The sequence below is a fragment of the Shinella lacus genome (assembly GCF_010994755.1).
GTDB lineage: Bacteria > Pseudomonadota > Alphaproteobacteria > Rhizobiales > Rhizobiaceae > Shinella > Shinella lacus.
On the sequence record NZ_WHSB02000003.1, the window covers coordinates 286304 to 343851 of the forward strand.

Annotated in this window: 46 protein-coding genes and 1 pseudogene (2 of these 47 running past the window's edge); 22 read left to right on the top strand and 25 right to left on the bottom strand. The window is 65.6% G+C overall.

Annotated elements, in window-relative coordinates; genetic code table 11:
- Together GB927_RS09455 and GB927_RS09460 are read right to left on the bottom strand one after the other, a co-directional pair.
- Window positions 1-1486 carry the 5' portion of a sugar ABC transporter ATP-binding protein gene (locus tag GB927_RS09455; protein WP_256116485.1) on the bottom strand. The gene continues 23 nt to the left of window position 1, outside the view, so the window shows 1486 of its 1509 coding nt (coding positions 1-1486); the start codon lies at window positions 1484-1486; its stop codon lies off the left edge, out of view.
- A 113-nt stretch (window positions 1487-1599) separates the two neighbouring features.
- Window positions 1600-2583 (bottom strand): substrate-binding domain-containing protein, encoded by a 984-nt coding sequence (locus tag GB927_RS09460; protein ID WP_256116487.1) that lies wholly within the window; start codon window positions 2581-2583, stop codon window positions 1600-1602.
- A gap of 244 nt (window positions 2584-2827) precedes the next feature.
- Here GB927_RS09460 and GB927_RS09465 point away from each other — a divergent pair, with 244 nt between their 5' ends.
- The gene (locus GB927_RS09465; protein ID WP_256116488.1) at window positions 2828-3886 is read left to right on the top strand and encodes a LacI family DNA-binding transcriptional regulator; all 1059 of its coding nucleotides are present in this window, start codon (window positions 2828-2830) and stop codon (window positions 3884-3886) included.
- A gap of 40 nt (window positions 3887-3926) precedes the next feature.
- Here GB927_RS09465 and GB927_RS09470 read toward each other — a convergent pair whose 3' ends face one another.
- From GB927_RS09470 to GB927_RS09490, 5 genes are all read right to left on the bottom strand, one after another.
- Window positions 3927-10583 carry a beta strand repeat-containing protein gene (locus GB927_RS09470; RefSeq protein ID WP_256116490.1) on the bottom strand — a complete coding sequence of 2219 codons (6657 nt, stop codon included), beginning with the start codon at window positions 10581-10583 and terminating at the stop codon, window positions 3927-3929.
- 236 nt (window positions 10584-10819) lie between these two features.
- Window positions 10820-12307, bottom strand: a complete 1488-nt coding sequence (locus GB927_RS09475; protein ID WP_256116492.1) for an HAL/PAL/TAL family ammonia-lyase — start codon at window positions 12305-12307, stop codon at window positions 10820-10822.
- Window positions 12300-13130 (bottom strand): quaternary amine ABC transporter ATP-binding protein, encoded by an 831-nt coding sequence (locus GB927_RS09480; protein WP_256116493.1) that lies wholly within the window; start codon window positions 13128-13130, stop codon window positions 12300-12302. The genes GB927_RS09475 and GB927_RS09480 overlap by 8 nt, the downstream gene beginning before the upstream one ends.
- Window positions 13123-13980 carry an ABC transporter permease gene (locus GB927_RS09485; RefSeq protein ID WP_256116494.1) on the bottom strand — a complete coding sequence of 286 codons (858 nt, stop codon included), beginning with the start codon at window positions 13978-13980 and terminating at the stop codon, window positions 13123-13125. The genes GB927_RS09480 and GB927_RS09485 overlap by 8 nt, the downstream gene beginning before the upstream one ends.
- Window positions 13981-14077: 97 nt before the next feature.
- On the bottom strand, window positions 14078-15112 hold the full coding sequence (locus tag GB927_RS09490; RefSeq protein WP_256116495.1) for an ABC transporter substrate-binding protein: 1035 nt from the start codon (window positions 15110-15112) through the stop codon (window positions 14078-14080).
- Window positions 15113-15586: 474 nt separating this feature from the next.
- On the opposite strand from GB927_RS09490, the gene hutC reads away from it, so the two are divergent.
- On the top strand, window positions 15587-16327 hold the full coding sequence (gene hutC / locus GB927_RS09495) for a histidine utilization transcriptional repressor HutC (protein WP_256116496.1): 741 nt from the start codon (window positions 15587-15589) through the stop codon (window positions 16325-16327).
- Window positions 16328-16330: 3 nt separating this feature from the next.
- Here the strand turns inward: hutC and GB927_RS09500 are convergent, their stop codons facing one another.
- Window positions 16331-18313 (bottom strand): beta-N-acetylhexosaminidase, encoded by a 1983-nt coding sequence (locus tag GB927_RS09500; protein ID WP_256116497.1) that lies wholly within the window; start codon window positions 18311-18313, stop codon window positions 16331-16333.
- An 8-nt stretch (window positions 18314-18321) separates the two neighbouring features.
- On the bottom strand, window positions 18322-18792 hold the full coding sequence (locus GB927_RS09505; protein ID WP_256116499.1) for a GNAT family N-acetyltransferase: 471 nt from the start codon (window positions 18790-18792) through the stop codon (window positions 18322-18324).
- 253 nt (window positions 18793-19045) lie between these two features.
- Between GB927_RS09505 and GB927_RS09510 the strand changes: the two genes are divergently transcribed.
- The 9 genes and pseudogenes from GB927_RS09510 (at window position 19046) to GB927_RS09550 (ending at window position 29291) form a co-directional block, all read left to right on the top strand.
- Window positions 19046-19633, top strand: a complete 588-nt coding sequence (locus GB927_RS09510) for a thioredoxin family protein (protein ID WP_256116500.1) — start codon at window positions 19046-19048, stop codon at window positions 19631-19633.
- A 64-nt stretch (window positions 19634-19697) separates the two neighbouring features.
- Window positions 19698-21326 carry an FAD-dependent oxidoreductase gene (locus tag GB927_RS09515; protein ID WP_256116501.1) on the top strand — a complete coding sequence of 543 codons (1629 nt, stop codon included), beginning with the start codon at window positions 19698-19700 and terminating at the stop codon, window positions 21324-21326.
- A 3-nt stretch (window positions 21327-21329) separates the two neighbouring features.
- On the top strand, window positions 21330-21659 hold the full coding sequence (locus GB927_RS09520; protein ID WP_256116502.1) for a 4Fe-4S dicluster domain-containing protein: 330 nt from the start codon (window positions 21330-21332) through the stop codon (window positions 21657-21659).
- 16 nt (window positions 21660-21675) lie between these two features.
- The gene (locus GB927_RS09525; protein WP_256116503.1) at window positions 21676-22512 is read left to right on the top strand and encodes an ABC transporter ATP-binding protein; all 837 of its coding nucleotides are present in this window, start codon (window positions 21676-21678) and stop codon (window positions 22510-22512) included.
- 11 nt (window positions 22513-22523) lie between these two features.
- The gene (locus GB927_RS09530) at window positions 22524-23387 is read left to right on the top strand and encodes an ABC transporter permease (RefSeq protein WP_256116504.1); all 864 of its coding nucleotides are present in this window, start codon (window positions 22524-22526) and stop codon (window positions 23385-23387) included.
- A gap of 52 nt (window positions 23388-23439) precedes the next feature.
- Window positions 23440-24465, top strand: coding sequence for an aliphatic sulfonate ABC transporter substrate-binding protein (locus tag GB927_RS09535; protein WP_256116505.1), 1026 nt, complete (start codon window positions 23440-23442; stop codon window positions 24463-24465).
- A 56-nt stretch (window positions 24466-24521) separates the two neighbouring features.
- A complete protein-coding gene (locus GB927_RS09540; RefSeq protein WP_256116506.1) occupies window positions 24522-25946 on the top strand; it encodes an MFS transporter in 1425 nt (474 codons plus the stop codon).
- An 89-nt stretch (window positions 25947-26035) separates the two neighbouring features.
- Window positions 26036-27598, top strand: a complete 1563-nt coding sequence (locus GB927_RS09545; protein WP_256116507.1) for a D-aminopeptidase — start codon at window positions 26036-26038, stop codon at window positions 27596-27598.
- Between the two features lie 66 nt (window positions 27599-27664).
- Window positions 27665-29291 (top strand): annotated as a pseudogene (locus GB927_RS09550) (amidohydrolase).
- A gap of 75 nt (window positions 29292-29366) precedes the next feature.
- Here GB927_RS09550 and GB927_RS09555 read toward each other — a convergent pair.
- The 3 genes from GB927_RS09555 to GB927_RS09565 form a co-directional block, all read right to left on the bottom strand.
- Entirely contained in the window at window positions 29367-29834 is a 468-nt protein-coding gene (locus GB927_RS09555; RefSeq protein ID WP_256116508.1) for a MarR family winged helix-turn-helix transcriptional regulator, read from the bottom strand.
- Between the two features lie 223 nt (window positions 29835-30057).
- Window positions 30058-31230 carry an aminotransferase gene (locus GB927_RS09560; protein WP_256116510.1) on the bottom strand — a complete coding sequence of 391 codons (1173 nt, stop codon included), beginning with the start codon at window positions 31228-31230 and terminating at the stop codon, window positions 30058-30060.
- A gap of 31 nt (window positions 31231-31261) precedes the next feature.
- Window positions 31262-32281 (bottom strand): LysR substrate-binding domain-containing protein, encoded by a 1020-nt coding sequence (locus GB927_RS09565; protein ID WP_256116511.1) that lies wholly within the window; start codon window positions 32279-32281, stop codon window positions 31262-31264.
- A gap of 179 nt (window positions 32282-32460) precedes the next feature.
- Here GB927_RS09565 and speB point away from each other — a divergent pair, with 179 nt between their 5' ends.
- The 6 genes from speB to GB927_RS09595 all read left to right on the top strand — a co-directional run bounded on the left by speB (window position 32461) and on the right by GB927_RS09595 (window position 38223).
- Entirely contained in the window at window positions 32461-33513 is a 1053-nt protein-coding gene (speB, locus tag GB927_RS09570) for an agmatinase (RefSeq protein WP_256116512.1), read from the top strand.
- A gap of 70 nt (window positions 33514-33583) precedes the next feature.
- Complete coding sequence (locus tag GB927_RS09575; protein ID WP_305111061.1) at window positions 33584-34672, top strand: ABC transporter substrate-binding protein; 1089 nt, start codon at window positions 33584-33586, stop codon at window positions 34670-34672.
- 80 nt (window positions 34673-34752) lie between these two features.
- Entirely contained in the window at window positions 34753-35787 is a 1035-nt protein-coding gene (locus GB927_RS09580) for an ABC transporter ATP-binding protein (protein ID WP_256116513.1), read from the top strand.
- Entirely contained in the window at window positions 35784-36638 is an 855-nt protein-coding gene (locus tag GB927_RS09585; protein ID WP_256116514.1) for an ABC transporter permease, read from the top strand. The genes GB927_RS09580 and GB927_RS09585 overlap by 4 nt, the downstream gene beginning before the upstream one ends.
- Window positions 36635-37432 carry an ABC transporter permease gene (locus tag GB927_RS09590; RefSeq protein ID WP_256116516.1) on the top strand — a complete coding sequence of 266 codons (798 nt, stop codon included), beginning with the start codon at window positions 36635-36637 and terminating at the stop codon, window positions 37430-37432. The genes GB927_RS09585 and GB927_RS09590 overlap by 4 nt, the downstream gene beginning before the upstream one ends.
- 8 nt (window positions 37433-37440) lie before the next feature.
- Window positions 37441-38223, top strand: a complete 783-nt coding sequence (locus tag GB927_RS09595; protein ID WP_256116517.1) for a carbon-nitrogen hydrolase family protein — start codon at window positions 37441-37443, stop codon at window positions 38221-38223.
- Here the strand turns inward: GB927_RS09595 and GB927_RS09600 are convergent.
- From GB927_RS09600 to GB927_RS09635, 8 genes are all read right to left on the bottom strand, one after another.
- A complete protein-coding gene (locus tag GB927_RS09600; protein WP_256116518.1) occupies window positions 38220-39098 on the bottom strand; it encodes a DMT family transporter in 879 nt (292 codons plus the stop codon). The two genes, GB927_RS09595 and GB927_RS09600, sit on opposite strands and share 4 nt — an antisense overlap.
- A gap of 63 nt (window positions 39099-39161) precedes the next feature.
- A complete protein-coding gene (aguB, locus tag GB927_RS09605; RefSeq protein WP_256116519.1) occupies window positions 39162-40034 on the bottom strand; it encodes an N-carbamoylputrescine amidase in 873 nt (290 codons plus the stop codon).
- Between the two features lie 12 nt (window positions 40035-40046).
- Window positions 40047-41717: an amidohydrolase gene (locus tag GB927_RS09610; RefSeq protein WP_256116520.1), complete on the bottom strand. Its 1671-nt coding sequence runs from the start codon at window positions 41715-41717 to the stop codon at window positions 40047-40049.
- Window positions 41718-41738: 21 nt separating this feature from the next.
- Window positions 41739-42920, bottom strand: a complete 1182-nt coding sequence (locus GB927_RS09615) for a serine hydrolase domain-containing protein (RefSeq protein WP_256116521.1) — start codon at window positions 42918-42920, stop codon at window positions 41739-41741.
- A 78-nt stretch (window positions 42921-42998) separates the two neighbouring features.
- Complete coding sequence (locus tag GB927_RS09620) at window positions 42999-44033, bottom strand: extracellular solute-binding protein (protein WP_439615678.1); 1035 nt, start codon at window positions 44031-44033, stop codon at window positions 42999-43001.
- 17 nt (window positions 44034-44050) lie between these two features.
- Window positions 44051-44863: an ABC transporter permease gene (locus GB927_RS09625; RefSeq protein ID WP_256116523.1), complete on the bottom strand. Its 813-nt coding sequence runs from the start codon at window positions 44861-44863 to the stop codon at window positions 44051-44053.
- Window positions 44856-45782, bottom strand: a complete 927-nt coding sequence (locus GB927_RS09630) for an ABC transporter permease (RefSeq protein ID WP_256116525.1) — start codon at window positions 45780-45782, stop codon at window positions 44856-44858. Before GB927_RS09630 ends, GB927_RS09625 begins: the two co-directional genes overlap by 8 nt.
- 2 nt (window positions 45783-45784) lie before the next feature.
- Window positions 45785-46882, bottom strand: a complete 1098-nt coding sequence (locus tag GB927_RS09635) for an ABC transporter ATP-binding protein (protein WP_435265676.1) — start codon at window positions 46880-46882, stop codon at window positions 45785-45787.
- A 255-nt stretch (window positions 46883-47137) separates the two neighbouring features.
- On the opposite strand from GB927_RS09635, the gene GB927_RS09640 reads away from it, so the two are divergent.
- The gene (locus GB927_RS09640) at window positions 47138-47824 is read left to right on the top strand and encodes a GntR family transcriptional regulator (RefSeq protein WP_256116526.1); all 687 of its coding nucleotides are present in this window, start codon (window positions 47138-47140) and stop codon (window positions 47822-47824) included.
- A 99-nt stretch (window positions 47825-47923) separates the two neighbouring features.
- Window positions 47924-48085 carry a hypothetical protein gene (locus GB927_RS09645; protein WP_256116527.1) on the top strand — a complete coding sequence of 54 codons (162 nt, stop codon included), beginning with the start codon at window positions 47924-47926 and terminating at the stop codon, window positions 48083-48085.
- Between the two features lie 4 nt (window positions 48086-48089).
- Here the strand turns inward: GB927_RS09645 and GB927_RS09650 are convergent, their stop codons facing one another.
- The 5 genes from GB927_RS09650 to GB927_RS09670 all read right to left on the bottom strand — a co-directional run bounded on the left by GB927_RS09650 (window position 48090) and on the right by GB927_RS09670 (window position 53074).
- On the bottom strand, window positions 48090-48824 hold the full coding sequence (locus GB927_RS09650; protein WP_256116528.1) for an ABC transporter ATP-binding protein: 735 nt from the start codon (window positions 48822-48824) through the stop codon (window positions 48090-48092).
- Entirely contained in the window at window positions 48821-49639 is an 819-nt protein-coding gene (locus GB927_RS09655) for an ABC transporter ATP-binding protein (protein ID WP_256116529.1), read from the bottom strand. The genes GB927_RS09650 and GB927_RS09655 overlap by 4 nt, the downstream gene beginning before the upstream one ends.
- Complete coding sequence (livM, locus tag GB927_RS09660) at window positions 49636-50943, bottom strand: high-affinity branched-chain amino acid ABC transporter permease LivM (protein WP_256116531.1); 1308 nt, start codon at window positions 50941-50943, stop codon at window positions 49636-49638. The genes GB927_RS09655 and livM overlap by 4 nt, the downstream gene beginning before the upstream one ends.
- Before the next feature lie 14 nt (window positions 50944-50957).
- Window positions 50958-51875 (bottom strand): ABC transporter permease subunit, encoded by a 918-nt coding sequence (locus tag GB927_RS09665; RefSeq protein ID WP_256116532.1) that lies wholly within the window; start codon window positions 51873-51875, stop codon window positions 50958-50960.
- 77 nt (window positions 51876-51952) lie between these two features.
- A complete protein-coding gene (locus GB927_RS09670) occupies window positions 51953-53074 on the bottom strand; it encodes an ABC transporter substrate-binding protein (RefSeq protein ID WP_256116533.1) in 1122 nt (373 codons plus the stop codon).
- A gap of 292 nt (window positions 53075-53366) precedes the next feature.
- Between GB927_RS09670 and GB927_RS09675 the strand changes: the two genes are divergently transcribed.
- The 3 genes in view from GB927_RS09675 to GB927_RS09685 are tightly spaced (at most 11 nt apart) and all read left to right on the top strand, a layout consistent with a single transcriptional unit that may run on beyond the window.
- Window positions 53367-55451, top strand: a complete 2085-nt coding sequence (locus GB927_RS09675) for a hydantoinase/oxoprolinase family protein (RefSeq protein WP_256116534.1) — start codon at window positions 53367-53369, stop codon at window positions 55449-55451.
- Window positions 55452-55462: 11 nt separating this feature from the next.
- The gene (locus tag GB927_RS09680; protein ID WP_256116535.1) at window positions 55463-57136 is read left to right on the top strand and encodes a hydantoinase B/oxoprolinase family protein; all 1674 of its coding nucleotides are present in this window, start codon (window positions 55463-55465) and stop codon (window positions 57134-57136) included.
- Window positions 57133-57548 carry the 5' portion of a pyridoxal phosphate-dependent aminotransferase gene (locus GB927_RS09685; protein ID WP_256116536.1) on the top strand. 796 nt of this gene lie beyond the right edge of the window, so only the first 416 of its 1212 coding nucleotides appear in the window; the start codon lies at window positions 57133-57135; the stop codon falls past the right edge of the window. Before GB927_RS09680 ends, GB927_RS09685 begins: the two co-directional genes overlap by 4 nt.

Here is a 57548-nt window from a genome sequence, read left to right on the forward strand (position 1 = left end):
TGTCCTTGAGCGTCGTCGCGCGCGGATCGTGCCAGCCGGCCATGCGGCCCTTTTCCATGTGGAGGACCCGGTCGGCGTTGAAATAGACCTCCGGCACTTCGTCCGAGATCAGGATGATCGCGAGCCCGGCTTCGGCGAGCCGCGCGACGATCTCGAAAATCCCGGCGCGCGCGCCGACATCGACGCCGACCGTCGGCGAATCGAGGATCAGCACCTTCGGATCGGTCGCAAGCCATTTGGCGATCGCCACGCGCTGCTGGTTGCCGCCCGATAGCGTCGAGATCGCATCTTCCTGCTGGCCGATCTTGACGCCGAGATCGGCGATCCAGCGCGAAACGAGCGCGCGCTTCTTGGTTGGCGAAATCAGCCTGCCGCTGAGAATGCGGTTGAGCGAGGCCATGACGAGGTTGTCGGCGATCGACTGCGGCTGGTTGAGGCCGAGGGCCAGGCGATCCTCCGAGAGATAGGCGACGCCCGCGGCGATCGCCTGCCGGTTGGAGGCAAAACGCACCGCCTTGCCCTCCAGCGTGATCGTGCCGGCGGCCGGCTGGCGCATGCCGAAGAGCGTCAGAGCAAGCTCGGTGCGGCCCGAGCCGAGAAGGCCGGTAATGCCGAGCGTTTCGCCGCGGCGCAGCTCGAAGGAAATGTCGCGGAATTCGCCCGGCCGGGAGAGGCCCTGCACGGACAGCACGACGGGGTTTCGGGAAATGTCATGGGCGCGCACGGACTGGTCGAAGGTGCGGCCCGTCATCAGTTCGGTGATCCGCGATTGCGTCATGCCCTCGACCGGATAGACGCCGACCAGCGCGCCATCCCGCAGCACGGTGAGGCGCGAGGAGATTTCCAGCACTTCCGCAAGGCGGTGGCTGACGAAGACGACGGCGACGCCGGAGGCCGAAAGCGTGTGTACGATGGCGAGCAGGTGATCGGTTTCCGACTGGGTCAGCGACGCCGTCGGCTCGTCCATGAAGACGATGCGCGCCTCGCCGACCAACGCGCGGGCGATCGCCACGATCTGGCGCTGCGCGATGGCAAAATCCTTGAGCGGCCGGTCGACGTCGAGCGTTACGCCGAGCCGGGCGAGCGCATCCTCGGCTATTTTACGGATCGCCGGATAACGGACGAAGCGCGGGCGCGCGCCGGAGAGCGTCTGGAAGGCGATGTTTTCCGCGACGGTCATTTCGGGAAACAGCGCGAGGTCCTGCCAGATCACCTGGATGCCGAGCGATTGCGCGATACCCGGCGTCATCGACGAAACGGCCGCGCCGTCGAACACGATCTCGGCGCCGGCCGCCGGCCGGTAGACGCCGGTAATGACCTTGATCAGCGTGCTCTTGCCAGAGCCGTTCTCGCCGGCGAGGCAATGGACTTCGCCCGGCATGACCTCGAAGGAGACGTTCTTCAGCGCCCGAACCCCGCCGAAGGTCATGTTGATGTTGCGAAGCGAAAGGATCGGTCGGGCGTCTTCGCCTGGGGCCGTTGTCATGTCCATGCCTGCTGCCTGTTCCGTCGAGCACCGTCAGGGGCGGAAGCCGCGCTTTTGCCGAGTGTCGGGCCGGCAGGAATAACCGGCCCGACGCCCCGGGAGGGAGCCTCTTGTCAGAGGCCCATGGCGGCCAGGTCGTCGACCGTGTCCTTATTGATGGGCAGAAGCTGGTCGACGATGATGTCGTTGCCGACCGGCTTGATCACGCCGAGGCCCGGAATGTCGTCGCCTTCCTTGACGCTTTCGCCCTTGATGAGGCGGTCGGCAAGCGTGACGAAGACCTCGCCGGCCTGTTTCGGATTCCACATGAAGCCGCCGGAAATGGCGTCCGACTTGATGAGCTTCTGGCCCTGGCCGGGCGAGAACGGGCCGAGCACGAAGATCTCGCCGGTCTTGCGGCGTTCCTCGACAGCGCGGCCGGCGCCGATCGGGCCCTGGCTACCGAAGGCGAGGAAGCCCTTGAGGTTCGGGTGCGCCGCGATCAGGTCGAGTGCGGTGGAACGGCTCTTGTCGACGTCTTCGGCCACGCCGTAGCGCTCGCCGACCAGCGTCATCTCGGGATAGTTGGCCTTGATATAGGCGATGGCCGCATCCGCCCAGGCATTGTGCAGCGGCACGGTCAGCGAGCCGACGAAGACGGCATATTCGCCCTTGCCGCCCGTCTTTTCGGCGAGCAGCTTGCCATGGGCCTCGCCGAAGCCGGTGGACGAGGCAAGCTCGAAGTTCCAGTCGGCGCCCTTCTGCGAGGGCGATTCATGGGTGATGACCTTGATGCCGGCGGCCTGCGCCTTGGTGAGCACGGGCTCCAGCACCTTGGCGTCGTTCGGCACCACGCCGATGACTTTGACTCCCTGGGCGATCAGGTCCTCGATGGCGCGCACCTGGAGCGCCGGGTCGGCGCTGGTCGGGCCGACCATGAAGGCGTCGACGCCGAGTTTCTGGCCCTGTTCCTTGATGCCGGCCTCCATCGCGTTGAACCACGGAATGCCGCCGATCTTGACGACGACGCCGATTTTCGGCGTGTCCTGCGCGAGCGCGGCCACCGCGCCGGCAAGCGAGAGCGATGCGGCAAAAGCCGCCACGATAAGCTTCCTCATGTCCACTCCTCCTCAATGGTCGCGTCTGCGAACGAATACGACCGGCCGGCTTTGCGGCAGGTTGTTTCTGGTTTCTCCACGGCGAGGGAACTCCCTTGCCTCCCGTCCCGCCTCCTCCGGCGAACCATCTTGCACAATCGATCTTTCTTTTTTGCACAATCGATGGTGCAATGAATATCCGTCAGGCTAGGACTTTCGTCAAGGGGGATTTGTTCCTAAGGGAATGAGGATAGAAGAGGCAGACATGACAGACACCGGAAAGAAGAAGGCGACGATCTACGATCTCTCGGTTCTCTCGGGCAGCTCACCTTCCACCGTCAGCGCGGTTCTCAACGGAAGCTGGCGAAAGCGGCGCATCAAGGAGGCGACCGCGACGCTCATCCAAGGGCTTGCCGTCGACCACGGCTATACCGCGAACCTTCAGGCGCGCGGCCTCCGCTCCTCCCGCTCCGGCCTCGTCGGCCTGCTTCTGCCGGTCTATGACAACCGCTATTTCTCCTCGATGGCGCAGTCCTTCGAGGCGGAGGTGAGGAGCCGCGGCCAGTGCCCGGTCGTGGTCAGCGCCTGCCGCGATCCGGAAGAAGAGCGTCAGGTGGTCGAGACGCTGATCTCCTATTCGATCGACGAACTGTTCATCGCCGGCGCGACCGATCCGGACGGCGTGCACGACGTCTGCGAGAAGGCGGGGCTGCGCCACGTCAACATCGACCTGCCCGGCACCAAGGCGCCGTCCGTCATCAGCGATAACTACGGTGGCGCGCGCATGCTGACGCAGGCGATCATCGAGCGGGCACTGGCGGACGGCCCGGTGCCGCCGGAGGAGATCTACCTGTTCGGCGGCCGCGACGACCATGCCAGCCGCGAGCGTATCCGCGGTTTTCGCGACGTGAAGCGCGCGATGCTGGGCGGCGATCCCGATGCCTGCATCCGGCCGACCGGCTATTCACCTGGCATGACGGCGCGCGCCTTCGAGGCGTTCTATGCCGATCACGGCAAGCTGCCGCGCGGCTTCTTCGTCAATTCCTCGATCAACCTGGAAGGCCTGATGCGTTTTCTCGCGCAGCACCCGCACGAGACCTTCGCCGATATCGTCGTCGGTTGCTACGACTACGATCCGTTCGGGTCTTTCCTGCCGTTCCCGGTCTTCATGATCCGGCAGGACAGCGAGGCGATGATCACCAAGGGGTTTGAAATCCTCGGCACCAGCCGCGCGCCGGCGGTCACCCATCTGGTGCCGCCGATGCTCGTGCCGCCGCGCACCGCGCTGACCGGCCCGCTCGATGCCCTCAAGGACATCGAGTAGGCGAGCCGGCCTCGGATTTCGAGATGATCTCGACTTGCGGCTACACCCCGCCACCCTGCGGCAGCGCGTTGAGCTGCGCCGAGGTCATCGCGGCAAGCTGGCCGGGCGTAAAGGCGCTCGCCTGTTCGGTGCCTAGTCCGGCGAGCGTTGCCGTGCTCAATCCCGAAATGGCGTTCGAGCTCAGCGCGAGGATGTGCTCGGGCGTGAAGGAACCGAGGTCGTCCGCACCCAAGGCCGCCGCCTGCGTTGCCGTCAGCGCGCCGACCTGCGCGGTCGAGAGCGCGCCGATCTGCTGGGCGCTCAAGGCCGACATCTGCCCGTAGGTGAGAGCGGCAACCTGCCCGGTCGAAAGGGCGGTGATCGCATCGCTGGAAAGCGAGCCGATGGCCGCCGTGGACAGGCCCTTGATCGCGGCTGCGCTGATGGCGGACAGCTCGGCGGTCGAGATGGTCTGCATCTGCGCGGTGGTGAGGCCGCCGATACCCGGCACGGCGAGCGCACCGATCTGGGCGAGCGAGAAGGCCTCGACCTGGTCCGTGCTGAGCGCTGCGACCTGGGCGCTGCTGAGACCGCCGACCTGGGCCGTCGTCAGCGCCGCGATCTCGGCTTCGGTGAGCGTCGCGAGATAGCTCGCCGGCACCCCCTTGATGGCATCGGCGCCGATCGCCGCCAGCTTGGCCGGCGTGAAAGTGTCGAGCGCCTGTGTCGACAGGCCCGCAAGCGCAGCCGAGCCGAGCCATCCGATCTGGCCGGCGGACAGCGCCTCGACCTGTTCCAGGCTCATTCCGGCGGCCTGCGGCCCGGTGAGGCCGGCGATCCCGCCGGCGCTCAGCGCAGCAACCTGCCCCGGGGTCAGCGCCACGATGTCTTCCACGTCGAGGGCTGCCACCTGCTTGGAGCCGAGGGCCGCGAGCTGCTGGTTGGTGAGCGCGCTCACCTGGCTGGAGCTGAGAGCCGCGACCTGGGCCGTGGTGAGCCCGCCGATGCCGGTTGCACTCAGCGCCGCGATCTGGCTGGCCGAGAAGCCGGCGAGCACGGCCGGCGACAGGCCGGTGATGGCGGAGGCGCCGATCGCCGCCATGTCGGCGGTCGAAAACAGCGCGATATCGCCCGCATCCAGCGCCGCGATCTGCCGCGAGCTGAGAGCTGCAACCTGCGCGCTGGTCAACGCCTCGACCTGATCGGAGGTCAGCGCCGCCATCTGGTCGCTCGACAGGCCCGATATGCCCGTGGGGCTGAAAGCGGCGATCTGGCCGGTGGTGAGCGAGGCGAGCATGGCCGTCGTCAGGCCGGCAATGGCGCGCGAATTGATCGCGGCGAGGTCGCCCGGCGAGAACAGCTCCAGATCGTCCGCGCCGAAGGCGGCGATCTGCGTCGAGCTCAGCGCGGCGATCTGCGTGCTGGTCAGTGCCTCGGCCTGAAGGGTCGAGAGGGCCGCGATCTGGGTGGTGCTGAGCGCGGCGATGCCGGCGGTGCTGAGCGCGGCGATCTGCGCCGGTGACAGGACGGAAAGGTCGTTCGTTCCGAGCGCGCCCACCTGCGTGAAGCCGAAGGCGGCGAGCTGCGCCGTCGTCAATGCCTCAAGCTGGAAGGTGTTGAGCGCGTCGATCTGCACGCTGGTGAGGCCGGCGGCATTCAGCGCGGCGATCTGGCCGGTGGCGAGGGCGGCGATCGTCGCTGTCGACAGGCCCGCGACCGCGCTGGAGGAGATGGCGGCGATCTCGCCGGCCGTGAAGGTCTCCATCCGGTCCGGCGCGAAGGCGGCGATCTGCGTGGAGCTCAACGCGGCGACCTGGGCGCTGGTCAGCGCCTCGGCCTGGAGGGTCGAGAGCGTGGCGATCTGGGTCGAGGTCAGGCCGGCGATACCGGCGGGGCTGAGTGCCGCGATCTGCGTCGGCGACAGGGCGGCGATGTCTTCCGTGTCGAGTGCCGCGATCTGCTTGGAGCCGAGGGCGGCGAGCTGCGCCGTGGTGAGCGCGCCGATCTGCTCGCTGGTGAGGGCCGTGATCTGGCTGCTCGTCATGCCGGAAAGGCCGGCCGGGCCAAGCGCGGCGATCTGGCCCGTCGTCAGGGACGCGAGCATGGCCGTCGACAGGCCTGCCATGGCGCCCGAGCTGATGGCGGCCATGTCCGCGACGGAGAACGTGTCGAGGTCGTCCATGCCGAGCGCTGCGATCTGGCGCGAGGTGAGGGCTGCGACCTGCGTGCTGGTGAGGGCTTCGGCCTGGGCGGTGCTGAGCGCTGCGATCTGCTCGGTCGACATGCCGGCAATGGCAGCGGTGCTGAGTGCCGCAAGCTGGGCGGTGGACAGGGCTGCGATATATTCCGTGCCGAGCGATGCGATCTGGCGTGCGTCGAGCGCCTTGACCTGCGCGGGTGTCAGCGCATCGAGCTGCTGGCTGGTGAAGGCGGCGATCTGGCGCGGCGCCATGCCGCCGATGGCGGCCGTGCTGAGCGCCGCGACCTGCGCCGTGGAAAGGCCGGCGATCGTTTCGCTCGAAAGCCCCGTGATGGCGCCGGCACCGATGGCGGCGATCTCGCGGGTGGAGAAGGTGGCGATCTCGTCCGTCGCGAAGGCCGCAAGCTGGACGGCGCTCATCGCGCCGATCTGCGTGCTGGTCAGCGCCTCGGCCTGGGCGACGTTAAGAGCTGCGACCTGCCTCGCGGCCATGCCGCTGATGCCGGCCGCACTCAATGCTGCGACCTGGGCGGCCGAAAGCGAGGCGATCGTGTCGGTGGAGAGGCCAGAAATTGCCGACGAGCCGATGGCGGCAATGTCCTGCGTCGAGAAGGTGGCGATGTCGTCCGGACCGAAGGCGGCGAGCTGGGTGGCGCTCAGCGCGGCGATCTGGGCGCTGCCCAGCGCCTGTGCCTGCGCCGTGTTCAGTGCTTCGAGCTGCTGCACGCTCATCGCGCCGATGGCGGCGGTGCTGAGCGCCGCGATCTGCGCCGTCGTCAGCGAGGCGATCATCGCCGCCGACAGGCCCTTGATGGCGTTGGAGCTGATTGCCGCGATCTCCTTCGTGGTGAAGGTCGCGATGTCGTCGGTGCCGAGTTCCTTGATCTGCTCGGAGGTCAGCGTGCCGATCTGCGCGCTGTTGAGCGCTTCGGCCTGGGCGGTGGTGAGCACGGCAAGCTGCTGGGAGTTGAAGCCCGCAATGCTGCCGGCATTGAGCGCGCCGATCTGCGCCGTCGAGAGCACCGCCACCTTGTCCGTTCCCAGCGCCGCGATCTGCGACGAGTTGAGGGCCGCCATCTGCTTGGTGGTGAAGTTGGCGATCTGCGCCGTGTTGAGCGCGGCGATCTGGCTGGACGTCAGGCCGGAAACGCCGAGCGCGCTCAGCGCCCCGAGCTGTGCCGAAGAAAGCGCGGCGAGGTCTGTGCTGCTCAGCGCCGCGACCTGTCCGCTATTGAGGGCAGCGATATGCGCGGTCGTCAGCGCCGCGATCTGGCCGGAAGACAGCGCGGCCACCTGATCGGAGGCCAGACCGCTGATGGCGCCGGCGTTCAGGAATTCGATCTGCGCGGGGGAAAGCGCCGTGATGTCCTCCGCAAGCGCCTTCACCTGGGCTGCCGTCAAAGCCTTCACCTGGCCGCTGGAAAGCTGGCTGACCTGCTGCGAGGTGAGAGCCTCGACCTGGCCGGTCGTCATGCCGGCGACCGCGTTGGTGCTCAAGGCGGCGAGCTGGCTTGCCGAAAGGGCTGCGACGGTCAGCGTGCTGAGGCCGGCGATGGCGCGGTAGCTGAGCGCCGCGATCTGGGCGGTGGACAGCGCTTGGATGTCTTCCGCTTCGAGGGCTGCGACCTGCGCGGAGCCGAGGCCGGCGATCTGCGCGGTCGAGAACGCCGCGATCTGCGAAGACGACAGGGCTTCGATCTGCGACGCCGTCATGCCGGACAGCGCGTTGCGATCGAGCGCCGCGATCTGCGCGGTCGACAGTCCGGCGACCAGGCTCGCCTCCAGGCCGGCAATGGCCTTGGTACTGATCGCCGCGATATCCGCGGTGGAGAAGGTCGCGATGTCGGCGGAATCGAGTGCGGCGAGCTGCGTGGAGCTGAGCGCCTTGACCTGAAGCGCCGTCAACGCCTCGACCTGCGCGGTGCTCAGCGCATCGAGCTGTGCCGTGGTAAGGCCGGTGATGACGGCGGTGCTGAGCGAGGCGATCTGCAGCGTGCTGAGCGCCGCGAAGAAGTCGTCGCCCATGCTGGCGATCTGGCCCGGCGCGAGGCCGGCGATCTGGGTCGGCGACAGCGCGGCGATCTGGGCACTCGTCAGTTCCCCGAAGGCGGCCGAGTTGATGCCCTGCATGGCCTTGGTGTTGATCGCCGCCATGTCGGCGGTGGAGAAGGTCGCGATGCCGTCCGCACCGAGTGCCGTGATCTGCTTGGCGCTCAGCACGCGCACCTGCGTCGGCGTGAAGGCCTCGATCTGGTCGGGCGAAAGCGCTGCGAGCTGCGTGGCCGTGAGGCTGGCGATGACGGCGGTGCCGAGGGCGGCGATCTGTTCCGTCGTCAGCCCGGCGATGGCGTCGCTCTTGAGGCCGGTGATGGCCTTGCTGTTGATCGCGGCGAACTGGGCGGGCGTCAGCGCGGCCAGCGCATCGCTGTCGAGGGCGGAGAGCTGCGAGGCATTGAGCGCGCTGATTTGGCCCGGCGACAGTGCCTGGACCTGCTCGATGGTGAGGGCGCGCGACTGCGCCACCGTGAGGCCGGTGAGCGCGCCGCTGTTCATCGCGGCGATCTGGTCGGTTGTCAGCTCCGCCAGCGCATCCGTGCTGATGCCCGAAATCCCGCGATTGGTGAGCGCCGCCATGTCGGCGGTGGAGAAGGTGGCAAGCGCCTCCGGCGTCAGCGCCGCGAGCTGGAGGGCGTTGAGCGCCCGGACCTGGGTCGGCGACAGTGCTTCGACCTGGTCGGTATCAAAGGCAGCGAGTTGCGCCGGCTTGAGGGCTGCGATCTGCGCGGTGGTGAGGGCCGCGATCTGGGCGGTGGTGAGGTTGGCGAGCGCGTCGCTGCCAAGGCCGCTCAGCGCATTGTTCTGGATCGCGGCGATGTCGGCGGCCGAGAACTCTTCCAGCGCATCGAGCGTGAACGCGCCAAGCTGGAGCGCGCTCAGCGCCTTGACCTGCGAGGGCGTCAGGGCTGCGGCCTGGGAGAAGCTGAGCTCCGCGATCTGCTGGGTGGTGAGGCCGGGAATGGCCTTGGCGCTGATGGCGGCGATATGGGCGGGCGACAGGCCGGCAATGGTGGCGGTGCTGAGGCCCGCGATGGCGCTTGCCGAAAGGGCGGCGATATCCGCCGTCGAGAAGGTCGCGATGTCGATGTCGTCGAGCGCGGAGAGCTGCGCGGCGGTAAGCGCCTTAACCTGGGTTGGCGAGAGGGCTTCGACCTGCTCGGTTGCGAAGGCATCGATCTGGTCGGTGGTGAGGCCGGAAATGGCCTTGCTATTGATGGCGGCGATCTGTGTGGTGGTGAACGAGGTCACGCCCTCCGCGCCGAATGCCGCGATCTGCTTTCCGTCGAGCGTATTGATCTGGGCGCCGGTCAGTGCCGCGATCTGGTCTGCCCTGAGGCCGGCGATCGCGGCGGAGCCGAGACCCTTGATCGCCTTGTCGTTGATGGCGGCGATGGCGCCGCTCGACAGCGCCGCGACGTCGTCGGAGGAGAGGGCGGCGATCTGCGTGGCGTTCATCGCGCGCACCTGCGCCGGCGACAGGACCTCGACCTGTTCGGTGGTGAAGGCTGCGACCTGCGCGGCCGTCAGGGCTTGGATGACGGTCGGGTTCAGCGCTGCGACCTGCTCGGTCGTGAGCCCGGCGATCGCCGCGGTGGTGATGCCCGAGAGCGCCCGGTTGGAGATCGCGGCAATATCCTGCACCGAGAAGGTGGCAAGGCCGTCCGCGCCCATGGCGCCGAGCTGCAAGGCGTTGAAGGCGCGGACCTGTGCGGGCGAGAACGCCTCGATCTGGTCGACGTCCAGAGCGTTGATCTGCGTGGAGGTGAGGCCGGTGACCGCGCTGGTGCTCAGCGCCGGGATCTGCGTGCTGGAGAAGGCGGCGACGGCCGCCGTGCTGAGCGCCGCGATCTGTGCGGGCTTGAGGAGGGCGACCTGCGCGGTGGTGAGTTCGCGGATCTGGTCGGGCGTCAGCGCGCTTGCCTGCGCCGTCGTCAGGCCGGCAAGTGCCAGCGGGCTCAGCGCGCCGATCTGCGCGTCGGAAAGGGCGGCGATGGTGGCGGCGCTCAGGCCCTGCACGGCCTTGTAGCTGATCGCGGCCATGTCCTCGGTCGAGAAGGTCTTGATGTCGTCCGGGCCAAGCGCCTGGAGCTGGGCGGCGCTCAGCATGCGCACCTGCGCGGCCGTCAGCGCCTCCGCCTGGTCCTCCGTGAGCGCGCCCATCTGCCGCGTGGTGAGCGCGCCGATCTGCGACGGCGTCAGGCTTTCCACGTCGGCCTTGCTCAGCATGCCGAGCTGGTCGAGCGTCAGGCCGATGATCGCGCTCTGCGAAATGGCGCTGAGCTGGCGAGAGCTGAGGACATCAATGTCCTCGTTCTCCAGCGCGGCGATCTGTGCGGAGGAAAAGGCGCCGAGCTGGCCCGTCGAGAGCGATGCCACGTCCTCCGTCGACCAGCCCTTGATCGTCGTTGCCGAGAGCTGCTTGATCTGGGCGATGCTGTAGGAGGAAACGGTCGACGGCATGAGCAAATTCCTGGAAAAATGAAGACGAAAGAACTGTAAATCCGCGTTCTGGCAGATTGCCTGATACAGCGAGGAGCTTGCCTGAGCCTGAAGTTCGGAATCGTCGCCGCAGGCGCCTTGGGGCACCGCGTTTAAGCCCCGCAAAGGACGCTCCGCCGTGGGCTGGCGGATCAAGGAAATCAGCAGTGTGAGCGTGGTCGTTCAGCGAGCCGGGACGGCCCCGGCTCGCGGCCGAATCAGGCTTCGGTGCTGTGCAGGAGCGCGCGCAGGACGGCGACCATGCCGTTCAGCGGCCGGTCGTCGCGATAGACCGGGACGGCATCGCGAATCCGCGCGTAGAGCGCGGCGGTGCCGGCAGCCTTGCCGCTGGCGTTCGGCTGCATGTCATAGGCCTGGGCGGCGCTCATGACCTCGATCGCCAGCACGGCTTCGAGATTGGCGATGATCGCCAATGCCTTGTCCGCCGCGGGCGTCGCGTGGGTGAGGATGTCTTCCTGCAAGGCCGAGGTGATGCCGCCATCGAGGCTTGCCGGCGCCGCAAGCCGCCGGTTTTCCGCGACGAGGCTTGCTGCCGTGTACTGGATGATCATGAAGCCGGAGGCGACCCCGCTGCCTTCCGCGAGGAAGGCGGGCAGGCCGCTCACCAGCGGATTGACGAGCCGGTCGATGCGGCGCTCGGAAATGGCCGCCAGTTCCGCCGCGGCAATGGCAAGACCGTCCATTGCGAGCCCGAGGGCGGCGCCGATGGCATGGGCCTGCGAATGCACCTCAGGTGCCTCCGGCGAGCCGGTGACGACCGGGTTGTCGGTAACGCTTCCAAGCTCCCGGTTCACGACTTCGGCGATCTGAGCCACGCTGTCGCGAACCGCGCCATGCACCTGCGGCACACCGCGAAGGCTGAGCGGATCCTGCGTGCGCGAGCCCGCCGATTGCGCGAGCAGCGGGCTGCCGGCAAGCAGGCGGCGCAGGTTTTCCCCGACGGTCTGGAGCCCCGGCGAGGTGCGCAGCGCCAGCGGTGCCGCGGCAAACGGGTCCGCCTGCGCGCCGAGGTTTTCGTAGCTCATCGCAGCCGCCGCATCCGCCCAATCGAGCAGGTGCGTCGTGCGGGCGAGGGCGAGGCTGGCGAGGCCGGTGGCACAGGGCGTGCCGTTGACGAGGCTGAGGCCTTCCTTGGCTCCCAGCACCAGGGCCGAGCGGTTGAGCCTGTCCAGCGCCTGCCGTCCGGAGATCGTCTCGCCCTTGTGGCGGGCCTCGCCTTCGCCGATCAGCACGAGGCCGATGGCGGCGGCGTGGGTGAGGTAGCCGACCGAACCCTTCGAAGGAATGATCGGCAGGATATCGCCATTGAGCAGCGCCAGCAGCGTCTCGACCGTCTCGACGCGCACGCCGGAATAGCCATGTGCAAAATTGGCGATCTGGGCGGCCATCACGGCGCGGGTCTCTTCGCGGCCAAGCGGTTCGCCGACGCCACAGGCGTGGCTGAACAGGATGTTGCGCGACAGTGCCTGCTGCTGGGGTATGTCGACGATCACGTCGCAGAGCGCGCCGACGCCGGTGTTGATGCCGTAGCCGCGCACGCGCTTTTCGACGAGCGCATCGACCACGGCGCGTGCGGCTGCGATGCGCTGCCATGTGTTGTCCGACAGGGAGAGCGCCGCGCCCTTGGCGACTGCGGCGATCTCCTGCCAGGTCAGCGGACGATCGAGGACGATCGTATCAGGCATGCTGAACTTCTCCTGCGCCGGCGCGGCGCTGCACGAAGCGGGCGACATAGTCGTTCGCCGGGCTGTTCAAGATTTCACTCGGCGTGCCGACCTGTACCAGCTTGCCGTCCTTCAGGATCGCGATCTGCGCGCCGATGCGCAAGGCCTCGTCGAGATCGTGCGTGATGAAGACGATGGTCTTGTGCAGGTTCTTTTCGAGCTGGAGAAGCTGGTCCTGCATGTCGGCGCGGATCAGCGGGTCAAGCGCGGAAAACGCCTCGTCCATCAGGATGACGTCGGTATCGGCCGCCAGCGCCCGGGCAAGCCCGACGCGCTGTTTCATGCCGCCGGAAAGCTGGTGCGGGAACTTGTTCTCATAGCCCGCAAGGCCGACCGTCTCGATCCACTTCATGCCGATGGGCGCGGCATCCGCCTTGGTCAACCCGCGCACGCGCTGGCCGTAGACGACGTTCTGCAAGACCGTGCGGTGCGGCATCAGCCCGAAATTCTGGAACACCATGCTGACGCGGCGGTTGCGGAAGTCGCGCAGTTCCTTCGCCTTGAGGTCCAGCACATTGCTGCCGTCGACGAGAATCTCGCCGCTGGTCGGCTCGATCAGGCGGTTGATGTGGCGCACCAGCGTCGACTTGCCGGAGCCCGAAAGCCCCATGATGACGAAGACGCGGCCGCCGGGAATGTCGAGGCTGACATTGTCGAGGCCGACGCTGCACCCGGTCTTGGCGAGGATGGCGCCCTTGTCGGCACCGTCCTTGGTCATCGCCAGCGCGGCCTTCCAGTTGCCGCCGAAGATCTTGGAAACGTTGCGGATTGCGATGTCAGTCATTGCCGCGTTCCTTCCGGCTGGATTGGCCAAAACCCTGCGTGATGCGATCCAGCACGATCGCGAGGATGACGATGCCGAGGCCGGCCTCCAGCCCCTTGCCGACGTCGAGCGTCTGGATGCCGTTCAGCACCTGTTCGCCAAGCCCGCGCGCGCCGATCATCGAGGCGACGACGACCATCGAGAGCGCCATCATGATCGTCTGGTTGAGGCCGGCCATGATGGTGGGGGTGGCGAGCGGAAGCTCGACGCCGAAGAGGATCTGCGGCGGGCTGCCGCCGAAGGCGGTCGCGGCCTCCACCACTTCGCTGTCCACCTGGCGGATGCCGAGATCGGTCAAGCGGATGAGCGGCGGCACGGCATAGATGATGGTGGCGAGCACCGCCGGCACCTTGCCGAGGCCGAAGAGCATGATCGCCGGAATGAGGTAGACGAAGCTCGGCATGGTCTGCATGACATCGAGCACCGGCAGCGTGATGCGCCGCATCAGTTCGCTTTTTGCCAGCCAGATGCCCATGGGAACGCCGATGGCGACGGAGATGAGGCTGGCGATCAGCATCAGCGCCAGCGTCTGCATCGTCAGGTCCCAGAGGCCGAGCGCGCCGACGGCAAACAGCATGACCGCAACGGTGACGACGAGCGAGATCTTCTTCGACGCGAACCAGGCGAGCGCCAGGAAGACGATGAAGACGGCCCACCAGGGCAGACCGCGCAGGATCCATTCGACGAAAAGGATCGCCTGGAGAAGCGTCTGCGAGATCGCCTTGAAGACGAACCCGTAATTCACCACCAGCGACTGCACGAAGTCGTTGATCGGGCCTCGAATGGAAATATGGAAAGCTTCAGGAAACATCGATGAAATCCTCGCGCGCGCCGACCGCCGTCCCGGTGGTCAGCCCCTGTCCTGACGGGAAAAGGCTGCGCGCCGAAAGAGACGCGCAGCCCTGCGATTACTTGACGGCAGCTTCGATGCGCGCCTTGGCGTCGGCCGAAACCCAGCCGCCCCAGACGTCGGCCTTGGTCTGGAGGAAGTTCTTGGCGGCCGCGACCGCATCGACCTTCTGGTCCGTCATGTAGGCGAGGCTGGCATTGACGTCTTCCAGCGGGAAGGTCGCCTTTTCGAGGATTTCCATGATGTCCGGCGCTTCGCCCGCAAAGGTGCTGTTGACGCCGTAGGCGACTTCAACGGAGGGGAAGGCGCAGCCGGCGTCGCGCTTGCCGTCGGCGGTGGTCAGTTCCTTCCAGCAGGCGTCGTTGTAGGCGGGCTCTTCGAGCTGGATGAGCTTGTACTTGCCCATGATCGCCGTCGGGCTCCAGTAGTAGAACAGCATCGGCTCGCCCTGGAGATAGGCGGCGGCAATGGCGGCGTCGAGCGCGGTGCCGGTGCCCGGGCGGAAGTTCACGTAGGTTTCGCCGAGCTTGTAGGCTTCGAGCTTGGCGGTGTTGACGCCCTCGCAGGTCCAGCCCGACGGGCAATTCAGGAAGCGGCCCTTGGTGGGCTCTTCCGGGTCGAGGAACAGTTCGACGATCTTCGGGTCGGAGAGCTGCTCGACGCTCTTCAAGTCCGGCGCCTTGGCCTCGATGCCCTTTTCGGCATCGCCCTTCACCAGATATTCCGGCACGAACCAGCCTTCGGCGGCGCCCACGAAGGTCTTGCCGACCGACTTCACCTGGCCGGCGGCGGCCGCCTTGTTCCAGACGTCGGAACGGCCGATCCACTCTTCGGCGAAGATCTGCACGTCGTTGTTGGCGGTCGCCTGTTCGAGCGTCACGGAATTGCCGGGGATCGAATCGACCTTGCAGTCGTAACCCTTAGACAGGATTTCCTTCATGACTTCGGTGATGAAGGCGCCGCTTTCCCAGTCGATGCCCGCGAAGGTGACGGTCTTGCCGTCGCTGCAATAGGAGGCCTGAGCCGTGCCGGCGGAGCCGGCAATGAGGGCTGCGGCGGCGAGAAGCGAATATTTCAGTTTGGAATTCAGCATTTCAGTTCCCCTTTTTGATGATGGTAACGATGAAAACCAGATTTTTCAGGCGGCCACCGGTGTGGCCTCAGGTCATGCGCAGCCTCCGCGACCTCAGGCCGCCTGTTCATTAAGTTCACTATACAACTTGTCTTGTAATGAATGTCATATCGCCCTGCAAGGCGCATCTTCGTCCGCGACATTGGATGTCGCATTAAGTGCTGGCGGTGGATTGGTGCATTTATGGCCCGGCCGGCGTACAAGTCCTGTTTTTCGGGCGGTCCGGCCTATTTTCCAGGCTTTTCGGGGCATCTTGACGCGGAGAAAACCCGTCGCGCAAAGCCCATTGGAATCCATCAATAAAAGGCTAAAGTTGTATATGTAACTTGATGGAGGATAGTAGACAAGTGGATGGCGCTGGATGAAAACTGTGCTTACTTTATCCGGCATATTTTGTAAGCAGGTACTGAGGTTTGAACGCGGGGAGCCACGGCAATGCTGAATGAAGACGCCGGACTGCTGGCGAAGGATGCGGGCGAGCGCGGCGCGCCGATCTACGAGCGCATGAAGACGCAGATCCGGGCGAAGATCGAAACCGGCGAATGGCCGGTCAATCACCGCATTCCCTCGGAGAACGAGTTGGTGGACATGCTGGGCGTCAGCCGCATGACGGCGAACCGGGCGCTGCGCGAACTCGCCAACGAGGGCGTCATCACCCGCGTGCAGGGCAAGGGCTCGTTCGTGGCGCCGAAGAAGCGCAGCGCACCGGCGCTCGGCGTGCGCAACATCGCCGATGAAATCCTGGAGCGCGGCTCGGTCCATCGCATCGAGCTCATCCTCGCCCAGAGCGAGACCTGCGGCCACGAACTGGCGGCGGCGCTGGAACTCGATGTCGGCGCGCAGTCCTTCCACTCCGTCATCGTGCACAATGAGGACGACGTGCCGATCCAGTTGGAAGACCGCTTCGTCAATCCCGCCATCGCGCCGGATTATCTGGAGCAGGATTTTTCCCACACCACGCCGAACGCCTTTTTGACGAGCATCGCGCCGATCGCCAAGACCGAGCAGTTCATCGAGGCGGTGCTGCCGCAGCCCTGGGAGTGCAAGGTGCTGGCGATTGCCCGCTCTGAGCCTTGCATCCTGATCCGCCGCCGCACCTGGTCGCAGGACCGCGTGGTGACGACGGTGCGCCTGCTCTATCCCGGTTCGCGCTACCGCCTCCAGAGCAATTTCTGACGCTTATGAATAGAGCGCCGGCATGAGGCCGGCAGAGGCCCGGAAGCGTTCCCAGGATTTGTGCTCCGGCTGCGTCCAGCCGGTTTCGGCGATGGCCGAAAGGCGCGGGAAAACGAGGCGGTCGAAGACCGCGCGGTCCAGCATGGGTTCGGACCATATGCACGCCTGCACGCCCCGCAGCTTCTCCTTCTGCGCAGCACTCCAGCCGGCGATGGGATCGAAGGCATAGGTCGCTTCCGGCGTCGAGGCGCCGGCCCAGCTTGCGCCCGGCTCGTCCCAGTCGGGGCTGTGCGCCATGTCGAGGTAATAGGCCTGGCCGGGGCAGACGACCATGCTGTAACCCTCGCCGGCAAGGGCCGCCGAAACCGCCACGTCCCGCCAGCCGCAGAGATAGGTGGCCTCCTTGTCGATGACATTGCCATGCGCGGCCTCCTGCCAGCCGCCGGTGATGCAGCCCTCGGCGGCGAGGAATTTTTGCACACGCTCCAGGAACAGCGCCTGGAGCGCGGCCGCCCCGGACCCCTCGATGGCATCGGCGCCGTGGGTGTTGGTGATCACGTTGAGCCTTTTGGCATGGGCCTCGGCCATGGCGTCGCCGCCGATCGCGCGCAGTTTTGCCAGCGCCTCCGGCGAGCCGGACCAGGCGCCGATCGGCACCTCGTCGGCGCCGATGTGGATCGTGCGGAAAGGGAACAACTCGATGAGTTCCCTGAGAATGGTTTCCATCACCTCGTAGGTTTTTTCGCGCGCCGGGTTGAGGCAATTGTCCGGAAAACCCTGAACGGAGAAATAGCTGCCCTTTTCCTGCGGGTCGCGCAGGTCCGGAATGGCCTGCTGCAGGGCGTGGCAATGGCCGGGGACGTCGATCTCCGGCACGATCTCGATACCGATCTCCCGTCCATAAGCGACGATCTCGCGGATGGCGGCCTTGGTGTAATAACCGCCGCTGCGCTCCGGCCCGGTGCCGAGCAAAGGCGGGATCGCAAGACCGTGGCCGCGCCAGGCGCCGACTTCGGTGAGCGCCGTATAGGCATCGATCTCGACGCGCCAGGCTTCGTCGTCCGAGAGGTGCCAGTGGAAACGGTTGAGCTTGTTCCAGGCGAGGATGGCGAGCAGCCGCTTGATCTCGGCTTCGCCGTAGAACTGGCGGGCAACGTCGAGATGCAGCCCGCGCCAGCCCATGGCGGGTACGTCGGCAATCCGCCCTTCGGCGGGGAAACTATAGGTCTGCGGAAAATGCCGCGCGCCGCGCAAGACCTGGCCGAGCGTCACGAGGCCGTAGAACAGGCCGGTCTCGGTGGAGGCCGCAATCGTGACCGAGCCGGGGGAGAACGTGACCTCGTAGGCTTCCGCGGCAAAGCCGTCCCTGCGGTGGAGATGTACCGGCATACCGCCTTCCTCGGCGGGCCGCACGATGCCCTCGACGGCGAAGAGCGCCTCGACCAGCCGGGTGAAGGCTGTGGCCGCCGCCGTGGCCTTTGCGCCGTCTGTGACAAGCGTCAGCCCCGGCGGCACGGCATTACGGCCGGAGACCGCGACATGGTTGGGCCAGGGGATGACCGAGACCGGTACCGGCGCGTTCGCGGGGACCGGAAAGGGTTCCACGCCGCGCTTCGGCGCTGCATTGCCGCCCATGCGCTGCGTTGGCGAGGTGGTGAGTGCCAGCGTGCTGCCGTCGTCGAAGGCGAGATAGGCGCCGCGCGCGCCATCCGTCCAATGCTGGAGGGCGAAGCCCAGACCCTTGATGGTGATGGTCCAGGTGGCGCCGGGCTCCAGCACGAAGCCCTCCGGCGGCAGGAGTTCCGTGAAGGTGGAGAGCGTCCTGCCGACCGTGCCGCCCTCGGCGACGGCCGTGGCATCGACCTGGCAGGAGCCGCTGAAACACAGCCGGAAGCCGCGGATCGCACCTGTGCCGAGGTTTTTGAGGCTCAGGCTGTAGGCCTGCTCCGCAGGAAGCCACAGGGTCTCGAAGTCGAGTGTCGGCATGGGGTTTCCTAGACGTCGAGCATGCCGGCGTAGACGCCGGGCGCGGAATTGGGGATGGCGGTGGCGCCGACCGTCTTCTCATAGAAGGCCGAGGGGCCGACATCGCCGATGATGGCATAGCCGTAGCCCATGGTCTTGAGGTCGAAGAGGCTTGCGAGCAGCAGCGCATGGCCGATGCCGAGGCCGCGCGCCGCCTCGTCGACGCCGGTCGGCCCGAAGAAGCCGCGGGCGATCGATTCATGGCAGGCGAAGCCGACGAGTTTTTTCGCCCGCGTCGCGATGAAGCAGGTGGGCGGCTGGCGCGTCAGCGCGACCGCGACCTCGCTCGACCAGCCCGTTTCGAACGTTTCCGCCACCCATTCGGTGACGAGCCGGGCTTCGGGTGCCAGCGGCCGGCGGATCGTCACGCCCGCTTCCGCCACGCGCGCATCGAGCGCCGGATCGGGTTTCAGCAGCGAGAGATTGACGAGATAATCCACGATGGCCTCCTCAGGTTCGACAGGGCGCGTGCCCGTCCTCCTTGCGGAATCTGGTAGTAAATCCACTCGATTTAATCAAACGGCCATTTGGAGAGGCGAGGGAGCGGCAGCGGGCCTGCCGCAAAAAGATTGCGCCGGGCGGCCCTTATGGCGCCAACAATAACTCCATCAGGCGGGTCGCTTGGAAAACCATATCTATAAAATCTATGTAATATCTAGATTATTGTCCTCATTGGCTTGCCAGGAGGATACCATGCCCAAGACCGAATCCAACCCCATTACGCTCGGAACCCGCGCACCGGACTTCATCCTGCCGGATGCGGACGGCAATCTGTTCACTCTTGCCGAATTCAAGGACAGCCCCGCGCTGCTCGTCGCCTTCATCTCGAACCGCTGCCCCTTCGTGGTGCTGATCCGCGAGGCGCTCGCCGAATTTGCCCGCGAGCATGCCGGCCAGGGCCTCGCCGTCGTGGCGATCAACAGCAATGACGGCGCGGCGCATCCCGAGGAAACGCTGGAGCGCGTCGGCGCCGAGGTGAAGACCTACGGCTACGGCTTCCCCTACCTCAAGGATGCCTCGCAGGGCGTCGCCAAGGCCTATGGTGCGGCCTGCACGCCGGATTTCTTCCTCTATGACCGCGAGCGCAAGCTCGCCTATCACGGCCAGTTCGACGATGCCCGCCCGGGCAATGGCAAGGACGTGACGGGTGCCGACCTGCGCGCGGCCGTCGCTGCCGTGCTGAAGGGCGAGGCCGCCGGCTCGGCCCAGACCCCGTCGATCGGCTGCAACATCAAGTGGACCGCCGGCAACGAACCCTCCTGGTTCTCCGCCGCCGCCTGAACAGGCATGCCCTGCCGGCCCGCGAGGGCCGGCACCGTCTTCTCACCCCAAAAACCGGACCATCATGGCATCGCGTCGCAAGGAACAGCCCACGCAGGACGGGCGCCGCATCGAAACGGACGTGCTCGTCGTCGGCGGCGGGCCATCTGCCGCCTGGGCGGCGCTGTCGGCGGCCGAGGCCGGCGCGCGCGTCGTGCTGGCCGACAAGGGCTATCACGGCACGAGCGGTGCGACGGCCCCCTCCAACACCGGCACCTGGTGCGTTCCGCCGGGCGAGGGCCGCGCGGCGTCCGTCGAGCAGCGCTTCAAGCGCACCGCGGGCCTTGCCGATCGCCGCTGGATGCTGCGCTCCGCCGACCGGGCCTATGAGAACCTGCAGAAACTCGTCGAATGGGGTTATCCGTTCCCGACCGAGGAGGACGGCAGTCTCTACATTGCCAACCTTCGCGGGCCGGATTACATGCGCTTCATGCGCCAGCGCGTGCAGAAGGCCGGCGTCACCATTCTCGACCACCATCCGATCCTGGAGCTGCTCGGCGACGAAAATTATGTCGGCGGGGCCGCGGGATTGGCACGCCGCAACGGCGCGAGCTTCGAGGTTTCCGCGGGCGCGGTCGTGCTCGCGACGGGCGGCTGCGCCTTCTTCGAGCGCATCCTCGGCGGCACCGGCCTGACCGGCGACGGCTATCTCTTCGCCGCGGAAGCGGGCGCCGCCCTGTCCGGCATGGAATTCACCGGCAAATACACGCTCGCCCCGCATGGCTCGTCGCTCAACAAGGGCCTGCCCTTCCGCTGGGCGACCTTCTACCGCGCCGACGGCGAGGTGCTGCGCGATGCCAAGGGCGAGCCCGTGACGAACGGCATCGGCGGCGGCGAGCGGCGGGTGGCGGAAGCCATGCTGTCCGGCCCGGTCTTTGCCCGGCTCGATCTCGCCGAGCCCGCCATGCAGGATTGGCTGCGGCGCGGCCAGCCGAACTGTTTCCAGCCCTATGAGCGCATGGGCATCAACCCGTTCGAAGAACTCTTCCGCATCGACCTCAAATATGAGGGTACGGTGCGCGGCACCGGCGGCATCCGCATCGTCACATCCGATTGCGGCACCGGCATTTTCGGCCTCTATGCCGCCGGTGATGCGGCCAGCCGCGAAAACGTGACCGGCGGCATTTCAGGCGGCGGTGCCATCAATGCCTCCTGGGCCATCTCCAGCGGCTGGTGGGCCGGCCATGGCGCAGCACACCACGCCCGCCGCCGGCAGGGCCGCGACAGCACGCGATTGCAGCCGCTCGGCACGACGGGCCTGCGCGGCAGCGCCGAGCGCGAGGACGTCGACCTCGCCGCCGCGGCCCGCACCGCGCACGACCAGATCGCCCCGCTCGACAAGAGCTATTGGCGCACGGCGGAGACGCTGGAGGCAAGCCGCAGCACGCTCGAAGACCTCTGGTCAAGACTGAACCGGGCTCCGCCTGCCGCCGGCATCGAACGCCTGCGCTCCCGCGAAGTCGCCTCGGTCACCGCCAGCGCCCGCTGGACCGTCGCCGCAGCCTCGCTGCGCACCGAAAGCCGCGGCGTGCACCGTCGCCACGATTTCCCCGCCGAGAGCGACGCCCAGGCCAACCGCATCATCGTCTCCGGCCTCGACCGGGTAACGGCGGTGCGCGAAGACCTTGCCCTCGAAACCGCGCTGGAGGGCTGAGCGATGATCGAAGTCATCTCCGTCGATCGCTGCATCCGCTGCGATATCTGCGAACGCATCTGTCCGGCTTTCGTTTTCGACCGCGACGAGACGGGCCTGCCCGTCATCGCCCGCCAGGACGACTGCCAGACCTGCTTCCTCTGCGAAATCTACTGCCCGACCGATGCCCTCTACGTCGCCGAACATGCGGATGGCCCGATCGGCATCACCGAGCCCGACGTCCTCGAACGCGACCTCTTCGGCGCCTATGCCCGCTCCCTTGGCTGGAGCCGCGGGCGCGCCGGAGGCGCACAGAACGACCCGACCCGCCACATCCGCGTGGCGCAGGTCTGAGAAGGAGACTTTGACCATGGAACGCATCGCCGTCAGCGCCGTCCGAAAATCCTTCAACCTGAAGCCCGGCCAGACCGTGACTGTCGATGGCGTCACCTCGAACCGCATCGCGGTGCTGGATGGCGTCGACCTCACCATCAACAGCGGCGAGTTCATCACGCTGGTCGGCCCCTCCGGCAGCGGCAAGTCGGTGCTGCTCGACGTGATCGCCGGGCTGACCGAGGCGACCTCCGGCATCGCCCGCATCGACGGCATCGAAGTTTCCAAGCCGCATGCCCGCACGGCTTACGTCTTCCAGCAATATGCGCTGTTCCCGTGGCGCACGGCCTTGCAGAATGTCGAATATGCGCTGGAGGTGCGCGGCGTCGCCGCCGCGGAGCGGCGTGAGAAGGCGCTGCATTTCCTGCATCTCTTCGGCCTCCAGGGCTTTGAAGACCGGTTCCCCTCGCAGCTTTCCGGTGGCATGCAGCAGCGCGTGGCGATTGCGCGCGCACTCTCCACCGATCCGCAGGTGCTCTTGATGGACGAGCCCTTCGCCGCGCTCGACGCCCAGACGCGCGACATCCTGCAAAGCGAGCTTTTGCGCATCTGGGAGCAGATCAAGACGACCGTCGTCTTCGTCACCCACTCGATCGACGAGGCGATCTATCTCGCCGATCGCGTCGTGGTGATGACGGCGCGCCCGGCGAGCGTCAAGGAGATCGTCGATATCGACCTGCCGCGCCCGCGCGATCTCGATATCCGCAACAGCCCGGACTTCAACGCCTATCGCGGCCGCGTCTGGGAAAGCCTGCGCGACGAAGTCGGCAAGGCCCAGCGCGACTGGGCCGTTGCTTCCACCTACGCCAACTGAGGGAGGATCGGATGAGCCTGATCGTCGACCGCAATCCGCCGCTTCGCAACACCTTTTCGCTGCGCCGCAAGCGCGCGCTGCCGAAGGCGCCGACGGCGCTCGGCGAAACCTTCTCCACCATCACGCTCGGCCTGCCGGCGCTGATCGCCTTCGCGCTGCTGTGGGAGATCGCGCCGCGCGCCGGCTGGATCAATTCGCTGTTCTTCCCGCCGCTGAGCCAGGTGCTCTCGGTGCTCTGGGAGATGATCATCTCCGGCCAGCTCGCCGACCATATCGGCATCAGCCTGCAACGGGCGGCGATCGGCTTTGCACTGGCCGTCGTCGTCGCCGTGCCGCTCGGCTTCCTGATGGGGCGTTATACGCTGTTCGAGAAAGCGTCGGACTTCCTCGTCCAGACGCTGCGCAACACCTCGCAATTCGCGCTGCTGCCGGTCTTCATCCTGCTGCTCGGTATCGGCGAGGCCTCGAAGATCGCCATCACCTTCTACGCCGCCGTGTTCTTCCTGCTGATCAACACGATCGTCGGCGTGAAGTCCGTCGATCCGCTGCTCGTCAAGGCGGCGCGCTCCATGGGCACGTCGGACTGGGACCTCTTCAAGAAGGTTATCTTCCCATCCGCCATCCCCTCGATCGTCGCGGGCGCCCGGCTTGGCGTAAAAACCTCGCTCTTCTCGGTCATCGCCGCCGAGATGCTCGCAGCCCAGTCCGGCATCGGCTACCTCATCCAGCACTCCTCGCTGATGCTCGAAACCGACCGCATGTATGCCGGCATCCTGACGCTGACGATCATCGGCCTCCTGCTCAACTACCTGCTCGTCGCCGGCGAACGGCGCGCCACGCATTGGCGCGGCAGCGGCGAAAGCGGCCCGAACTGAGCCCTTTGAAACGCACCCATCCTTGACCCATCGATCTCGAAAGGATCACTCCATGGCCCTTCATCCGCTTCGCCGCACCCTTCTGAAACTGGCGCTCGCGCTTTCCATCCTGCCGGTCGCAGGCCTTGCCCCCGCTGTCGCCGACGAGGCGAAGCCGGAGGTCATCCGCATCGGCTCCACCGCGCCGGGCCACCTGAAATTCATCCTCTATCGCAACAAGAAGCTCCTGGAGAACGAGTTCGCCAAGGACGGCATCAAGATCGAGCTGACCACCTTCGACGGCGGCTCGGCCGCAACCGTGGCGCTTGGCTCCGGCGCCATCGACTTCACTTACATCGGCAACAACCCGTCGCTGCGCCTGGCCGCCACCGGCGCGGACGTGAAGCTCATCGGTCTTTCCAGCTGGAACCGCTCGAACGAGACGCAGATCGTCGTCAAGCCGGATTCGCCGATCCAGAAGATCGAGGACCTGAAGGGCAAGAAGGTCGCCTATCTCTCGGGCACGGTGCGCCATTCGACCTTCGCCAAGGCGCTGAAGGCAGCCGGCCTTTCGCTCACCGACGTCGAGAGCCTGAACCTCGGCATTGAAAGCTCCGGCCCGGCGCTGGTGCGCGGCGATGTCGATGCCATCGTCGAGAGCACCGGCCCCGTCCAGACGCTCGTCGAAAAGGGCGTCGCGCGCGTGATCTTCGATGCCGGCGTGTCGGGAAAGCCGGAATGGGCCGTGCCGCATCTCATCAGCGTCAACGGTGACTTCGCCCGCAAGTACCCCGATATCGTGACGCGCCTGCTGGCCGTCGACATCGCAACTGACCGCTGGGCCGACGCCAACCCGGAAGAGACGATCGCGATCTTCGTCAAGGAGACCGGCAGCAGCGACAAGGCCGTGCGCGCGACCTATCCGGACGGCAAGTTCTTCCAGAATCCGGAAATCAGCGAAGAGGCTGTGCGGGCGCTTCAGGGCGAGGAAACCTTCATGGCGGATGCCGAGCTCCTGAAGGGCAAGGTCGACTACACGACCTGGATCGACCGCTCGTTCTACGACGCGGCGCTCAAGAGGGTTGCCGCCAGCAACTGATAGCGTAGGTTTGGGCGTCGGCGTGTTCGCGCCGGCGCCCCTTTTTGTTGATTGTGATGTCCTCCATTCCCGCTTCGCCGATACCGCTCCACCGCACCCGCATCGTCCCGGCCGTTGTCGCCGTGGCCTTCTTCATGCAGATGCTCGACAGCACGATCATCGCGACGTCGCTGCCGGCGATGGCGCATGCCTTTTCCACGGATGTGGTGACGCTGAACATCGGCTTCACGGCCTATCTGCTGGCGATGGCGGTGTTCATTCCGCCCGCCGGCTGGCTCGCCGATCGGTTTGGCGCCCGCGCGGTGTTCCTTTCCGCCATCGTGCTCTTCACGCTGTCCTCCGTCGCCTGCGGCTTTTCCGGCTCGCTTGCGGAATTCACCGCGGCGCGGCTTTTCCAGGGGGCATCCGCCGCGCTGATGACGCCGGTCGGGCGCCAGCTCGTGCTGCGCGGCGCGCCGAAGGCGGAACTGGTGCGGGCGATCGCCACCATCACCTGGCCGGCTTTGATTGCCCCCGTCATTGGCCCGCTGATCGGCGCCTGGATCACCACCCATGCGGGCTGGGAGTGGAATTTCTTCATCAACCTGCCGCTTGGCCTTCTCGGCGTCGTGCTCGTCGCCTTCTTCGTGCCGCATGCGCCGGGCGAGGGGCCGCGCCCCTTCGATCTGCCGGGCTTTCTCCTGACCAGCGGCGCGCTGGCGCTGACGCTGGCGGGGCTGGAGCTCTCCAGCGCCTCGACGGGCGGCGCGGGTGCGCTGGCGATCCTCGCCGCCGGCGTTGTCGCAGGCACGCTTGCCATCCGCCATCTCAAGCGAGCGCCGCATGCCCTGCTCGACATGGCCGTGCTGAAGGTGCCGACTTTCGCCTTCGCGACGCTTTCGGCCGGCACGGCCGGGCGGCTGGCGGTCAATGCAACACCATTCTTGCTGCCCTTGCTGTTCCAGGTCGGCCTTGGCTACGACGCGGTGGAGACGGGCTCGCTCGTGCTGGTCTATTTCCTCGGCAACCTCCTGATGAAGAGCGTTACGACCCCCGCACTCCGCCTCTTCGGCTTCCGCTCGCTGCTCGTCGTCAACGGCCTGGTCGCGGCGCTGACCATCGGCGCCTTCGCTTTCGTCGACGGCGGGACGCCGCGCCTCCTGCTCTTCGGCCTGCTGATCGCCTGCGGCCTGTCGCGCTCGATGCAGTTCACCGCGCTGACGACCATCGCTTTTGCCGATGTGACACCGGCACAGCGCAGTGCGGCAACGACAATCTCGGCCATGTTGCAGCAGCTTTCGCAGCTTCTCGGCGTCGCCGTCGCCGCCGTGGTCATCCGCCTCGCCTCCGCCTTTTTCCCCGAGACCGCCGGTGGCGGAATGCTCATGGATATCCGCGCCGCCTTCCTCTGCATCGCCGTGATCGGCTTCGTTTCCGCGCTGCGCTTCCTGGCGCTGCCGCGTGATGCCGGGGCGGAAGTCTCCGGCCACCGCCGCGGATGAAGGCGCGCGACCCGGATTTTTGACATGTTGCTAAGCGGCTCCCGACCGGACCAATATCGGCCCGTGAGATTCGCAACGGAAAGCCCGGCATGACCAAAATCGACGACAAACGGCTCGAAGCGGAGATCGATGCGCTTCCGGCCCGGTTCCAGGGACCGGGCGGTGTCGTCGGGGTGGTCAGCGAAGGGCGGGTCGTGGCGCGCCGCGCCTGGGGGTTTTCGAACCTTGACGAGCGGCATGCAATGACGCCCGACACGCGGCTGCCGATCTGCTCGATCTCCAAGCAGTTCACCTGCGCGGCCATGCTCGCCGTGTGCGGCGAGCCCGAGGCCCTGGATGCGCGGCTTCCCGCACACCTGCCGAACTTCGAAGGCCCGCTTCCCACGGTACGCGACCTTTGCAACAATCAGTCGGGACTGCGCGATTACTGGGCGCTCACCGTGCTCCACGGCGGCAAGGCGGAACAGACCTTTTCCCGCGCCGATGCGGGCCCGGTCCTTGCCCGCATGCGAACCGGGCATTTTGCACCCGGCACGCACTATTCCTACAGCAACGGCAATTTCCGCATTCTTTCGGACATGCTGGAGGAGGTTTCGTCCGAGACGCTCGAAGCCCTCTATGCCCGCCACATCTGGCAGCCGGCCGGCATGGCCGGCGCCGTGTTGACCGCCGACACCCGCCAGCCCGCGGATGGCGTCGTCGGCTACGAAGGCAACGACGCTTCTGGCTACCTGCCCGCGGAAAACGGCATCTACTGGCGGGGCGATGCCGGCATTTCCGCCTCGCTCGACGACATGCTCGCCTATGAACGCTGGATCGATGCCACGCACGACGATCCCGCCAGCCTCTACCAGCGCATCGCCGCGCCGCAGACCTTCCGCGATGGCAGGCCGGCCGCCTATGGTTTCGCCCTGCAGCATTCACGCCTTGGCGATTTCGCCTTCACCAGCCACGGCGGCGCGCTGCGCGGCTTCCGGGCCCACCGGATGTGCTCGACCGAGGCCCGCCTCTCGGTCGTGGTGATGTTCAACCACCACGGCGATGCCCATGGCGCGGCCCACCGGTTGCTGCGCGCGGCACTCGGCCTGCCCCATCCCGCGTCGCAGCCGCTGCGCGGGAGCTGGACGGGGCAATGGATCAGCGAGGAAACCGGCCTGCTGGCACGGCTGGAGCCGGGCCGCGAGACAGTCTCCCTGCGGTTCGGCACGTCGGTCGAGGCGCTGTCGGAAGCGCCGGACGGCAGCCTCGCCTCCGCGACGGTCAAGCTCGCCCGCGCGGGCGAGGACCTGCTGATGGAGCGTCCGCACGAAAATCACGCCGAGCGGCTCTTGCCTGTCCCCACCGCTCCGCCGGTGGCGGACGCCAGCATCGCTGGGCGCTACCGTTCCTCCGAACTGGAGGCGGATATCGTCATCGAATGCCGCGACGGCGGCACCTATCTCTGGGCAGAAGGCTTTCTTGGCACAGGCCGCCCCGAGATCGTCTACCCGGCCGGCCCGGATCTCTGGATCGTCGTGACCCGCCGCTCGATGGACGCCCCGGCGCCGGGAGACTGGACGCTGCGCGTCGCCCGCGATACCGCGGGAAACATCACCGGCCTGACGCTCGGCTGCTGGCTGGCGCGGGGCATTGATTATGTCAAACAGGCGTGATGCCACCGAACGCCTTGTCAAACATAGCGTAAGGCCGCCCGTTCGGCGCTTTGGAGGGAGCATTGCATGGCAGTCCGAATTGAAGCCGATCTCATCCTGCACAATGGCCGCATCTGGCGTGGCCGGGAGGAGGGCATCAGCACGGCTGTTGCCGTGCGGCAGGGCAAGGTGCTGACCACCGGCAGCGATGCCGACATTCTGGCGCTCCGGGGACCCGGCACGGAGGTCATCGATCTCGAAGGCCGTTTTGCCAGCCCCGGCCTCATCGACAACCACCTGCACCTGATCGCGACCGGCATCGCCATGGGCTTCGTCGACGCCACGCCCGCGGCGGCGCCGACGCTCGCCACGCTGATGGCGGCGATTGCCGAGCGTGCCGCGGCAACGCCGAAAGGCGGCTGGGTCTGTGCCCGGGGCTACGACCAGGTCAAGCTCGATACCGGCCGGCATCCGACGCGCGAGGATCTCGACCGCGCCGCCCCCGATCACCCGGTCTATTTGACGCGGGCCTGCGGCCACATCTCGATCGCCAATTCCCGTGCGCTGGCGCTTGCCGGCGTCCACGAGGCAACACCCGTGCCCGACGGTGGCGTGATCGGCGTCACCGATGGCCGGCTGAACGGTTTTCTTGCGGAAAACGCCCAGAACCTCATCAAGGCCGCCATGCCGCCGGCGACGACCGAGGAGCTCATCGACGGCATCGAGCGGGCAGGGCACCATCTCCTCTCCTTCGGCATCACCAGCTGCATGGACGCGGCGGTCGGCCATGTCGCCGGTTTTTGCCGAAATCCAGGCCTACGAGATGGCGAAACTTTCCGGCCGCCTGCCGGTGCGCGTCTGGCTGACGCTGCTCGGCGATCCCGGCGTCTCAATCGTCGAGGACGCCTGGCGGGCCGGGCTGCTTTCCGGGGTCGGCGACGACATGCTGCGCGTTGGTGGGGTCAAGATCTTCCTCGATGGTTCGGCGGGCGGACGCACCGCCTGGATGACGAAACCCTACGAAGGAGAACCGGACAATATCGGCGTGCAGATGCTGCCGGATGAAACGGTCGAGGCGGTGGTCAGGGATTGCCATGACCGCGGCTACCAGATGGTCTGCCACGCCATCGGCGACGGCGCGATCGAGCAGCTCATCACGGCCTATGAAAAGGCGCTCGCCGCCAATCCCGATCCCGACCGCCGCCACCGCATCGAGCATTGCGGCTTTTCCACGCCGGCGCAGAATGCCCGCATGCAAGCCGCCGGCATCCTGCCCGCGCCGCAGATGGCCTTCATCCACGATTTCGGCGACAGCTACATTTCCGTGCTCGGGGAAGCGCGCGGCAAGCTGTCCTACCCGATCGGCACTTGGATGCGCATGGGAATGAAACCCTCGACCGGCTCGGATTCGCCGGTCTGCTCGCCCAATCCCTTTCCGAACCTCCACGCCATGATCACGCGCCAGACCGGCAAGGGCACGGTGATGGAGGCATCCGAACGGCTGAGCCCCGAAGAGGCCCTTCAGGCCTATACGGAATACGGCGCATGGTCACAGAAGGCCGAGGCGGTGAAGGGGCGGCTGGTGCCCGGCCAGTGGGCCGACATCGCCGTCTTCGACAACGATCTCCTGACTGCCGAGCCCGAGAACATCCTGTCGGGCACACGCTGCCTGCTGACCCTGCTTGCAGGCCGTGTCGTGCATGATGTGCGCTAGAGGTCTGCAAATCTTGATCGAAGGCGACGCCCACCCAAACCTATTTGCGCGGCTGATTGACCTAGCCGTGGCACATCACCCGATCAACCGGGAGAGCAACGTCAGGAACTGCTCGCGGGCGCGCGGGCTGCCGAGCCGTTCGAGGCAGTCGGCCTCGAAGTCTGCCTCGGCGCGCCGGGCGTCTGCCAGCAGGTGCTGGCCGGCGGGGGTGAGGTAGAGCGCGTAGGAGCGCCGGTCGTTCGGGGCGCTGCGCCGCTCCGTGAGGCAGCGGCTTTCGAGGTCGTTCATCAGCGCCACGAAGTTCGCTCGCTGGATGCCGAGCGCCGTCGCAATCTCCGATTGTTTGCGTCCCGGCCGCTCGGCGATCAGTGCCAGCACGCAGAATTCGGCGGGGCGTAAATCGACCCGGGAGAAATGGTGGAGGAAGCGGTGGACGAACTGCCCGTGCGCGCGCCTTAACTGATGGACGACGCTTTGCGCGACGGCGGAGGCTTCAAGCACGTCTGCAATGCTGGACTCGTAAGTTTGGCTTATCTTTTCCATGGCTTGGCCATCTTTCTCCCACCCGGCGGCGTTTCCGGCTTACGGCCTGCCATAGAGCATAGGAGCAAGTTTTCCACGCGCAAGATGCGGCATTGATGATTGCAGGAATTTTCTACGCGCAATCAGGAGGCGAGAAATCATTTTGCTGAATTTCACCCATTGGTCGATGCCCCGAGCCTGCGTCGGGGCATTTTCATTCAACCCAGGGATAGGTCTGACGGCCTCAGTCGAGCGCGAATCGGTTGAGGCGGTCCTTCAGCAGCGCGATCGTCTCGACGTCTGCGTTGGCGAAGGCGAAACGCAGGTAGCCCTCCTGCTGGGCGCCGAAATAGCTGCCGGGCAGGCAGAGGATGCCGGCTTCCTTGGCAAGCTTTTCCGCCACGCGGGCGGAGGGTGCGGCGCCGAACGGGTGGCCGATGAAGGCGAAATAGGCGCCGACCGCGCCGACGCGCCAGGAGGGAACGCCGGCCATTGTCGAAAGAAGGCCCTCGACGCGCCGTGCGATCTCGCGACGGTTTTCCTCGCGCCAGTCTGCCAAAAGCGGCAGCGCGGTGGCGACGGCGGCCTGGGCGGAGCGGGGCGGGCAGATCTGCAGGTTGTCCATGATCTTCGCCACCTGCGTGACGACATCGGCACCCGCGGTGATCGCGCCCAGGCGATGGCCGGGAATGCAGAAGGATTTGGAGAAGCTGTAAAGGCTGATCAGCGTGTTCTCCCAGCCTGCGCGGCTGAACAGGTCATGCGGCCGGCCGGCACCCGCCGGCAGGAAGTCGCGATAGGTCTCGTCGAGGATGAGCCAGACGCCGCGCGCGGCGCAGAGATCGTAGATGGCCGCAAGCAGCGCCGGCGGATAGACCGCGCCTGTCGGGTTGTTCGGCGAGACGAGGGCGACGGCGCGCACATCCGGGGTGATGGCTGCGGCGAGGGCATCGACATCCGGCAGGAAACCGTTTGCCGGATCACAGGCGGCGAACCGGGTTTTGATGCCCAGCATGGCGAGCGTGGTTTCCTGGTTGAAATAGTAGGGATCAGTCATCAGCACGGCATCGCCGGCGCCGGCGACCGCCATGGCGGCGCAGATGAAGGCCTGGTTGCACCCGGCCGTCACATGGATATTGCCCGCCGAAAGGGCGACGCCGTAGCTCTCGGAGACATGGCCGGCATAGGCCTTGCGCAGGCTGTCCTCGCCCTCGATCGGCCCGTAGCCGGTATAGGCGCGCGAGGCGGCGTTTTCGCCGAGCAGCCGCAGCATGTCGGGATGCGGCGGATAGCCGGGCACGGCCTGCGACAGGTCGATCATCGGGCCGCTGCGGCCGTCATAGGCATCGCCCCAGGCGAAGACGGCGGGGATCGGCGGCGGGGCGAGGGATTCGACGAGCGGGTTGAAGCGGGGCATGGTGATGTCCGTAAAATCGGGGTCGTGAAGATCAGGCGCGGGTCTTGCGCTGGGTGGGAGTGGCCCGGCGCTTGGCCGGGGTCGGGGTCGCAATCGGGCGAAGGTTTTCCGCCGCGCGGCCGCTGCGCCCGCGCAGGATCATGCGGGCGGAGGTCTGCGGTTCGGGCATGCTTTCCTCGAGCGAGGCGAAGAACCAGTCGATAAACACCTTGACGATCGGCGTCTGGCGCACCGCCTGCCGGCAGGCGACGTAGAAGGCGTCGTAGGCCGGCACCGTGAGGTCGAACGGCACGACCAGCTCGCCGCGGGCGATCAGGTTGCTGGCGGTGATGGTGTCGCCGAGCGCGATGCCCTGCCCGTGCAGGGCGGCTTCCGTGGAAAGGCGCGCGTCGCTCATGAAATGCTGGCGGCCGCGCACCACGTCCACGGCATCGGCAGCGGAAAGCCAGGTGTTCCATTCGCGCCCGTCGTCGCCGTGAAACAGCGTGTGGTCCGAGAGATCGCGCAGCGAGCGCAGCGGACGGTTGTTCAGCAGCGTCGGGCTGGCAATGGGGAAGAGCTGCAGCTTCGACCACAGCCGCGTCCAGCAGTCCGGCCAGTTGCCGTCGCCGTAGAGCAGGCAGACATCCGTGTCGAGCGAGCGCAGGTGGTCCGGATCGTTGGAGGCGATGAGCGTGACGCGCACGCCCGGAAACTGGTCGGTGAAGGCGTTGAGGCGCGGGATCAGCCAGAGCGACAGGAGCGCCGGCACGCAGGTGATGGTGATGTCGCCGCTGGTCTCCGGCTGTTTCATCAGCGCGGTCGCCGCCGCGATCTCGCCAAACGCATTGGTGACGGCCGGCAGCAGCAGCGCGCCCTGCGGCGTCAGCTTCAGCCGCTTGCCGCCGCGCTCGAACAGCACGGTGCCGAGCGATTCCTCCAGCGCGCGGATCTGGTGACTGACGGCGCCATGCGTCACGTTCAACTCGCGCGCGGCGGCGGAAACGGCGCCCCGGCGGGCGGTCGCCTCGAAGGCGCGAAGCGGGTTGAGCGGTGGCAGGCGCGAGGCCATTGGGAAACCTGATCCGTGAGTTTTTCTCACATCAAACGCTATAACAATATCAATTGATTTTCCAGCCGTTTTATTACGATAATGTGAAAAACGAGGGCAAAGCCCCGGGGGAACAGAGTTTGGACGCTTCTTGCACCGGCCCCCGGTCTGCCCGCATTTCTGATGGTGAGGTAGCGACGATGGACGGCAAAAAGCTCGACGAACTCAAGGCGAAATATGGCGCAAGCCACGGCGGCGAACTGTTCGACCCCGCCTTCCGCAAGGTTGCCGACAAGATCTTCACCAAGAACGGCACGCGCCTTGCGCCCTTTGCCGGCGTGCCGACCTTCCTCTCCGCCCCCTACATGCCGGTCGACGCCAACGAGCCGGATTTCGGCAACCTCCAGGTCGCCATCACCGGCGTGCCGATGGACCTCGGCGTCACCAACCGTCCGGGCTCGCGCTTCGGGCCGCGCGCCATGCGCACCATCGAGCGCATCGGCCCCTACAACCATGTGCTCGACTGCGCGCCGGTGCAGGACCTGCGGGTGGCCGATATCGGCGACGTGCCGTTCCAGAGCCGCTACCGGCTGGAACTCAGCCATGACGACATCGAGAAGCGCTTCAACCAGATCGTCGATGCCGGCGTGATCCCGCTTGCCGTCGGCGGCGACCATTCGATCACGCACCCGATCATGAAGGCGGTCGGCAAGAAGCAGCCGGTCGGCATGATCCATATCGACGCCCATTGCGACACCGGCGGCTCCTTCGACGGCACGAAGTTCCACCACGGCGGCCCGTTCCGCAATGCGGTGCTCGACGGCGTGCTCGACCCCACCCGCACCATCCAGATCGGCATTCGCGGTTCGTCGGAATATCTCTGGGAGTTCTCCTACGAGTCCGGCATGACGGTCATCCATGCCGAAGAAGTGAACGGCCTTGGCATTCCGGCCATCATCGAGAAGGCGAAGGCCATCGTCGGCGACGGCCCGACCTATCTTTCCTTCGACGTCGACAGCCTTGACCCGAGCTTTGCGCCGGGCACCGGCACGCCGGAAATCGGCGGGCTGACGACGCGCGAGGTGCTGGAACTGATCCGCGGCCTCAAGGGCGTCAACTTCGTCGGCGGCGACGTGGTGGAGGTCGCCCCGCAATATGACGCGACCACGAACACCGCCCAGGCGGGCGCGCAGGTGCTCTTCGAAATTCTGAGCCTGATGGTATTCAGCCCTTCCGTGGCGCGGACCGCCTGACATAGAATAGCAACAATGGGAACGCGCCCGGCGGGAAGCAACCCGCCGGCCTAACAGGAGAAAGACGACTATGCGTGACATCCTCAAGACCAATGTCAGCCGCCGCGCCGTGCTCGGCGCCGGCGTCGCCGGTGCCTCGCTGCTCGCCATGCCGGCGGTGCTGCGTGCGCAGGACAAGTCGCTGAAGGTCGGCGTCTACGGCGGTTACTTCAAGGATTCGTTCGACAAGAACATCTTTGCCGATTTCACCAAGGAAACCGGCATCGCCGTCGAATCCGTCGCCGAGCCGACGGGTGAAGCCTGGCTCGTGCAGCTGGAACAGGCCGCCAAGGCCGGCCAGGCGCCCGCCGACGTCTCGATGATGTCGCAGGTCGCCATGCTGAAGGGCCAGACCACCGAGCTCTGGGCGCCGCTCGACACCGCGAAGATCCCCAACGCCACCAACCTCATCGACCATTTCGTCAACAAATATCCGGATGGCCGCGTCGCCGGCATCGGTGCCGTCGCCTGGTACATCACGCTCGTCACCAACACGGATGTCTTCAAGGAAGCCCCGACCTCCTGGAACGCGCTGTGGGATCCGGCCAATGCCGACAAGCTCGGCCTGCTGGCGCTCGTCTCCAACTCCTTCCTGCTCGAAGTGACGGCGAAGACCCATTTCGGCGGCACGAATGCGCTCGACACCGAGGAAGGCCTCCTCAAGGCTTTCGAAAAGCTTGCCGAAGTGAAGCCGAATGTTCGGCTCTGGTATCGTGACGAGGCACAGTTCGAGCAGTCGCTGAAGTCGGGCGAAATCCCGATGGGCCAGTATTACCATGACGTGACGGGCCTTGCCGCTGCTGATGGCCAGCCGGTCCGCTCCACCTTCCCGAAGGAAGGCGGCATCATGGATTCCGGCTGCTGGGCGCTGTCGCGCGCCTCGGAAAAGGTCGAGGAAGCCCATACCTTCATCAACTACATGAGCCAGCCGAAGATCCAGGCGATCCTGTCGCGCAAGGTCGGCACCGCGCCGACGGTCAAGCGCGACCTCATCGACCTGACGGCCGAAGAATTCGCCGCCGTGTCGTCCGATATCGAGCCGATCATCCCGCGCTACGACCTCTACACCACCAAGGCCGACTGGCTGAACCAGAAGTGGACGGAAATGATCGCAGGCTAAAGTCTGTTCATTCCAGACGACAACCGGCCGGCTGAAAAGCCGGCCGGTCAAGAAAGCAGAAAACGCCGCGCGGGGAACCCATGTCCGGACTGACTCTCCAGAATATCGTCAAGCAGTTCGGCCAGTTTACGGCCGTCAAGAATGTCGAACTGACCGTGCCGCACGGCACCTTCGTCTGCCTGCTCGGTCCCTCCGGCTGCGGCAAGACCACCCTGATGCGGATGGTCGCCGGCCTTGACCTGCCGACGAGCGGGGCGATCCAGCTCGACGGCAAGGACATCACCAATGTGCCGACGCACAAGCGCGATCTCGGCATGGTCTTCCAGTCGCTGGCGCTCTTCCCGCACCTGACGGTCGGCGAGAACATCGCCTATTCGCTGCGCATCCGCGGCATCGGCAAGGAGGAGCAGAAGAAGCGCGTCGACGAGCTTCTCTCGATGATCCATCTCACCGGCTATGCCGACCGCCCGGTCGCCAAGCTTTCCGGCGGCCAGCGCCAGCGCGTCGCGATTGCGCGTGCCCTCGCCATCTCGCCGAAACTCTTCTTGCTCGACGAACCGCTCTCCGCCCTTGACGCCAAGCTGCGTGAAGCGATGCAGGTCGAGCTTCGCCAGCTCCAGCAGCGCCTCGGCATCACCACCATCGTCGTCACCCACGACCAGCGCGAGGCGATGACCATGGCCGATACGGTCGTGGTGATGAACAGCGGCGAAATCCGCCAGGCCGCCGCCCCGGTCGAGATCTACCGCCGCCCGGCCGATACTTTCGTCGCCGATTTCATCGGCATGACCAACCTCATCGATTTTTCCGCCGATAGCACCGGCGCCAATGTGCTCGGCACGCCGGTCACGGGCCTTGCCATTCCCGCCGGCCTCAAGTCCGGCGTGCTTTCGGTGCGCCCGGAAGACGTGCACCTGACGGCGCCCGGCAATGGCGCGATCTCCGGCACGGTCACCTTCGTGCGCGATCTCGGCGGCACGATCGAGACCTTCGTGGAGGCCGGCGGCAAGCAGGTCGTCGCCGTCTCCATGCCGAATGCGCGGCCTGACGTCACCGTCGGCCAGGCCGTCGGCATCCAGCTCAACCCGGCCGATTGCGTGGTGCTCAAGTCATGAGACGAGAGCCCCCACAAAAACTCACCGATTATGGCCCGCTGTTCTTTCCCGCGGGCATGCTGATCGTCTTCTTCGTCGTGCCGTTCGCGACGATGATCGCCGTCTCCTTCTTCCGGCGCGATCCGTCCGGCTTCTACACGCCGGATTTCGTCTTCGACAATTATGCCCGCTTCCTCAGCCTGTTCTTCGGCAAGGTGCTCGGCTTCTCGCTGTTCCTCGCGGTCATGGTCGCGATCTGCTGCGTCGTGCTCGCCGTGCCCTTCACCTATCTTCTCTCGCGCGCCAAGCGCAGGACGCAGGTGCTCTGGCTGGTGGCGCTGCTCTCCATCCTGTCGCTGTCCGAGGTCATCATCGGCTTTGCCTGGTCGACGCTCTTCTCGCGCACCGCCGGCATCACCAATCTCCTCGTGATGCTCGGCGTCATGGAGCAGGCGGTGGCGCTCAACCCGAGTTTCAGCGCGGTATTGACCGCCATGGTCTACCAGGCGCTGCCCTATACCGTGCTCGTGCTCTACCCAGCCCTCGTCCGGCTCGACCCGACGCTGACGGAGGCCGCGCGAACGCTGGGAGCCTCGCCGATCAAGTCCTTCTTCACCGTCGTCGTGCCGGCGCTGCGCAACACCATCGTGGCGACGCTGATCATGGTCTTCATCTTCGCGCTCGGCTCCTACCTGCTGCCGCAGATCCTCGGCCGGCCGCAGCACTGGACGCTCTCGGTGCTCATCACCGACCAGGCGATCTACCAGTCCAACATGCCGTTCGCTGCCGCCATGGCCGTGTTCCTCGTGCTCGTCACGCTCGGCCTCGTCGCACTCACGGTCTATGCCGGCCGCAAGGGAGAAGCCGCATGAATACGTTCCTGCAAAAGGCCTATTTCGGCCTGATAGGCCTCTTCCTGTCGCTGCCGCTCATCGTGGTGGCCGGCGTCTCGGTCAATGAAAAGCAGGACCTCGCCTTCCCGCCGAAGGGCTTTTCGCTTGGCTGGTACGCCGAGATCTTCACCAATGTCGAATGGCGCAACGCGCTCTTCGCCTCGATCACGCTGGCGGCGCTGTCGGCGGCCGTGGCGCTCCTCATTGCGCTGCCGCTCGCCTGGTTCCTCTGGCGGCGCCATGCGCCCTGGGCGAACATCTTCCAGTTGCTCGGCGTCGCACCCTTCACGCTGCCGCCGGTCATCACGGCGCTCGGCCTGTTGACCTTCTGGGCGGCGACGGGCTTCTACGGCCAGCCGGCAACCGCCGTCATCAGCCATGCGATCTTCTTCGTGACGCTGCCGCTGGTGACGCTGTCGCTCGGCTTCTCCTCCATCGACCGTTCGCTGGTGGAAGCGGCCGCGACCATGGGCGCCGACGACCGCACGATCTTCCGCACCGTTGTCCTGCCGCTGATCCTGCCCTACCTCATCTCCGGTTACGCGTTCGCCTTCGTGCTGTCGCTCAACGAATACATCGTCGCCTACATGACGATCGGCTTCACCATGGAGACGCTGCCGATCAAGATCTTCAACGCGTTGCGCTACGGCTATACGCCGACGATGGCCTCGGTCACGATCCTCTTCGTCGCGATCGCCGCCACGATCTTCGGCCTCGTCGCGCGCTTCGGGGACCTGCCCAAACTGCTCGGCGCGATGTCGACAAAGGACTAGGAGCAACCATGCGCATTGCCGCCCTTCAGATGCATGCGATCGCCGGCGATGGCGACGGCAATCTCCAGCGCATCGCGGCTGCTGCCGCCGATGCGGCGGCGGGCGGCGCCAAGCTGCTGATCGTGCCGGAACTCGCCGTCACCGGCTACGGTGCGGGGGAGGCGGCCTTTGCCGGCCTCGCCTCACCCGCCACCGGCGAGGTGGCGCAACGGCTCGGCACGATTGCGCGCGAGAGCGGGCTTGCCATCGTCGCAGGTTTTGCCGAGCAGGAAGGCCGCGATACCTTCAACAGCGCGCTCTTCACCGATGGCATCGGCACCAATGCCGTCTACCGCAAGTCCCACCTCTACGGCGACTATGAGCGCAATGCCTTCCGGCCCGGCGTTCCCGCCTCCGTCATGGTGGAACTCGGCGGCATCCGGCTCGGCATGCTGATCTGCTACGACGTGGAGTTTCCGGAAAATGTGCGCCGCCTGGCGCTTGCCGGCGCCGATCTCGTCGTCGTGCCGACGGCGCTGCCGAAGGGCTCCTCCGGCACCTTCATCGCCAACCATATGATCCAGGTGCGCGCCTTCGAAAACCAGGTCTTCGTCGCCTACATCAATCATTGCGGCGCCGACGACCATTTCACCTATGCCGGCCTGTCGCGCATCGCCGCACCCGACGGCAAGCTGCTCGCCGAAGCATCGGCCGAGGGTGAAACGCTGCTCTTTGCCGAAATCCGCCCGGAGGATTATGCGAAGTCGCGGGCGGAAAACACCTATCTGGTGGATCTCGGCCGCCCGGCCTAGAGGCTGATCAGGGCTGTTCCGACGACGGCCAATGCCGCTCCAGCCCAGGCACGGGGTGCGGGAACGATGCCGGTGCGCGCCCAGACCATCGGCAGGATAACGACCGGCGTCATCGACGAGAGCGTCGAGACGATGCCGATCGTGCCATGCGCCAGCGCCGCCATCAGCAGCGACATGCCAAGCCCGACGCCGAAGAAGGCGGAGCCAACCGCAAAACCGAGCGCGCGCCTTTCGATGCGGGCCGCGGGCTTCAGCGCCGGCAGAGGCACGAGCATCAAAAGCAGGAAGAACAGCGCCGCGATGCCGGAGCGCACGGCCATCGCCGTGAAGGGCTCCACGCCGCTCGCCATGGCCGGACGCGCGGCAAGGCTACCGAGCGCCTGGCCAAGCGCGGTCACGACGCCGAGCGCGATGCCGAGCCACGGCGTTTTCTCGCCGCCCTTGGCTTTGGAGTTGCTGCCCGCGCCGATCGCCAGCACGATGCCGCAGAGCACGCAGGCGATGCCGATGCCCTGCTGGAGATCGAGCGTTTCGTCGAGGAAGACATAACCGAGGCCGACCGCGAAGGGTGCCGTGAGCGAGAACAGCAGCGCGGTCGTGCGGGGGCCGGCGGCATAGATCGCCGCGAAATAGGTGGTGCTGGCGATGATGATGCCGAACAGGCTGGAGGCGGCGAGGAAGCCGAGCTGCCAGGCTTCCATCGTGCGCCAGCCGCCGACGACGAGCGATGCCGCCGCCGTCATCACGAAGGCGGCGCCCATCTGCAGGCGGGCGAGGTCGAGGAGGGCCAGGCGGCCGCGCAACTCGCCGACGAGCATGCCGCTCAGCGCAATGCAGACGGCGGCCGACAGGGCAAGGATTTCAGCGATGTACATGGAAAGGCCGGATGATTGATCGTCCGGCCTATCGCATAGTTTCCGGGCCGCGGATAGGGCTTTTCAGAGCTGCCCGTCCAGCGTGCCGACGCGGCCGTAGAGATCCGGCCGGCGGTCGCGGAAAAGGCCCCAGCCCCAGCGCTGCTTCTCGATGGCGTCGAGGTCGAAGGTCGCGACCAGCACGGTCTCGTTCTCACGGTCTGCTTCCACCACCTTCGCGCCGGTATGGTCGGCGATGAAGGAGGAGCCGTAGAAGGTCATCGACGTGTTGTTGCGGCCGTCCTCGGTGCCGATGCGGTTGGAGGCGATGAGCGGCACCATGTTGGCGCCCGCATGGCCCTGCATCACGCGCTGCCAGTGCCCGGCGCTGTCGATGGTCGGGTCCTGCGGCTCTGTTCCGATCGCGGTCGGATAGAGCAGGATTTCCGCGCCCATCAGCGCCATGCTGCGCGCCGCTTCCGGGAACCACTGGTCCCAGCAGATGCCGCAGCCGATCGTGCCGAACCGGGTCTTCCAGACCTTGAAGCCCGTGTCGCCCGGTGAGAAGTAGAATTTCTCCGTATAACCCGGCCCGTCCGGAACATGGCTCTTGCGGTAGTTGCCGAGCACCGTGCCGTCCGCATCGACGATGGCGAGCGAGTTGAAGAACGCCCGCTCGGCCTTTTCGAAATAGCTGACCGGCAGCACGACGCCGAGTTCGGCGGCGAGCTTGGCGAAATGGCCGATCAGCGGGTTGCCCTCGAACGGTTTTGCCAGGTCGTAGAAGCCGGCATATTGGTCCTGGCAGAAATAGGGCGTCTCGAACAGTTCCTGGATCAGGATGATGTTCGCGCCCTGCCGGGCGGCCTCGCGCACCAGCCGTTCAGCGCTGGCGATGTTCTGCTCGATGTCCCAGGTGCAGGCCATCTGGGTGGCGGCAAGCGTTACGGTTCTCATGATGATCTCCGGTCAGGCCTGGTAGGTGACGCGGCCGTCGCAGATCGTCGTGACGGGACGGATCGCCGCGAGGTTTGCATGTTCGGCGGCTTCAACATTGCCGGAAAGCACGACGATATCGGCGAGATAGCCGGGCTTCAGCACGCCCTTGCGGTCTTCCATGAACTCCACCCAGGCGCCGTTCTTCGTATAGGCGGCGAGCGTTTCGTTAAGCGAAAGCCGCTCATCCTTCATGCCGTCCTTCCAGACCTCGCGCGTCATGGCGCACTGGATGCAGTTCATCGGATCGAGCGGCGAGACCGGCCAATCGGTGGCAAAGACGATCTCGGCCCCGGCATCGACCAGCGTGCGCCACGCGAAGGCATAGGGCCAGCGGTCTTCACCGATGTAGGAAAGGTAGGGTTCGAGCGGCAGGCCGGCGCTGCCCGGCGGGTGGGTCGGCTGCATGGAGGCGACGGTGCCGAGTTCCTTGAAGCGCGGAATGTCGTCCGGATGCACGACCTCGATATGCTCGATGCGGTTGCGGCTGTCGCGCTTGCCGTTCGCGTTGATCGCGGCCTCATAGCCGTTCAGCACCATGCGCACCGCGCCGTCGCCGATGGCATGCACCGCGACCGGCAGGCCGAGCTTGTCGGAGGCGATCGCGACATCGTCGAAATGCGCCTGCGAAAACAGCGGATCGCCCTTCAGGCCCGGCTGGTGGGCATAGTCCTCGACGAAGACCGCCGTGCCCGATTCCGTCACGCCGTCCATGAAGAGCTTGACGAAGTCGCAGCGCAGGCGGTCGGAGTTGAAGCGGTCGCGCCAGGCGGCGGCCTTGGTTTCAAGGTCCGACAGCGGCATGAAGTTCTTCATGTGGAAGGGCATGCGCACGCGCACCGGAAGGCCGACCGTGCGCTCGATCTCGTCCAGCATTTCGAGCTGATAGAGGCTGCCGTCCATGTTCTGCAACGAGGTGATGCCGAGCGAGGCGACATAGGCGAGGCCCTGCTTGATGATCGCGATGTCGCCGGCGCGTTCTTCCGCCGTCACATGCTCCGGATCGCCGCCGGTGCCGACGCCGAGCATTTCGCGTCCGCCGGTCTCGCCGAGGGCCGAGACCGGGCGGATGGCGTTGCTTTCGCGCAATTCGCCGTTGGCAAGGCCGTCGTCGCCCATGACGATCTCGTTGCCGACGCCCACGTCGCGGCCTTCCAGGATGCCGCCCATCTTGAGGGCGAGCGTGTTCGCCCAGGCGGTGTGGTGGTCGGGTGCGAAGATGAGCAGCGCGCGGTCCGAGAGGATCCGGTCGAGGTGATGGCGCGTCACGCGCTCTTCGTCGGAGAGGATCGTGTAGTCGGCCTGCTGGGCGACCAGCAACTGGCGCTCCGGATATTGGGCCGCATAGGCCTTGATCGCGGCTTCCAGCGCGTCAAAACCCTTGACGCCGGAAAGCGACAGTTCGCTGAGCTCGGCGGAACCGCCGAAAATATGCATGTGCGCTTCGTTGAAGCCCGGCAGCACCGTGCCGCCCTTGGCGTCGATGACATGGGTATCGGGGCCGGAAAAGGCGTCGATCTCGGCTTCGGAACCGACGGCCAGGATGCGGTTGCCGGCAACGGCGACCGCGGCTGCCCGCGGGTTCGCCTCGTCCATCGTCAGCACCCGCGCGTTGCGGATGATAAAGCTCGCTTCGGTCTGCATGGCGTGTTTCCTCGATGTTTTTTAGATTGCCCGGCGGCTGAGCGCCCGGAGGAACGTGAACAGGTCCTGGTTCTCCTCGTCGCCCAGCGGTTCGGGGTGGGAGGAGAGCTTGACGATGACCGTTTCGGTGCTGGGATCGACATAGAGCCATTGGCCGTGGATGCCGATGGCGCAAAAGGCCTGGTCGGCCTCGCCGGACTGATACCACTGGCTGCGGTAGCGCCCGTTCGGCAGGTCGACATTGCGGCCCTGCTGCCAGGCCTCCTTGTCGCCGTTTTCCTGCATGTCGCGGATCCAGGCTTCCGGCACGATCTGCTTGCCATCGCGCGCGCCGCCGTTGCGCAGCAATTCGCCCAGACGCGCGAGGTCGCGCGCCGTCATGGAGACGCCGCCGGCGGTGCGCGGCGTACCGATGGCATCCACGCTGATATCGGCATTGCCCTTGGCGCCCATCGGCTTCCACAGCAGTTCGGAGGTGAGGTCGGCGAAGCGCGCGCCCGTGACACGCTCGATGACGACGCCGAGCAGGTCAGCATTCGGTGAGGCGTAGTAGAATGGCCCGCCATGCGGACGTTCTGCCTTCTGCAAGGTGACGAGGAAGGAGGCGAGTGTCTCGGGCTGAATATTCGGCTCCGGCGGGTTCCAGAGCATGGCGCGGCGATAACGCGCGAAGGCGCCGTGCGGGTCGAGATAGGCTTCCTCGAAATCTAGGCTGACGCGCATGTCGAGCACGTCGCGATAGGTGCAGTCGCCATAGACGCCGCCCTTGGCCTCGGGAAGGTAGTCCGTCACCGGCCGGTCGGGATCGATGAGACCCTGGGCCTCGAGAATGCCGGAAACGACCGCCGTCAGCGACTTCGAGATGGAGAAGACGAGATGCGGCGCGTTGGGGTCGGCATGCGGCGCGTAATATTCCGCAACGACTTCGCCCCGGCGCATCATGACGAAGGCGTCGGTATGGGCGAAGTCGAGGAAGGCGCGCGCGCTTGCGGCACCCGCAAGGCCGGTTTCCATCGCCGTGTCGAGGAAGGCATCGCTTTGAAGCGGCACTTCCGCCACGGCGGCTTCCGCGGCGATCACCGCCGTCGGCACGAAATCGCGGACATTCTGAAAGGTCCAGCGGCTATAGGGGGCAGTGCGCCAATTGGCGAGGGTGACATCGGCGCGGGCAAAGCCGTGCTGGTCCTTGAACGTCTTGATCATGACACATCCAGCCGAAGCGCGGGAAGGCGATGTGCCTTCCCGCGTAGGGCAGTCCTCATTTGTTTCGGCCGGGGCCGCTTACTTCTGCAGTTCGGTCCAGAGCTTGGTGTAGAGCTCCTGCACTTCCGGTGCGCAGGCGAGGTTGAACTTGCCTGCGGCCTTCAGTTCGGCCGGAATGTTGATTTCCGGCGCATCCTTCATGTCTGCCGGCATGAAGGGCTCCGAGCCCTTGATGCCATTGGCGTAGCGCGCAAAGGTCGAGATCATCGCGGCATTTTCCGGATCCATGATGAAGTTCAAGAAAAGCTTGGCGTTGTCGACGTTCTTGGCATCCTTGAGGATCGCGGCATTGTCCATCCAGACCGGATAGCCTTCCTTCGGGTAGCCGTAGACGACGTCCGGGTTCTGCAGACGGGCGCGGAACGATGCGCCGTTCCAGTTCACGCCGGCGGCAAGGTCGACCTTCGAATATTTCTCGATATTGCCGTAGTCCATCGAGATCCACTTCGGCTTGGCGGCCGTGAGGATGTCGCGCGCTTTCTTGAGAACCGTCAGGTCGCCGGTGCAGGGCTCGCCGCCCGCATAGGTCACGACCATGTGCATGACGTCGGACATTTCCGGCACGACATTGACCTTGCCGACGAGTTCGGCCGGCGGATCGAGGAAGATGGCGGATGTGTTGATGTCGCCCTTGTAGATCGACTTGTTGACGGTCACGCCCGTGGTGCCCCACAGCCACGGAACCGTATAGTGGCGACCCGTGTCGAACGGCACGTCAACCCACTGCGGATCGACGTTCTTGAAGTTCTCCATCTGGTCGGGGCGCGATTCGAGCAGCAGGCCTTCCGAAATCCAGATCGGCACGACGCTTGCCGATGGCACGACGATGTCGAAGCCGTGGCCGCCCTGGCGGATCTTGGCAAGCGCGGTATCGTTCGAGTCGTAGTCGGTGACCGTCACCTTGACCTTGTAGGCTTCTTCGAACTTCTTGATCATTTCGGGGCTGGTATAGTTGCCCCAGTTGAAGATGTTGAGTTCACCCTCGGCATGCGCGATGGCGGTGGAGGCCATCATGCCGGCCGCGAGTACGATCAATCCCAGTTTCATTTTCATTGGCTGTTCTCCTTTGTCTATTCGTTGTTTTTGTTCGGGTTCCGGCTGAGGAAGAAGAAGACGGTGACGATTGCGAGCGACAGCACGAGGAAGGCTGTCGAGATCGCGTTCATCTCCGGCGTCACGACACGGCGCAACTGACCCAGCATGTAGGTCGGCAGCGTATCCTGTCCACCGGACTTGACGAACTCGGTGATGACGACGTCGTCGAGCGAGATCACGAAGGCCAGCATCAGGCCGGCGAGAATGCCGGGCCAGAGCAACGGCAGCGTGACATAGCGGAAGGTCTGGAAGGACGAGGCGTAGAGGTCGGATGCCGCCCGTTCCAGCGAGAGGTCCATGCTTTCGAGCCGCGCGCGGATCGGCATATAGGCGAAGGGAATGCAGAAGGCCGCATGCGCGACGATGAGGTAGCCGAGGCCGGAATAACCGGTCCACACCTTGATGCGCGAGAAGAGGATCAGGAGCGCCACCGCGGTGACGATTTCCGGCACCAGCAGCGGCATGTTGATAATGGAATATTTGAAGGTGAGGCCGCGATAGGGTGCGGTGCGCGTGGTGGCGATGGCCGCGAGCGTCGCGCAGGCCGTGGCGATGACGGCGGCGACCGCGGCGATGCGCAGCGACCGCCAGGAGGCTTCCATCACCTGCTGGTTGTTCCAGGCGCTTTCGAACCAGCGCAGCGAAAAGCCTTCCCAGGTGGCGATCGAGGTGCCCGAGTTGAAGGAATAGACGACGAGCGTGGCGATCGGCAGGTAGAGCAGGAAGAAGCACAGCATCGCGATCGTCGCGAAACCCGGTTGCCGCTTGATCGAGAAGGACTTAGCCATGGGCGCTGCCTCCGCTCTTGGATGCATTGCGCACGTAATAGAGCATCGCAAACAGCACGATAATGACGAGCGTGACGGAGAGCGCCGCGCCGAGCGGCCAGTTCCGCCCCTGGCCGAATTGCAGTTCGATCAGGTTGCCGAGCATCAGGTTCTTGCCGCCGCCGAGAACGCGGGGCACGACATAGGCCGAGAGCGCCGGCACGAAAACCAGGATGGAGCCGGCGATGATGCCGGGCTTGACCAGCGGGATGACGATGCGCCACAGGACGCCGAAGCGGGAGGCGTAGAGGTCGTAGCCAGCCTCGATCAACCGGAAATCGAGCTTTTCCAGGCTCGCATAGAGCGGCAGCACCATCAGCGGCAGGTAGACATACGTCATGCCGAGCATGATGGCGAAGTCGGTGAACATCATCTGGATCGGCGACGAGATGAGGCCGATCGACATCAGAAAGGAATTGACGATGCCCTCGCTGCGGATCACCTCCTGGATGGCGAAGGTGCGGATGAGCATGTTCGTCCAGAACGGAATGGTGATCAGGAACAGCCAGAGCGAGCGGTTGTGCGGGGCGCGTGTCGCGATGAAATAGGCCGTCGGGAAGCCGAAGATCAGGCAAAGCACGGTGGTGGCGAATGCAAGCTTGACGCTGCGCCAGAAGATCAGGAAATGCGCGTCGGCGAGCGAAACGGTCTCGTCGAAAATATCGCGCGTGAAGAGCACGTTGAACCAGCCCTCCGAGGAGAATTCCAGCTTCACGTCGCCATAGCTGCCCGGCGCGAGGAAGGAATAGAACACCACGATGAGAAGGGGACCGACCCCCGCGGCGAGGATGAGCACAAGGGCGGGCGCGCTGAGCAGCCAGCGATCCCGGACGTCCTTCTTCTGCCTCTGTTCGCCGACGTCCTGAGCACTGTCCGTCATCTCTAGTCCCTCAGGATCTGTGCGACGTCATCATTGATGGCGACGCTGATGCGTTCGCCAACGGAGAAGCCGCAGGGGGCGCTGTTGGCGTTCTGCTGGCGCACGGTGAAGGTCTTTCCGTCATCGATCGTGACGTGGAAATGGTTGTCCGTGCCGAGATAGACGATGGTGTGGATCGCGCCTTCCAGCACGCCGGAGCCGGGCGGGCCGAGGCGGGCATGTTCGGGGCGGATGACGATGGTGACCTTGCCCTGTGGCGTGACGCCTTCCGGATAGGTGGCGGAGATTTCAGCACCCGACGAGAGCCGCACGCGGGCCTTGTCGCCGGAAACCGAAACGACGTCTGCCTCCAGGAAGTTCGTCTCACCGATGAAATCGGCGACGAAGCGTTCGGACGGGCGGTCGTAGATGTCCCAGGGCGAGCCGATCTGGCGCACCGTGCCCGTCGACATGACGGCGATGCGGTCGGACATGGTGAGCGCTTCTTCCTGGTCGTGGGTGACGAAGACGAAGGTGATGCCGGTTTCGGTCTGGAGTCGCTTCAGTTCCACCTGCATGGACTTGCGCAGCTTGAGATCGAGGGCGGAGAGCGGTTCGTCGAGCAGCAGCACCTTCGGTCGCGGTGCAAGGGCGCGGGCAAGCGCCACGCGCTGCTGCTGGCCGCCGGAAAGCTGGGTGACCGGGTTGTTGCCGCGCCCGTCGAGATGCACGAGCTTCAGCATGTCGCCCACGACCGAGTCGATTTCCGACTTCGGCTTGCCCAGCATCTTCAGGCCGAAACCGATGTTTTCGGCCACCGTCAGGTGCGGGAAGAGGGCGTAGTTCTGAAACACCGTGTTGACCGGCCGCTGGTTCGGCAGCAGGCGGGAAATGTCCGTCCCGTCGAGCAGGACCTGCCCTTCGGTGGGCAGTTCGAAACCGGCGATCATGCGAAGGAGGGTGGTCTTTCCGCAGCCGGACGGGCCGAGAAGGGTGAAGAATTCATTCGAGCGGATTTCCAGCGAGACGTCGTTGACGGCCTGGAAGTTGCCGAACCATTTCTTGATGCCATGCATGCCAATGGCGCCGCCATGGGCACCGGTCGTTCGGGTCTCAGTCATCGGTTCCCCGTTTTTCGGCAGGCGTGTCCCGAGCTTTGCCCGATCCGCCGGCTGTCCTCTCGTCCGGCCGCTAATCACGGCTCTTATGTGATAGGCTTGTCTTGCTTATGATCACAACAAACCATAATTTGATCAAATCTGTAAAGGGCCATTTTGTGCTTTGGGAATTTATCCGCCCTGCGTGCAAAGATCACGGAATTCAGCCCTGAGACGAAAGACGGCATGGGCCGGGTCTGCAGACGGGAGGATTTGAGCATGTTGGTTGCAGCCAGTCGAGAGACTTCCGAATCGGCCAAGCAGTGGGTCTACCGCGTGCTCAGGCGGGGCATCATGACGGGCCAGTTCGAGCCGGGCGACCCGGTCACCATCAACGGCCTTGCCGAGACGCTTGGCGTCAGCGCGATGCCGGTGCGCGAGGCCCTGCACCGCCTCGTCGCCGATGGCGCGCTGGAGCTGCTCGACAACCGCCGGGTGCGCGTGCCGGACCTCGATCCGCAGCGTTTCGAAGAGGTGCTGGAGGCCCGCGTGGCGCTGGAAACGCGGGCTGCCGAGCGCGCCATGCCCTTTATCGACGAGACACGGCTCGCCCGCATGCGGGCCTTCGACAAGCAGGCCGACCAAGCACTTGCAGAGGGCGCTTTCGGGCGGCTGGTGGAGGCGAATTTCGATTTCCACCGCTGCCTTTACGAGGCGCGGCCGGGCACCGTGCTGCTGCCGCTGATCGAATCCCTCTGGCTGCGCCTCGGGCCCTTCATGCGCCGGGCGGGCGAGACGCTGTCGGAGACCTACCAGGTCGACCGGCACGCCGAGGCGCTGGTGGCAATCGTCAAGCAGGATGCGGAAGCCCTGAAGGCCGCCATCGCCGCCGATATCCGCGACGGCGCCGGTCTTCTCGGGCGCAGCCATTTCGAACGGATCGCCGCGCTCGGGAAAACGGCCTGACGGAAAGACGGGAACTTTTGCGCCGAGGCGCTTGCCGGTCGGGGTCAATCGCCGGTAAATCTCTGCGCGATTTGTTCTGCCCGTGCGTCGGAGGCCGCCTTGAACGACAACAATGTTCTGAAATTCGAACGCCGGAAGCCGGAGCCCGAGAACAAGCCCAAGGCGCCGGGACCGAAAAAGGGCCTCATCTGGCTCGCCGTCATCGCCGTGATCGCACTCGTCTGGGCCTATTACCAGTTCCTCGCGCCGCAGGCTCTCTGAGCCCTCAATGCAGGCCGAGATAGGCCTTGCGCACTTCGGCATTGTCGAGCAGCGCAGCGCTTTCACCGGAAAGATGGATCCGGCCGTTGACCATCACATAGGCGCGCTGCGAGAGTTTCAGCGCATGGTTGGCGTTCTGCTCGACGAGGAAGATCGTCTTGCCCATGGCGGCGATCTCCGCCAGCACTTCGAAGACCCGCTTGACGACAAGGGGTGCGAGCCCCAGCGACGGTTCGTCGAAGAGGATCAGTTCCGGCCGCGCCATCATGGCCCGCGCGATCGCCAGCATCTGCTGCTCGCCGCCCGACATGGTGCCGGCCGTCTGGCTGCGGCGCTCCTTGAGGCGCGGGAAGAGGTCGAACATCTGCGCCCGGTCCTCCTCGAAATGCCCCATGCCGATGGGCGTCGTGCCCATCATCAGGTTTTCCTCGACGGTCATGTCCTGGAAGATCTGCCGTCCTTCCGGCACCAGCGCGATGCCGCGCCGCGAAATGCGGTTCGTCGGCAGGGTCGAAATGTCCTCGCCGCGATGCAGGATGCGGCCGGACGAGGTGCGCGGCGCACCGAAGATGGTGGCGAGGAGCGTCGTCTTGCCGGCGCCGTTCGCGCCGATCAGGCTGACGATCTCGCCCTTCGAGATCTGCACGTCGACCGCTTTCAGCGCCTCGACAGGCCCGTAATGGGCATGCACGCTTTCGAATTGCAGCAGCGGGCCGGCGGTGGTTTCTGTCGTGCTCATGCCGTCACCTCTTCCTCGCTGACGCCGAGATAGGCGGCGATTACCGCCGGGTCGTTGGCGACGCTGTCCGGCGTGCCGTCGGATATGACCTCGCCGTGATCGAGCACGACGATATGGTCGGCGATGCGCATGACGAGGCCCATGTCGTGTTCGATGACGAGCACGGAGAGATCATGTTCGGCGCAGAGCCGCTGGATGACCTCGGAGAGTTCCCGCGTCTCCGACGGGTTGAGGCCGGCGGCCGGCTCGTCGAGGCAGATCAGCGCCGGCGAGGTGCACATGGCCCGCGCGATCTCAAGCCTCCGCTGGCGGCCATAGGGCAGTTCCCCGGCAAGGCGGTTGGCGTCGCTGGCGAGGTTCATCTGGGACAGCCAGAAATAGGCGCGGTCGACCGCCTCGGTCTCGGCGGCGCGGTAGGCGCGGGTGCGGAAGACGCCGCTCAGCAGGTTGTTGCGGGTGGCGAGATGCTGGGCGACCAGCAGGTTTTCCACCACCGACATTTCCTTGAACAGCCGGATGTTCTGGAAGGTGCGGGCGATGCCGGCGCGGGTGACGAGGTGCGAGCCGCCGGTAATCGGCCGCGTCATCAACTGGCCGATATCCTGCGGGCCGTTGCGACCATTGAGCAGGATGCGGCCTTCGCTGGCGCGGTAGAAGCCGGTGATGCAGTTGAAGATCGTCGTCTTGCCGGCACCGTTCGGGCCGATCAGCGCGGTGATGGCGCCCCTCTCGGCGGCGAAGCTGACATCGCGATTGGCGACGATGCCGCCGAAACGCATGGTGACGTTCTGGACTTCCAGAATAGGCGTCTTCATCGTCCGGCCTCCGTCTGCGGCTCAAGACGGAGCGCGATGCCCGCCTCGCTGTGGCTGGAGGGGAAGAAGGCGGGGCGGGTGAGGCGCACCAGGCCGCGCGGCTTCCAGATCATCATCACCACCATGAGGATGCCGAAGACCAGCACGCGGTATTCGGCAAAGTCGCGCAGCAGCTCTGGCAGGATGGTCAGCACGATGGCGGCAAGGACGACGCCGACCGTGGAGCCGAGGCCGCCGAGCACGACGATGGCGAGGATGAGGGCGGATTCGAAGAAGGTGAAGGATGTCGGGTTCACGAAGCCCTGGTGGACCGCGAAGAACACGCCGGCAATGCCGCCCGTTGAGGCACCGAGCATGAAGGCGGAAAGTTTCGTAAAGACGTGGTTCACGCCGAGCGAGCGACAGGCGATCTCGTCTTCGCGCAACGCTTCCCACATGCGCCCGAGCGGCATGACACGCAGCCGGTGCACGGCGTAGATGACCGCGCAGACGACGAGGAACAGCACGACATAGATGAACCAGAACTTGTAGTCGCCGCTATAGCTGATGCCGAGGAATTCATGGATCGGCACGCCGCCCTGCTTGGCCGTGCGGGTGAATTCGAGGCCGAAGAGGGTGGGGGCGGGCACGGGCGCGCCGTTCGGTCCGCCAGTGAATTCCAGCCAGTTGTTCAGCACCAGGCGGATGATCTCGCCGAAGCCGAGCGTGACGATGGCGAGATAGTCGCCATGCATCTTCAGCACGGGGAATGCGAGGACCATGCCGAAAAGCCCGGCGAGGAAGGGCGCGATGACCAGCGCGCTCCAGAAGCCGAGGCCGAGATACTGATAGCCGAGCGCCAAGAGATAGGCGCCGACCGCATAGAAGGCGACGAAGCCGAGATCGAGCAGGCCGGCAAGGCCGACGACGATATTGAGGCCCAAGCCGAGCAGGCAATAGATCAGCGCGAGGATCGCGATGCCGAGGAAATATTTGTCGGCGAAGAAGGGCAGGGCGAGACCGGCAAGGAACAGCACCGCGAGCGGCAGGAGGGGAGAGCGTTCCTGCCCGGTATTGACGGTGACGCCGGAATTGCTGCTCGTGAGCCGGCTGCGCAGGCGTTTGCCGATTTCGCTCATGCCGGCAAGCGAGACGAGCACGCGGCCGGCCGTGATGATGGCCGCGAGCGTCACCGAACGGCCGAGTTCGTTGCGAAAACCGAAGCCGTCGAGCACCAGGCCGGAGATCGGTCCGAACAGGATGAGCGAGATGACGAAGGTGAGGACGGCTTCCTTGAGAAGGGAGGCAAGGCGATTGTTCTGCATGGCGTTTCCTCCCGTCAGACCTTCTGCACTTCCGCCCGGCCGAGCAGGCCGTAGGGGCGGAAGAACAGGAGGATGATGAGGAGCGAGAAGGCGAAGACGTCCTTGTAATCGGTGCTGACGTAGCCGGCGAACAGCGCCTCCGTCAGGCCGAGCAGGATGCCGCCGAGCACGGCGCCCGGCAGCGAGCCGATGCCGCCGAGAACGGCCGCGGTGAAGGCCTTGATGCCCATGACGAAGCCGATGAAGAAATTGAACGAACCGTAGTTGAAGGTCACCAGCGTGCCGCCCACGGCGGCCGTCGCCGCGCCGATGACGAAGACGGAGGAGATGATCCGGTCCGTGTTGACGCCGAGGATGGCGGAAATCTGCCGGTTCTGCCGAGTGGCGCGGCATTCGCGGCCGATGCGCGTATAGTTGATCACATAGGTGAGGATGCCCATGGCGACCAGCGCTGCAATCAGGATCACCGTCTGCATATAGGTGATCTGCACGAAATGCTGGCCCTCGCCGAAGCGGAAGGCGCCCTGGATGAGGATCGGCACGCCCTGGTCGCGCGCGCCCTGCGAGATCTGCACATAGCTCTGCAGCATCAGCGAGATGCCGATCGCCGAGATCAGCGGCGCGAGCTTGGTGGAGCCCCGAAGCGGCCGGTAGGCCACCCGCTCGATCGCCCAGCCATAAATGCCGGTAATAACGCAGGTGATGATGAGGATCGAGATCAGTGCGAAGGGCACGGACTGGAAGCCGAAGAAATGCAGCACGGCCAGCGTGATCGCGGCGATATAGGCGGAGACCATGTAGACATCGCCATGGGCGAAGTTGATCATGCGGATGACCCCGTAGACCATGGTGTATCCGACGGCGATGAGGCCGTAAATCGTGCCGAGCGTCACGCCGTTGACGAGCTGCTGCGCCAAGATGAACGCGTCCATGGCGAACCCCTTTATGGATTGTTCTGGCAATTGGAGGCCGGCTGAAGACGCGCTTCAGCCGGCCGGCTCGAAGGAGCTTAGTTGCTGGGAACCGGGGCGCCCGCGTCGTCGAAGGCGTAGAAGACGAACTTGAAGTCCTTCACGTCGCCCTTGTCGTTCCAGGCGAGATCACCAACCGCCGACTTGACGGAGTTGGCGCGAAGCCACGCGATCTGGTCCTCGACGGAGCCTTCCTTGGTGCCCTGGACGGCCGCGACGATGGTCTGCGCGCTGGCATAGCCGAAGAGCGTGTAGTTGTCGGGGGCGATGTTCGCCTTCTTCAACGCCGCCTGCGCATCCGCCGTCGCCGGGTCTTCCAGCGGGTTGGCGGCGGAGGAGTAGTAGACGTTCTTCAGGTTCTGCGCGCCGCCGGCGGCGGTGACGATTTCGGTCTGGGCCAGCGCATCGCCGCTGACGAACTTCACGTCGAGGCCCTGTTCGTGGATCTGGCGGATGAGGGGGCCAGCTTCCGGAATGAGGCCGCCGAAATAGACGGCGGTGGCGCCGGCGCTCTTGATCTTGGTGACCAGCGCATTGAAGTCGCGCTCGCCGCGCGTCAGGCCCTCGTAGAGCACCGGTTCGACGCCGCGCTCTTCCAGCGTCTTCTTCAAGGCATCGACGAGGCCCTGGCCATAGGTGTCCTTGTCATGGATCAGCGCGATCTTGTCGAGCTTCAGCGTATCGAGAATGAAGGCGCCGGCGACCACAGCCTGCTGGTCGTCGCGCCCGCAGGTGCGGAACATGGTCTCGAAGCCGCGATCGGTGACGATCGGGTTGGTCGAGGACGGCGTGACCGTCAGGATGCCGTTGTCGTTGTAGATCTCCGAGGCCGGGATCGTGCTCGACGAGCAGAAATGGCCGACGACGGCCTGCACCTTGTCCTGGTCGACGAAGCGGTTGGCGACGGCGACGGCCTGTTTCGGCTCGCAGGCATCGTCGCCCTTCACGAGCTCGATCTGCTTGCCGTCAATGCCGCCGGAGGCGTTCACTTCGTTCACATAGGCCGAGACGCCTGTCCAGACCTGCTCGCCGAAGGTGGCGTTGGCGCCGGTCATCGGGCCGGCGACGCCGATCTTGATGGTGTCGGCGGCGAGTGCCGGAACGAGAAACAGCGAAGATGCAATCGCGGTGGCCGCGAAGAATGTCGAGAAACGAGTCATGAAAGGCTTCCCTCTGGTTAAGCCGTTGATCTTCCTTGATGCGACGCGCGTTCAATCGGCGTTCTGGTTCTTTTCCGCCCGCCGCCGGCTCTTCCGGCCGGGTTGGTGGCAAACGGTCTCTGTCGTGATTGCGACGCTTCCCCTGTCGCAATCCGTCGGTATTTCAAGTTGACACATGTATGATAAGTGATATATCCAAAATCCGTCAAGCAGAAATCTTGCATCGCTGCGCCAGCCGTGGAAACTGGTGCTCAAAGGTCCAAGCGACAGGGAATCGAGTGTGGGGAACGACATGGTGAACAACGCACCGCGGAACTGCCGCGTCGGGGTGGATATCGGCGGCACCTTCACGGACATCGCCCTCGATGTGGATGGCGCGCTCCATTCGACGAAGGTGCTGACCGACTACACCGCACCGGAGCGGGCGATCCTCAAGGGCGTCGCCGCCGTCGCCGAACTCGCCGGCATCGCGCTCTCGGAAATCGGCCTGCTGATCCACGGCACGACGCTCGCCACCAATGCGCTGATCGAGCGGCGCGGCGCCAAGACCGCCTTCGTCACCTCCGAGGGTTTTCGCGACACGCTGGAAATGCGCACGGAAAACCGCTTCGAGCAGTACGATCTCAACATCACCCTGCCGCCGGCACTGATCGCCCGAGCCGACCGCTTTACCGTGCGCGAACGCATGAACGCCGCCGGCAAGGTGCTGCTGGCGCTGGACGAGGCTTCCGTCGAGGCCGTCGTCTCGGCCATCGCGGCAGGCGGCTATGAAAGCGTCGCCATCGGCTTCATCCACGCTTACGCCAACGGCGCGCATGAGGCCGCCGTGCGCGACGCCCTCGTGAAGCGCCTGCCACATGTCTCCGTGTCGATCTCGTCGGAAGTCTCGCCGCAGATGCGCGAATTCGAGCGCTTCAACACGGTCTGCGCCAATGCCTATGTGAAGCCCGCGATCAAATCCTATCTCGACCGTCTCGTCGTCTCGCTGAAGCAGATCGGCGTCGGATGTCCGGTCTTCATGATCCATTCCGGCGGCGGCATCGTCTCGGTGGAAAGCGCCTCGGAGTTTCCGGTGCGCCTCGTCGAATCCGGTCCCGCGGGCGGCGCGATCTTCGCCGCCGATATCGCCCGGCGCCACGGCCTCGACACGGTGCTCTCCTTCGACATGGGCGGCACGACGGCCAAGATCTGCCTGATCGAGAACCAGGTGCCGAAGACCGCCAAGACCTTCGAGGTCGCCCGCACCTATCGCTTCCGCAAGGGCTCCGGCATGCCGATCTCCATTCCTGTGGTCGAGATGGTGGAAATCGGTGCCGGCGGCGGCTCCATCGCCGGCGTCGATGCCATGCGTCAGATCCGCGTCGGCCCGCATTCCGCCGCCTCCGAGCCCGGTCCGGCCTGTTACCAGCGCGGCGGCAAGAACCCGACCGTCACCGATGCGGACCTCATTCTCGGCAAGCTCGACCCCGACAACTTTGCCGGTGGCGCCATTCCGCTCTCCGTCGCGGCGAGCCGTCAGGCGATGGCGGACGATATCGGCGCGGTGATCGGCCTCGATCCGGATGGCGCCGCCTACGGCACCTGCGAGATGGTGGACGAGAACATGGCCAATGCCGGCCGCGTCCACACGGTCGAAAACGGCAAGAACATCGCCGATTTCACCATGATCACCTTCGGCGGCGCTGGCCCGCTGCATGCCGCAAGGCTTTGCGAGAAGATGGGCATCTCCACCTTCCTCGTGCCGGCCGGTGCCGGTGTCGGTTCGGCCATCGGCTTCCTGCGCGCGCCCTTCGGCTATGAATCGGTGCGCAGCGCCGTCTTCAATCTCTCCGATTTCGATTTTACCGCGGCCAATCATCTGCTGGACAGCATGAAGGCCGAGGCGACCGGCTTCGTGGAAGGCGGGCTGGATGCCGGCGCACCGGTGATCGAACGCACGCTCTTCATGCGGTATGCGGGGCAGGGCTGGGATATTCCCGTGGCGCTCGCCGCCGATCGGTTCGATGCTCAGAGCGCGGAAAAGCTCGTGGACCTGTTCGAAGCCGATTATGCCCGCTTCTTCGGCCGCGCCATCGAGGGGCTGGACATCGAGATCGTCAGCTGGTCCGTGAAGGCCAGTTCGCCGCTGCCGCCGGTGGAACGGGTTGCCGCTGTCGATGAGGGCAGCGTCGTCACGTCGGCAAAGACCCGCCGTCTCTTCGAAGCCGCGCAAGGCGCCTTCCTTGATGCCGGCATTCATGAGCGTGATGACCTGAAGCCCGGCGATGTCGTGAAAGGTCCCGCCATCGTCGTGGAGCGCGAGACCTCCACCATGCTCACCGCCGCCTTCAAGGCCGTCGTCCAGAACGACGGGTGCCTGCTCGTTACCCGGCTGTAAGGAACGAACCGATGAACCAGTCCCCCGAAAATCGATCTCTGATCGATATCCATATGCAGGTCATGTGGAACCGCCTGATCTCCGTCGTGGAGGAACAGGCCCAAACGCTGATCCGCACCGCGTTTTCCACCTCCGTGCGCGAGGCGGGCGACCTCTCCGCCGGGGTGTTCGACCTCGAAGGCCGCATGCTGGCGCAGGCCGTCACCGGCACGCCGGGCCATGTCAACGCCATGGCCGAATCCGTCGCCCATTTCATCCGCGATATCGGTCCGGAAAACATCTTTGAAGGCGACGTCTACATCACCAACGATCCGTGGAAGGGCACCGGCCACCTGCACGACATCACGGTCGTCACGCCGTCCTTCCATCATGGCAAGCTGGTCGGCTATTTCGCCTCCACCGCCCATGTGGTCGATATCGGCGGTCGCGGCTTCGGGCCGGATGCGCGCGAAGTCTATGAAGAGGGCCTCTTCATCCCGATCATGAAGTTCGTCGAGCGCGGCGAACTGAACCGCACGCTCATCCACATCGTGCGCAACAATGTGCGGGAGAACGACAAGGTGGTCGGCGACTTTCATGCGCTCGCCGCCTGCAACGAGACCGGCCACCGTCGCCTCATCGACATGCTGACGGAATTCAATCTCGAAGACCTGTCGATGATCGGCGGCTTCATCCTGAAGCACAGCCGCGAGGCAACGTTGGAGCGGCTGAAGAACCTGCCGCATGGCAGCTGGTCCTACAGCCTCGATCTCGACGGTTATGGCGAGCCGGTGCATCTGGCTGCCAAGCTCACCATCGGCCCGGAGGGCGTGCTGGTCGATTTCGACGGCACGTCGGGCATGAGCAAGTTCGGCATTAACGTGCCGCTCGTCTATGCCAAGGCCTACGCCTGCTACGGCATCAAATGCGTGGTCGCGCCGGAAATTCCGAACAATGCCGCCTCGCTCGCGCCCTTCGATGTCGCGGCGCCCGAAGGCTGCATCCTCAATGCCAAGCGCCCTGCGCCCGTCGCCGTGCGCCACGTGCTCGGCCATTTCGTGCCGGATCTCGTGCTCGGCGCGCTGCACCAGGCGCTGCCCGGCCAGGTGCCGGCGGAGGGTGCCAGCGCGCTCTGGAACCTGCATATGAGTGTGCGACCCCTTTCCGACCAGATCGGCGGCAAGGGCGCGGAAATCCTGATGTTCAATTCCGGCGGTTCCGGCGCGCGTGCCTCGCTGGACGGGCTGAACGCCACCGCCTTCCCGAGCGGCGTGCACACCATGCCGATTGAGGCGACGGAGAATGTCGGCCCGGTCATCGTCTGGCGCAAGGAACTGCGCGAAGGCTCCGGCGGGGCTGGCGCCCAGCGCGGCGGTCTCGGCCAGATGATCGAGATCGAAGCGGCCGAAGGGTTTTCGTTCCGCTTCTCCGCCATGTTCGACCGCTTGAACCACCCGGCCCGCGGCCGTGACGGTGGCCTCGACGGCGCGCCCGGCGGCGTGGCGCTCGATGACGGCACGGCGCTGAAGGGCAAGGGCCTGCAATTCGTGCCGGAAGGTCGGCGCCTCGTGCTCTCGCTGCCCGGCGGCGGAGGTTATGGCGATCCGGCCGCGCGTCCGGCAGAGGTCGTCGCCCATGACGTCAGGCATGGTTACATCACAGAGGAGCAGGCCGCGCTTTACGGCAAGGCGGGAGGCAAGGCATGAACATGATCGCGTTTGAAAGTCTTCGGGCATCCACCATCAAATCCTCGCCCTCAATGGCTGTTTCCATGGCGGCGAAGGCCATGCGGGCGAAGGGTGAGCAGGTGATCGACCTGTCGCTCGGTGAGCCGGATTTCGACACGCCCGCCCATATCGTGGACGCCGCGGTGGATGCGATGAAGCGCGGCATCACCCGCTACACCGCGCCCGATGGCCTGCCGGAGCTGCGTGAGGCGATCGTCCGCAAATTCAAGCGGGAGAACGGTCTCGACTATGCCATGGACGAGATTTCCATCGGCAACGGTGCCAAGCAGATTCTGTTCAATGCCTTCCTCGGCACGCTGGAGCCCGGCGACGAGGTGGTCGTGCCGGCGCCCTACTGGGTCTCCTACACGGACATCGTCATCTTACATGG

Excerpts from the sequence above, each read along its gene's own strand:
- GB927_RS09540 (WP_256116506.1), top strand. The coding sequence starts at position 24,522 with ATGTCCTCCATTCCCGCTTCGCCGATACCGCTCCACCGCACCCGCATC.
- GB927_RS09525 (WP_256116503.1), top strand. The coding sequence starts at position 21,676 with ATGGAACGCATCGCCGTCAGCGCCGTCCGAAAATCCTTCAACCTGAAG.
- GB927_RS09625 (WP_256116523.1), bottom strand. The coding sequence starts at position 44,863 with ATGGCTAAGTCCTTCTCGATCAAGCGGCAACCGGGTTTCGCGACGATC.
- GB927_RS09520 (WP_256116502.1), top strand. The coding sequence starts at position 21,330 with ATGATCGAAGTCATCTCCGTCGATCGCTGCATCCGCTGCGATATCTGC.
- GB927_RS09460 (WP_256116487.1), bottom strand. The coding sequence starts at position 2,583 with ATGAGGAAGCTTATCGTGGCGGCTTTTGCCGCATCGCTCTCGCTTGCC.
- GB927_RS09575 (WP_305111061.1), top strand. The coding sequence starts at position 33,584 with ATGCGTGACATCCTCAAGACCAATGTCAGCCGCCGCGCCGTGCTCGGC.
- GB927_RS09545 (WP_256116507.1), top strand. The coding sequence starts at position 26,036 with ATGACCAAAATCGACGACAAACGGCTCGAAGCGGAGATCGATGCGCTT.
- GB927_RS09635 (WP_435265676.1), bottom strand. The coding sequence starts at position 46,882 with ATGACTGAGACCCGAACGACCGGTGCCCATGGCGGCGCCATTGGCATG.
- GB927_RS09670 (WP_256116533.1), bottom strand. The coding sequence starts at position 53,074 with ATGACTCGTTTCTCGACATTCTTCGCGGCCACCGCGATTGCATCTTCG.
- aguB (WP_256116519.1), bottom strand. The coding sequence starts at position 40,034 with ATGAGAACCGTAACGCTTGCCGCCACCCAGATGGCCTGCACCTGGGAC.
- GB927_RS09675 (WP_256116534.1), top strand. The coding sequence starts at position 53,367 with ATGGTGAACAACGCACCGCGGAACTGCCGCGTCGGGGTGGATATCGGC.
- GB927_RS09510 (WP_256116500.1), top strand. The coding sequence starts at position 19,046 with ATGCCCAAGACCGAATCCAACCCCATTACGCTCGGAACCCGCGCACCG.
- GB927_RS09680 (WP_256116535.1), top strand. The coding sequence starts at position 55,463 with ATGAACCAGTCCCCCGAAAATCGATCTCTGATCGATATCCATATGCAG.
- GB927_RS09665 (WP_256116532.1), bottom strand. The coding sequence starts at position 51,875 with ATGGACGCGTTCATCTTGGCGCAGCAGCTCGTCAACGGCGTGACGCTC.
- GB927_RS09585 (WP_256116514.1), top strand. The coding sequence starts at position 35,784 with ATGAGACGAGAGCCCCCACAAAAACTCACCGATTATGGCCCGCTGTTC.
- GB927_RS09470 (WP_256116490.1), bottom strand. The coding sequence starts at position 10,583 with ATGCCGTCGACCGTTTCCTCCTACAGCATCGCCCAGATCAAGCAGCTC.
- GB927_RS09590 (WP_256116516.1), top strand. The coding sequence starts at position 36,635 with ATGAATACGTTCCTGCAAAAGGCCTATTTCGGCCTGATAGGCCTCTTC.
- GB927_RS09515 (WP_256116501.1), top strand. The coding sequence starts at position 19,698 with ATGGCATCGCGTCGCAAGGAACAGCCCACGCAGGACGGGCGCCGCATC.
- GB927_RS09655 (WP_256116529.1), bottom strand. The coding sequence starts at position 49,639 with ATGAAGACGCCTATTCTGGAAGTCCAGAACGTCACCATGCGTTTCGGC.
- GB927_RS09475 (WP_256116492.1), bottom strand. The coding sequence starts at position 12,307 with ATGCCTGATACGATCGTCCTCGATCGTCCGCTGACCTGGCAGGAGATC.
- GB927_RS09640 (WP_256116526.1), top strand. The coding sequence starts at position 47,138 with ATGTTGGTTGCAGCCAGTCGAGAGACTTCCGAATCGGCCAAGCAGTGG.
- GB927_RS09610 (WP_256116520.1), bottom strand. The coding sequence starts at position 41,717 with ATGCAGACCGAAGCGAGCTTTATCATCCGCAACGCGCGGGTGCTGACG.
- speB (WP_256116512.1), top strand. The coding sequence starts at position 32,461 with ATGGACGGCAAAAAGCTCGACGAACTCAAGGCGAAATATGGCGCAAGC.
- GB927_RS09580 (WP_256116513.1), top strand. The coding sequence starts at position 34,753 with ATGTCCGGACTGACTCTCCAGAATATCGTCAAGCAGTTCGGCCAGTTT.
- GB927_RS09620 (WP_439615678.1), bottom strand. The coding sequence starts at position 44,033 with ATGAAAATGAAACTGGGATTGATCGTACTCGCGGCCGGCATGATGGCC.
- GB927_RS09650 (WP_256116528.1), bottom strand. The coding sequence starts at position 48,824 with ATGAGCACGACAGAAACCACCGCCGGCCCGCTGCTGCAATTCGAAAGC.
- GB927_RS09465 (WP_256116488.1), top strand. The coding sequence starts at position 2,828 with ATGACAGACACCGGAAAGAAGAAGGCGACGATCTACGATCTCTCGGTT.
- GB927_RS09535 (WP_256116505.1), top strand. The coding sequence starts at position 23,440 with ATGGCCCTTCATCCGCTTCGCCGCACCCTTCTGAAACTGGCGCTCGCG.
- livM (WP_256116531.1), bottom strand. The coding sequence starts at position 50,943 with ATGCAGAACAATCGCCTTGCCTCCCTTCTCAAGGAAGCCGTCCTCACC.
- GB927_RS09630 (WP_256116525.1), bottom strand. The coding sequence starts at position 45,782 with ATGACGGACAGTGCTCAGGACGTCGGCGAACAGAGGCAGAAGAAGGAC.
- GB927_RS09560 (WP_256116510.1), bottom strand. The coding sequence starts at position 31,230 with ATGCCCCGCTTCAACCCGCTCGTCGAATCCCTCGCCCCGCCGCCGATC.
- GB927_RS09565 (WP_256116511.1), bottom strand. The coding sequence starts at position 32,281 with ATGGCCTCGCGCCTGCCACCGCTCAACCCGCTTCGCGCCTTCGAGGCG.
- GB927_RS09615 (WP_256116521.1), bottom strand. The coding sequence starts at position 42,920 with ATGATCAAGACGTTCAAGGACCAGCACGGCTTTGCCCGCGCCGATGTC.
- GB927_RS09500 (WP_256116497.1), bottom strand. The coding sequence starts at position 18,313 with ATGCCGACACTCGACTTCGAGACCCTGTGGCTTCCTGCGGAGCAGGCC.
- GB927_RS09600 (WP_256116518.1), bottom strand. The coding sequence starts at position 39,098 with ATGTACATCGCTGAAATCCTTGCCCTGTCGGCCGCCGTCTGCATTGCG.
- hutC (WP_256116496.1), top strand. The coding sequence starts at position 15,587 with ATGCTGAATGAAGACGCCGGACTGCTGGCGAAGGATGCGGGCGAGCGC.
- GB927_RS09530 (WP_256116504.1), top strand. The coding sequence starts at position 22,524 with ATGAGCCTGATCGTCGACCGCAATCCGCCGCTTCGCAACACCTTTTCG.
- GB927_RS09490 (WP_256116495.1), bottom strand. The coding sequence starts at position 15,112 with ATGCTGAATTCCAAACTGAAATATTCGCTTCTCGCCGCCGCAGCCCTC.
- GB927_RS09485 (WP_256116494.1), bottom strand. The coding sequence starts at position 13,980 with ATGTTTCCTGAAGCTTTCCATATTTCCATTCGAGGCCCGATCAACGAC.
- GB927_RS09480 (WP_256116493.1), bottom strand. The coding sequence starts at position 13,130 with ATGACTGACATCGCAATCCGCAACGTTTCCAAGATCTTCGGCGGCAAC.
- GB927_RS09555 (WP_256116508.1), bottom strand. The coding sequence starts at position 29,834 with ATGGAAAAGATAAGCCAAACTTACGAGTCCAGCATTGCAGACGTGCTT.
- GB927_RS09595 (WP_256116517.1), top strand. The coding sequence starts at position 37,441 with ATGCGCATTGCCGCCCTTCAGATGCATGCGATCGCCGGCGATGGCGAC.